Below are 55,940 nucleotides of genomic sequence, written 5' to 3'. Positions count from 1 at the left end.
GCAGCGTCGCTGGCCCACCGCCCGCTGGCGGCATTCATCGACCTGCTGATTGACCGCACCCGCCTCACGGACGACAAGAACGACGACGACGTCGCCGTTCTCGCCCTGCGCACCCCCTGATCGGTCGGCGAGCACATGAGACGAACAGGCCGCGCGCTGAACGCGACGGTGCCGAGCTTCGCGACGACGAGGTCGGCAAGGGCTATGACCAGGTCATCCCGGTCACGGATGAGGAGCTGGCTGAGTTGCCTCTGCCGACCGCGAAGACGGTCGACACCGTGGCGTTCGTCGACCGGAGCAGCGTCGACTCGATCCGCCTCGGACAGACGTAGTACCTCGAAGCGGCGTGCAGGTCGCCGCAAAGCCGTACGTCCTGCTCCGAAAGTTGACCGCCTTCAAAAGACACCCGGCAGCGAGAACGGCCCCTGGCGCAACTTCTACCTCACCGGGGCCCTCGAACTGCGCGACGGATCGATCGGCACCCCCACCAACACCACCTCCGCCGACCTGCTCGCCGCCCTGACGCTCGAGCAGCCCTACGACGCCCTCGCGATCCGGGTGGACGGCCCCCGGGCCTGGGACGCGGACATCACCGTGCGATTCGTCGTCCAGGGACAGGATCCCGTCACTCTGCGGCTGCACAACGGCGTCCTCATCCACGCCACCGGCACCGGGTCGGCCACCGCGGAGCCGCAGGTCGAGTTCACCCTTGCCGAGCCCGACCTGCGCGCGTTGCTCGTCGGTGCCCTGCCCCCGGCGGACCTCGCCGCACGGGACGGTGTGGAGATCGCCGGGGACGCGGGCAAGCTCACCGAACTCCTCGGACACCTCGGCGAGCCCGACCCGGACTTCGCCGTCGTGACGCCGTGAGGCGTCAGCGGCCGGCCGACGTCACACCGTACGGCCCGGCGCGGCGCCTTTCGCCGGGCCGGACCTGAGCCCGGGCGGACCCGTGTCACACTCCGGCACCCTGGTACTCGTCATGGCCGCCGCCGTGCTCGCGCCCCTGCTGGCCGACGCGGTGGTGCACCGGGTACGGATCCCGCTGGTCGTGTTCGAGATCGGCCTGGGCATCCTCGTCGGCCCGGACGTCCTCGGCTGGGCCCGTCCGGACCACGTGATCGACACGCTGTCGGACCTGGGGCTGTCGATGCTGATCTTCCTGGCCGGTTACGAGATCGACTTCGCGGCCGTACGCGGGCCCACCCTGCGCCGCGCAGCCGTCGCCTGGCTGGTCTCGCTGGCCGCCGCGATCGGGGTGGGGTTCGCCATCAGCGGGGGCGAACCCTTCAAGGCGTTCGTCATCGGTACGGCGCTGACCAGCACCGCGCTGGGGACGGTCCTGCCGATCTCAAGGACGGCGGAGAGCTGAAGGGCCGGTTCGGCGCGGTGGTTTCGGCGTTCGGAGCGGTCGGCGAGTTCGGCCCCGTGGTCGCCGTGGCGCTGCTGCTGAGCGGCCGTAAGCCCGGTGAGTCCGCCGCGATGCTGGCCGCCTTCGGCGTGGTCACCGCCGCCGTCTGGTGGGCGCTGCGCCTCCGACGGCCGTGGTTCTCCCGGCTGGTCGACCAGACCCTGCACAGCAGCGGGCAGTTCGCCGTACGTTTCGTGATGCTGCTGCTCGCCCGCATGCTCGCGCTCGCCTCGGCCTTCGGATTCGACTACTGCTGGGCGGCGTTCGCCGCCGGGGTCCTGACCCGCCTGGTGCTGAACGGGGCCGCGCCGAAGAGCAGAGCGGAGGTCCTGGGCAAGATGGAGGGACTGGGCTTCGGTTTCCTGGTCCCGCTGTTCTACGTGAGCACCGGCATCGGCTTCGACCTCCACGCCCTGCTGTAGGACGTCAGGTCACTGCTGCTGGTACCGGTCTTCTTGCTGCTCTTTCTTGTCCTGCGGGGGCCCGGTCTATCTGCTGGCCCCCGGGGACCTCGACCGCCGGGACCGCTCCGGGCTCGGCCTGCTCGCCGCGACGTGCCTGCCAGTCGTCGTCGCGATCACTACCATCGGAGTCGACCAGAAGATCATCGGTGGTGACGTGGCGGAGTCCCTGGTGTGCGCGGCGATGGTGTCGGTGCTCGTACTCCCCTTGCTTGCCGGGCGGGTGCGGCGGCGCGGTGGCGGCCCTGGGCCCGTCATGTCGGGGTCCGCCGAGGAGTCGGAGTCGTGGTGACCCGAGGAGGCCACGGCTCGCGCAGCAGGTCCCGGGCCCGCGCCGCCCGGCGCGTCCCGGCCGGGTACGGCAGCGCCTCGGCCAGCTTCTCCGCCCGTACCAGCTCCTTCGTGCCGTCCGGCTTCCGGGCGAGCCGGGACAGGGACGCTCCCAGGGCGATCCGCGCCTCCACCTCGGCCAGCCGCTCCCCGGTGTGTCGCGCCCTCGTCACCTCGGCGCGCGCGAGCGGCAGCGCGGCTTCGGGCCGCCCCGACAGGAGCTCGGCCCACGCCACCAGTACCGGGGCCTCGTCGGTGTGTCCGGCCAGGACGCCCAAGGCCTGGTGCGGACGGCGCGCCCGCAGCGCGAACTCGGCACGGGCCGTGCGCACCTCATGCCCGGCCTGACGGTCCCCGAGCGCGGTGGCGACGGCTTCGGCGCGGTCCAGGAGGGGGGTCGCCCGTGCAGGTTCGCCCTGGAACACCCGTACCCGAGCCAGCGTCGTGAGGGCGTACGGCAGACACCAGGCGTCGTACGCCTCGGCCCCCGCCGCCGCTTGTTCGGCGAGGGCGCGGGCCGAGTCGGGTTCTTCGAGCAGCAGCCGCAGTTCGGCGATGTTCGCCCGCTCGAACGCGGCGGCCGTCGGATCACCGGTCTGCTCGGCCAGGCCTAGGGCGCGGGTCCCGATCTCCACGGCCTCACGCAGCCGGCCGGCCCGCCGCGTGTTCTCGCGCAGCGTCGACAGGACCGAGCCGAGGAGTGTCGGATCCCCGTACGCCTCGGCCGCGCCAGCGCCTCGTCGCCCGCCTCACGTGCCTGGTCGAAACGGCCGGCCAGCCCGAAGTTGGCGGCGCGCAGCGCGAACGCACGCGCGATCAGGCCCTGCCCCCGCACCCCGGGTATCGCCCGGGCAGCGGCCAGCGCGTGCCCCGCCGCCTCCGCACCCGCCCCGTACCGTCCCTGGACACAGCGGATCAGGGACAGGGCGAGGAAGTGACTCGCGGCCGGTTCCGGCGCGGTGTCCTCGGTCACCGGGTGGTCCCGCAGCGTGCGGCGCCCGGACCCGGGGGCGCTGGTCTTGACGAGCGTCTCGGCGAGCAGCGCCGCCGCGAGGACCGTGTCGTCATGGTCACCGCGCCGCTCGAACTCGGCCAGGGCGAGGCGAAGGACATCGGCCGCCTGCTCGAAGTGGCCCATCCTCCGCAGCACATGGGCGTGCGCGAGCCGGGCGCGTGCGGCGTCGACGTCCAGCCGGGACACCAGGTCGCGGTAATAGCGGTCGGCGGTGTCGTTGGCGTACAGGGCAGCGGCCCGCTCGGCCGCCCGGCGCAGGTACTCCGCCGCACGCGGGTCGTCGGCACGGGCGAAGTGTGAGGCCAGTGTGTCGACGGCATCGGGGCGGCGGCGCCGCACCGTGCGCGCGAACGCTGCGTGGAGCTGTCTGCGACGGACGACGGCCAGCTGCTCGTAGCAGGTGAGGCGGACCAGCGGATGCCGGAAGGCCACCCCCGCCTCGGGCCGTCCGGCCACCACGACGTCGCGCTCTTCGACCAGCGAGGCGGTGATCGCCTGCTCCAACGCGTCGGCGGCGGCAGCGCCGGACACGGGTGGGTGCAGCCCGTGTTCGGCGACATCGAGCAGTTCGGACAGCGCGGTGTCGCCCCCGGCCACGGACAGTGCCTCGACGAGGCGCCGCGCGTCCGCGTCGAGGCGTACGAGCCGGTCGGCGACCAGTTCCCGCACGCCTTCGGGGGCGACGTCACCCGTGCTGCCTTCGGCGAGGCCGCGCGCGAGTTCGAGAGCGAACAGCGGGTTGCCGAGGGAGAGTTCCCACACCCGGTGGGCCCGGTCGTCGTGGGCCACCGCCACGGAAGCGTCGCGCACCACCGCCAGGCACGCCTCCCTGTCGAGCCGCCCCAACTTTTCCCGCACGGCGAGGCGTTGGCGCAGCAGCGACGTCATGACCGAGCGGCGCGCGTCACCGTCGGGGAGTTCCTCCTCGCGGTATGTCACGAGGAATCGCAGGGCCGTTCGGCGCTCGACTGCCCGGCGGGCCAGATGGCTGAGCAGTTGGTAGGAACCCGTGTCGGCGGCGTGCAGGTCGTCGAGGACCACCAGTACCGGACGCGCGACTGCCAGGTCGCCGAGCAGCGCCGTGCTCCCTCGGAAGAGCCGGTCCCGCTCCTCTTCGGGGCTGCGCTCGCCGGAGGTGGCGACCAGCCCCAGCGACGGCAGGAACGAAGCCAGTTCGGGATATTCGGCGCCGACCCGGGCGCGCTCGGCCGCGCTGTGCCCGGCGAGCCAGCCCTCAAGGGCCTCGGCGAACGCCCCGTACGGTGTGTGCCCCTCCGCCTCCTGGCTGCCGCCCCACAACACGGCGGTCCCGGCCGCGACGGCCTGCCGCGCCACCTCGCCCACCAGACGGGTCTTGCCCACGCCCGCCTCGCCGGTGAGCAGTGTGACCGGTGGCCCGGCCGGTGTGAGAAGGCGGGCGAGCGCCGCCACGCGGCCGTGCAAGGGCGGTGCGGCGCGCGCTGCCCGCAACGGGGCGGGGAGGAGCGGGCTCGCCGGGACGACCGCGGGGGCCGCCGCCAGCGCGGTCCTGTGCAGCAGCTCCGTCTCCGGGCCGGGCCGTACCCCCAGTTCCGCTTCGAGCACTTCGCGGCACACGTGGTACTGGCGCACGGCGCGCCGTCGCAGTCCCTGGCGCAGCCAGGCTTCGATGAGGACGCGGTGGGCCAGCTCCTCGGCAGGGCTGGCGGCGAGTACCTGCTCGGCGGCGGCCGCCGCTTCCGGGGCGGCGCCGCGCTCCAGATACTCCCCGGCGATCCGTAGGAGCAACTGCTCGCGCAGCAGCCCGATTTGCCCGCGCCGGCCGTCGGCCCAGCTCGCGTAACGGTCCTCCGGCAGCAGCTCGCCGCTGAACAGGCCCAGCGCGCTGGTCAGTTCGTCCACCCCACCATGGACGAGCGCCGACCTGGCCGATGTCTCGGCGTCGTCGGCGTCGATCCACACCGTCGTGGGGTCGAGGCGCACGAATGCCCCGTCGGAGACCAGGTACGAAGAATGGGCGCGCGGGGCCAGTTCCGGCTCCAGGGCGCGGCGGGCGGCGTGCAGGGCGACGCGCAGGCTGCCGGCGGCGGCGTGCACGTCGGCGTCCGGCCAGCAGATGTCCATGGCCTGTTCGCGGTGGAGCCGGTGTCCGGGGACGACGGCGAGGAGCTTCACCAGGGCACGCGCGCCGGGCCTCGGCCACCGTTCGGCGAGCGCGGGACCGCCGTCGCGCGTCGCGCGGAATCCGCCGAGGAGGTGCAGACGCAACAACGGGACGGCGGAGTTGTCGCTGTCCGGTCGTCGCGCGTTCATCAAAAGGCACTGTAATCGAACACGCCGAGGACCCCCTTGGGCGAGGCCCAGGGGGTCCTGATCAGCCGAGCGTCACGCGGGTCACGCGGGCCACGGGCGTCACGCGGGAAACGGGTGTCACGTGGTTACGCTTCCTTGCGCGCTCACGAGAGCTTGTATGTGCCGATCTGGTGGATGCCGTTGTCGGTGCTCAGATAGCGGCCGCCCAGGTTCTCGGCGATCCGGTCCATCCCGTAGTCGTCGGAGTTGAGCGACAGCACCTCGCTGACACCGTCACCGTCGAGGTCGGCGGCCAGGTAGTTGCGGCCGCCGGTCGCGATGGCGCTGCCGACGCTGGCAGCGTAGGAGTTGGTGGAGCTGAAGACGCTCGGGTCCCAGGCGTAGAGCCCTCCCTCGACCCCGCCGATCAGAAGTTTGCGCCCGCCAGGTCCTGTCGCGAAGGCGGCGCTGTGGGACTCGGGGATCGCGAAGATGGTGAAGTCGTCCGTGCCCTGGCCCTTGAAGGCGCGGAAGGAGGAGGTCCCCACCTGGTAGAGAATCCCGCCGTCGGTGAAGAAGTTGCCGTGCGTCCACAGACCGCCGACGATGGCCGAGTGCACGACCGCACCGGTTCGGCCGTCACGGATCTCCAGGTACTGGCTGAAGCTGGTGGCGTCGGTGGATCCCGCGCCGGCCTGCGACTGGATGACCCACAGATAGGCGACCGCGTGGCCCTCCGCGTACGGGATCTCCTTCGAGGCGAAGGTCCCGTGCGAGGTGACGGCGCCGTGGATCACACCGTCGGTGGACGCGGCCGGGGCCTTCGGCGCGACGTCCCACGTGGCCTTCCCGGTCTTGGCGTTCAGCGCGACCGCGTCCGCCGCTGGGTCGGCCAGGCCGAGCGAGTTCCCCTTGGAGTACGAGGCGTAGACCTTGCCGTCGAGGACCGACGGGTCGGAGAAGACGGCGTCCGCGCCCACGGCTTTCGGCGCGGTGTACGACCAGATCTTGTGGCCGTCGCCGTAGTAGGCGTTCAGGGTGTTCGTCGGGACGAGGATGTCCAGCTGGCCGTCGCCGTCAAGGTCGTTGAGTTTCGCCGTGTGGACGAACTGGCCGGCGCCGTCGATGGTGGCGAGGGTCTTGCCGGTCTTGCCGTTGAGGACGACCACGGCTGTGTCGGCCGCGACGACGATCTCGGGCTTGCCGTCGCCGTTCACGTCACCGGTCTCGATGTCGTGCACCGCCCCCGGAACCGTGGCCTGCCACAGCTTCACCGGCTTGCCGTCAGCGAGCGACGGGCCCGAGTAGGCCCAGACGCCGTTGGAGGAGCCGGCCATGACCACGTCGGACGTGCCGTCCTTGTCCAGGTCGGTGGCCTGCGCGTAGGAGACGTCCGCCTGGAGCGGCGTGAGCTTCTCCTGCTTGCCGTTGGACAGTTTGAACGTGCGGATGTTCTGGCTCTGGTCGACGACCCGCACGTGGCTGCCGTCGGCGTCGCTGACGACGTCCTGGTACATCGGCGCGGCGGCGACGCCCTTCTGCTGCCACTTCACGGCGCCCTTGCCGCTGAAGACGGTGAGTGAGGCGAGCCGGCCGCCGCCCGAGTTCTGTGACGTGCCGATCCTCTCGTCGTCCTGGGCGGTGGTGACGAGTGTGCCGCCGGCCACCTTCAGGCCCCAGATGCTGGCGCCGTCGTCGGCGTTGTCGGCGTCGCGCTTGACGGTGTTCGACCAGAGGACCGTGCTCGGGTTGTCGCCGTTCAGGGCGCGGACGGTGCTGGCGTTGACGTACAGGTCGCCGTCCAGGGAGGACTCGGCGACGGCGTACTCGGCGCCCTCCTTGGCCGTGAGGTCTCCGATGGTCAGCGCGGTGGGGATCACGTTGGTACGGCTGTCCAGTGTCGAGCGCCGGCCGGTCTTGAGGTCGTACGCGGCGACCTCGTAGCGGACACCGTCCGTCGGGTCGGCCTCCTCGACGGCGACGAGCCGCTTGCGGCCCGTGTCGAGACGTAGCTGACGGCTGTAGAGCATGCTGTCGGTCTGCCAGCTGACCGAGCCGTCAGCCGTGTTGAGGACGAGGGTGCGGCCCCGGCCGTCGGAGGTCGCGGTTGCGGCCAGGTCCCAGGAGACGGCGGCTTTGCCCTTGCCGAGATCCTGGATGTCACCCCAGTTGGCCTCGCCGGCGGCCTTGGTGTCGTACGTCCATGTGGCCGACGGGGTCAACGCGCCGCCCGCGTAAGTGAAGTGGATGCCGGACAGTCTGGCGGTGTCGGTGGCCGGGGAGTTGAGGCTCATCCTCGGGGCGTCGGCGACCAGCAGTGTGCCGTCGACGATTTTCACCATCGAGGCGTAGTCGTACAGCTTCGACCAGAGCGTCTTGCCGGTCGCACCGTCGAGCATGGTCACGAAGGTGCCGGTGGGCAGTGACGAGCCGGGCGAGGTGAACGGGCGGTAGGGGACCGCGCCGACGCTCGCCGTGAAGACGATGTCGTCGGTACCGTCGCCGGTCAGGTCTCCGGTGGAGTAGCCCGAGTCGGAGTTGGGCGAGAACGGGGAGACGGCGTTGTAGCCCATCAGGATCCGCGCCGGGTACGGCTCGGTCTGCCACACGCGTTGCGGCTTGACGGCCCAGTCCGTGTACAGGGAGTTGTTGGTGCGCTCCCACACCGCGCTGCCGTCGGCGGCGTGCCGCTGTACGTTGCCCAGGCTGTGGACGGTGAAGTAGTCGCCGTTCTTCCCGACAGGCACCGTGGCGCCCATGCCGCGGACGCCTTCCAGTGCGGACTTGGCGGTGAAGGTGACCGGGGTGGCGGCGTCGTCGGTGGAGGCGGCGCCGGTCAGGGCGCCGGCCGTCTTTGCGTCGTCCTGCGAGTCACCCGTGGCGCCGGCGGCGTCGCCGTACGGGTCGAGGCTGACATGGGCGGCCAGCGCCCGGGCCTCGGCGCTGCTCAGCTTCATCGCCGAGCCGCTGTCGTCAGCGGCCAGGGCGTGCGGAGCGGCGCTCAGGCAGAGCCCGGCGGCGGCCAGGGCGGAGGCGAGCTGGGGAGCCCGCCGGGAGTGGGGTCTCATCGCTAGGCTCCCTGAGTGAAACGGATGGCCGAACCGTCGGTGACGACCGGCTGGTTGTATGAGTACTGGAGGGCGTCGGAACCGGCCTGGTTCTGGATGCCGACGGTGGCGCCCGCACCCCGGTCGGCGACCGACTTGTACTGGAGGGTCACGGTGCCGGTGGCCTCGTCGAAGACGGCCTCGAAGGTCGCCCGGCCCGAAGTGCCGTTCGCATAGGCGGCGTTGTTCCAGACGACGGCGAACTCGCGACTGCCCTTGGTGCCGGTGGTGGCCGTCTGCACGGACGATTTCTTGTCGAGCGTCAGGTCGTCCCAGAGCGGGGCGACGAAGCCCTTCACGCTGTTCGCACCGACGGTGGGCAGCGCGGTGTTGCTGTAGTCCCCGACCCGTGAGGACAGGAAGTTCACCAGACCGTCGGTGGTGACCGAGGCGGTGGAGTACGAGACGCCGTAGTGCTTGACCGGGAAGGGCAGCGCGATCGTCGCGGAGTCTTCGTCACCGCTCAGGGCGACCTTCTTCGCACCGGCGATCCAGGAGTACGCGGCAGGGGCGCAGCTGTTGTCTGCGCTGTCGGAGCGGGCCGGGACCTGGACGTTCTTGGTGGCGTCGGCGGCGACGGCGAGCGGACCGGCGTACGCGCCGTTGCACAGGACCGGCGCGGTCGGTTGCACGGTCAGCGTGTACGCGCCTTCGGCGACCTCCGGGAAGGTGTACCGGCCCTTGGCGTTGGTGACGACCTGGGCGACGGGAGAGCCGGTCACCGCGACGGTCGCGCCGAGAAGCGCTTTGCCGGTGACGTCGAGGACGGTTCCGGTGACCTTGTGCGAGGGGACCGGGGAGAGCGCGACGTCCTGCGTCAGGCTCTGGTTCTCGGCGATCTCGACGTCGGTGACCTTGGCATCGGCGTAGCCGTACCCGCTGAGCGCGAAGTCGTACGTACCCGGATTCAGGGCCAGCGCGTACGTGCCGTCGGTGTCGGTGGTGACCGTGCGGGCGCCGGTGGTGGCGTCCGTGGCCTTCACGCTGATGCCGGACAGGACCTTGCCGGTCGCCTTGTCGGTGACCTTGCCGGACACGGTGCCCGCCGTGTGCGGGGCCTTGTCGACGGAGGCGAGGATGTCGAGTTTGCCCTCACCCCACACGTTGTTCACATCGGCGGTGCCGCCGCAGTGGGTGTCGTCAACGTTGATCGCGCCCTCGTCGAGCAGCGCACGTGTCGCGTCGATGTCACCGATCAGCGAAGGGGCCGCCGACCACAACAGGGCCACGGCGCCGGCGACATGGGGTGTGGCCATCGACGTTCCGGACTCGGTGTTGTACGAGGAGCCGGGCCAGGTCGACTCGACGGCGACCCCGGGCGCCGAGATGTTCGGCTTCATCGAGCCGTCGACCAGTGACGGTCCGAAGCCGGAGAACGAGGCGATCTTGCCGGCGGAGTCGTAGGCGCCGACGCCGTACGAGGTCTTCTGCGAGCCGGGGGCGTGCGAGGTGGAACAGGTCGTGCCGTCACCGTCGTTGCCGGCCGCGAACGCCTCGAAGATGCCCGCCGCGTTCCAGGCTTCGACAATGTCCTGGTAGAACGTCGTGTCGTCGCCGCCCCAGGAGTTGTTGACGATGTTCGGCGCCAGGTTGGGGCGCGGGTTCTGGCCGTTGTGGTCGGTCGGCGCGAGGATCCACTGACCGGCCGCGAGCAGGTTGTCGTCCGAGCACCGGTCGGCCTGGCAGCCCTTGGCAGCGATCCAGGTGGCGTCCGGCGCGACACCGATGCCGTTCTTGCCGACCATCGTGCCCATGGTGTGGGTGCCGTGGCCGTTGTTGTCGCACGGTGTTCCGTCGGAGGGGCAAGTGCCGGAGGGGTCGTAGAAGTTGTAGTCATGGGTGAACGTGCCGTCGCCGTTGTTGCCCCGGTACTGGGCCACCAGATCGGGGTGGTCGTACTGGACACCCGAGTCGACGCTGGCGATCACGATGCCCTCACCGCGGGCCCCGTACTTGTCCCAGACCTGGTCGGCCTTGATGTCGGCGACGCCCCACTCGGGGGAGTCGGCCGTGTCTGCGGAGGAGTCCGTGCGCGACGCGGTGATCTTCGCGTCGGCGGTCTGGATGTCGTCGAGCTTGTAGGTCTGCGCCCGGACGACGGACGCGACGTCCGGGCGCTCGGCCAGCTTGTCGATCAGGTCCTGGCCGCCGGTCACTTCGAGGGCGTTGGCGATCCAGTAGTCGGTGTGGCCGACCTTTTCGCCGTCGAGGAAGGAGCTGATCGACTTCTGGCTGGTCCTGGCGTGCGCGCGCAGCTCGCTGTAGACGGACTTGGCCTTCGCCGCGTGCGACGTGCGGGTCCGGGCACCGGACAGATCCGCCTGGTCCTTCAGGACGACGAAGAAGGAAGCGTCGCCGCCGTCGGCCACGGCGGCCGACAGCGCGGAATCGACCTTGGCCGACGGGGCGGTCTCGGCGGCGGCCGCGGGTAGTGGTGCGGTGAGCAGGGCGGCCGCGGTGAAAGCGGCAGCCGCCCAGAAGGCGCGTCTACGCCGGGGCGGTCGGGGCAGGTGCATCGGGGTGCTCCTCCAGAAACGGTACGGGGGAGCCCGGACGCTAGACAGCCGCCGTTACTCGGGCATTACAGCGCTCGGCGGCGAGAGCCGCGCAGACCCCTCCACTCCACGGTCGGGTAGCGGCTTTGCGCTGTGACGTTCCGGCCGTAGGGATGCCCGTCAGGCGGACGGGGACCGGGAGCTCAACCCGCCGCGCCCATGCCCGGCAAGCCCTGGAGAGGGTGGGGCCCGCCCACCGGGCGCGCTTCGCGCGGATGCGCATACGGATGCGGGTCGGCTACGCCTGCGGCTCGGCTGCGCCTACAGCCGTCTCGGCCGTACGCGCTGTGGGGCACGGGTGCCGCGGCGCTCGCGAGGGTCCGGGCAGGGTGGCGGCAACTGGTCCACCACCCGGAACGCGGCCCCCGCTGTCCGCCTGATGCGAAAGGGCGCCGCGGTGGGGGTGACGTACCGACAGGAGCTTCGCGGTGAGCGCTGCGGAGGCGACAAGCAGGATCACGCCGCACCACGCGGCAGCCTGCATGCCGTGGACGAACGCCTCTTGGGCCGAGGCCAGCAGCGCGTTGCCGGAGCCGCCCGGGAGCCGGGACGCGACGGCGTCGGCGCCGCCCAGTGTTCCTTGCGCTGCTTCCACCCCGTCGGGCGGGAGCCAGGCGGGCACGACGCCTGCCAGGTCGTGGCGGTACACGGCGGTGCCCACGCTGCCGAGCAGGGCCATGCCCAGCGCGCCTCCCAACTCCTGGCCGGCCTCCAGCAGGGAGGCGGCCGCGCCGGTCCTGCGCTGCGGTACCGCAGCCAGCGCGAGGTCGCAAACCTGCGAGACGACCGCCACCATGCCGCAGCCCATGACGGCCGCACCCGAGAGGAGTTGCCCCCGGGCCCCGGTACCGGTCAGGGCGATCAGCGCGAAGCCGCAGGCCATGACGAGGAACCCGGCTGCGACGACGCCGGGGTGGCCCAGCCGCCGCCCGGCCCATGCGCTCACGGGTGCGGCTACGCCGACGGCGAGCGCCGGCGCCAGACTCCACAGCGCGGCGCGCAGCGGCGAATAGCCCAGGACCGATTGCAGGTACTGCGTGATGAAGTACGCGGAGCCCATCATCGCGAAGGCGGCGACCGTGTTGAGCGCCACCCCGGCACCGAACCCCCTCGCGCGTAGCAGTGCCCGGCTGATCATGGCATCGTCGCGGCTGCGCTGACGACGTACAAAGGCCCAGCCGGCGCCCGCGCCCACCGTGAGGCAGGCCAGCGGCAGGGGGTCCGGGCCGCCTGCAGCGACTTCCTTGACGCCGTAGACCGCTGGTACGACGGCGACGACGGACAACGGCACGCTCCACACGTCGAAGCGGCCTGTGCCTCGCCCCTTGGACTCGGGGACCAGCACCGGCACCAGGACGAGCAGGAGAATCATCGCGGGCACGTTGATCAGGAAGACCGACCCCCACCAAAAGCGGCTGAGCATGACCCCGCTGACGACCGACCCCACCGCCACACCGCCCGCCATGACGCCGGACCAGATCCCGATGGCGCGGCTGCGCTGCCCGGCGTCCGGGAACAGGTCCCGCATCAGCGCGAGCGTGGACGGCATCAGCGTCGCGCCGCCGGCGCCGAGAGCGACCCGCGCCGCGATCAGGCTCGCCGTACTGTCCGCGTGCGCCGCCCACAACGACGCGAGCCCGAACGCCGCCGCCCCCACGAGCAACAGCCGGCGTCGGCCGATCCGGTCCCCCAGAACCCCCATCGTCAACAACAGGCCCGACAGGGAGAACCCATAGGCGTCGAAGATCCACAACTGCTGCACGGCGCTGGGCTCAAGCTCTTCGGAGATCGCCGGCAGGGCGAAATACAGCACAGAGATGTCCATCGACACCAGCAACAACGGCAGCAGAAGAACGACGAACGCGACCCACTCCCTGCGTCCCGCCCGCAGCGGCACCGCAGGAACGGCCTCGTTCTCCCGGTTTCCGATATTCCCGGTAAGTGACTTCATGTCATCTTTTTACAGTATCGCGCGCAACCGCCGTTGTCCCGGACGCACCTCCGCCTGGTCTCGAACCGGGCCTCTCAGTTGGTGGGTTCTCCGTACGCGGTCGCGATCTCCTGCGAGGACGCCCAGCGGCTGTAGGTGGGCGACTGGGGCCAGCCCTCCGGGGAGTCCTGCCACTCCTCTTGGCGTCCGTAGGGCAGGACGTCGACCAGGGGGAACAGATGGCTCAGCTGCTCGGTGCCGCGGCCGTCCGTGTGCCAGGTGCGGTAGACCGTGTCGCCGTCGCGCAGGAAGACGTTGACCGCGAACCCACCGTTCGGCGGGGCGCCGACATCACTGCCGAACGTACTGTTCGCCGTCGAGTACCAGGTCATCGTGTTGCCCACCTTGCGCCTGTACGCGAGTGCCTCGTCGATCGGGCCCTGGGTGACGATCACGAACCGGGCGTCGAACTTCTCCAGGCCCGCAAGCCGGGTGAACTGTGAAGTGAAGCCGGTGCAGCCCCCGCACTGCCACGCGGCACCCTCGTGCCACATGTGGCTGTAGACGATCAGCTGAGGGTGCTCACCGAAGATGTCCGCGAGCCGGACGGGTCCCTCCTCGCCCTCCAGCACGTAGTCCGGCATCTCGACCATCGGCAGTCGGCGCCGCTGCGCCGCGATCGCGTCCAGCTCACGCGTGGCCGCCTTTTCCCGCACCCGCAGCGCTGCCAACTCCTTCTCCCAACTGGCGGCGTCGACGACAGGGGGCAGAGCTGAGGCATTGCTGCTGGCGGACATGGTTCCTCCGGGTGGTCGGGTGCCTGTCAGTAGTACCGACTCGCCGTCCGGTCAAAACTCATCGGTCATCCGTCGAGTCTGCTGCGGGCCTCACCCGGCCTGTTGTGGGGTGACGCTCAGGGAGTGACGCCGGCCTGGCCCGTGCGCAGGCGCTCAGCGCAGATCTCAGATATTTTCTGGGCGCGGTCGGAGGAGGGGCGCCAGACGTCGACTTCCCGTTCCCCGATTTCGTAGTACACCGGACTCGGGGCTCCGTCCCAGAGAGCTCGCAGGAGTTCGATGGGCAGGCCGATCTTCACCAGGGACGGCAGGTCGAGGAGCGCACGGAGGTCCTCGTCCTTGAGGGAGTGGCAGCCTGAGAGGTCGAGGTCCATGAGGTCGTTCAGCCGGCGTAGCGCAGTGATGTCCCTCAGCTCAGGCGTGCCGAGACGGAGGACTCTGAATACGGCTTCTTACTCATACCGGCGATCATCGTGACACTTGAAGCTCCCCTTCAGCCGCGAATCCCAGCGGTCTGACTCGCGCGCGGCCTGCTGGCCACCACGCCGAGGAACCATGTCATTCCTTCGCATCCGCACCTGTGCGCCTTCGTACGCACGACAGCTCACGCTACCCAGCGCTACCTCGCGAGCGGAGCTCGCAGAGGGTTTTGCTCATGATCAAGCGACGAGTCCCCGGAGCCAAGTTTGCTCATCGAAGCCAACGCCCAGGTGAGTGAACTGCGGATACTCGCGAACTTGCGGAACCTTCACCGTTGTAGGTTTCGCCATTCCGAGGGCATTTCCGCGCGATCATGGGCAGCAGTGACGCTCAGTAGCTTCCGGCCAGTTGATACCGCATTCACTGCATTTGCGGTGATTCCTCGGCGCCCACTTGCCTTTGTGGCAAGGTGCACGGCACCGGCCCTCGCGGGGAGACCACACCGCCCACTAGTAACCCCCCCCGTTGACCGGGGGCGTCGGACGGGGTTGCAAGCACGTGTGGTCTCCCCATCGTGACGGGCCAACCGAGCCGGCGAGGACGAGACGAGCTAGTCGCTCTTGGTGCCGCTGGGGGTGATCACCGAGTCCGGGCCGGGATGGACGAGACCGCTATGTCCGTCCTCGAACTCCACGACGTAAGGAGGGTTGCCGCTGTCTCCCTTCACTTCCTTGATCGTTCCGGAGCGTCCTCCACCACCGGACCGGTCGAAAACGGTGAGCGTGTCGCCAACGTTTGCGCGCATAGTTCTCGTCCTTCGCTATCAACTGTCTTGACAACGGAGTGCATACCCAACGCGGCGGCGACCATTTGCAATGCCACTCGCAAGGAGTACGGCGAGGACGACCCGAGCCCCACATGACCCAATGACAGAGGTGCGCGGTACCGGCCATGAAAGGGAGACCCGCAAACAATCCGCAGAGTTCCCGGTTCGACTCCTGGGGTGGGCACGCGGGAGACCAACGAACATGCCGCCGAGGGGTCCTAGGCAGGGGCTAGCGCGAGTGGTTGAGAACGTTGCCGTTGGTGCAGTGGTTGAAGTGGTTGCCAACCCAGGGCCCACCGACGGGCACAACGGCGAGTTCCTGGAAGCAGGAATCCGGGGCACTGAAATTCGAGTTGTTGGGAGCGTTGACGCCCGACCCGAAGTTGTCTCCGTCGTCGGCGTGGGCTGGGGCGGCGAGGGCGAGGCCCGTGAGGGCAAGGGCGGCAGTTGCAACGATTTTCTTCATGATCAGCAGAACGATGGACTCGGGCGAGAGGCACGCTCTGTCACTCAGATGTCAGAACAAAGATGGGGGGTGCGGCACCGTGCGCTGTATCGACTGCACCGAGCCGGCGACACACCGCGGACGCTGCGAGAGCCACCACTAGGACCACGGCAAGCGGGCTTCGGTCCGTGCTCGCCGTGCGGTGCTGGTCCGGGTGGTTTCGGGGGCCGCTCGTCTCCGTGCCCTGGTCGGTGCCCGTGGTGGTGCCCGCTGTGTACGGTGCGGCTTGCTCGTCCTAGCCGGTGGGGTGGACGTGGACCATCTACAGCCGCTTGCGCTCGGGGGCGAGGACGTAGACAGCAACGTGCAGGTTTTGTGCCGTGACTGCCATGGGCTCCTGCACAGAGTCCAGGCTTTAGCCGTTGAAGCCGAAACCCGATCCGTTCTGGACGGCTTCATCCCCGGCCCCAGTCAATCCTTGTCCGACGACCAAGAGCAGGGACCCCGGCGCGTCGGCGCAGGGCCTGACGTCAGCCACCTCGCTGATGGCCCGCATACGATGCACGGCCTCAGCATGCAGTGACGGGCCGGCGGCAACAGCCCCGCGCTATCCGTATGGAGGCGCACCGCAGCGATCTCATGATCGTTATGCAGCCCATGAAGAAGATGCTCGCGGTTCTTCCCGCGCTCGCCCTGTCCCTCGCCGCCCCCATGGCTCACGCTGACAACGGCACCGAACAATTCACTGAGGGGGGCATCCAGGCCGCGAACAACCACAGCCACGATGGCTTCAGCGGCCCCGTTGCTGAAACCGGCGGTCATCAGAGCGCAGTCGTCCCCGTCGGTGGCCACTGGATCGGTGAGCACCAGAACAACGGGTCGAACGCCAACCTGCTCAACCACATCGGTCACTGACCGCGCCCACGACCCCTGCCGCAGTGTCGGCGGCAGGGGCCGTTGGGTTTCTTCGCCCGCCTGGACCTCGGCCCATCGGAGCGGGTGCGGGCCCCGCGCGAAGATGACGGCGCCGTCGTCGCCCCGCCCGCTTTCAGGTCGTCGTTCCCCGGGGAAGCGGGGGCCCGCGTCGAGCTGCGGCCTCGACGGCACCGACCGGCGGAACCCGCCGCTCTGGACCGCTCTGGCCGTGCAACCGGGATCGCCGTGGCGGCCGCCGTGCGCCGCCACCATCGTGCCCGCGCACGCGGGAAGCCTGCGCGGTAGCGTGCGGCGCCCCTTCCGTAGCCGGCAGATGGCCTCAGTCGGGGCGGGCGGGGCGCGGTTGCCGTCTCAGGCGGTGCTGGCGTTATTGAAGGCCAGCAGGTTGCTCGTGCCTTCCGGCACCCCGGTCAGGGCGTCCTTGGTGGCCAGGGCGGTGATGGCGTCCCGCACGTTGGCGGTCGTCACGTCCGCGGAGGTGGAGAGCAGGTACGCGGCCAGTCCGGCGGCGTGTGCCGCGGCCTGCGGGGTACCGCAGCCGGCCATGACGCCGGTCGCGTTGTTGTTGTTGCTGTCCGCGACGGTTGAGACGATGTTGTCGCCGGGGGCGAAGATGTCGACGGCGGGGCCGTAGTTGGAGGAGGGGCTGCGCTCGTCCGAGAGGGTGGAGCTTCCCACGGTGAACGCGCCGGATGCGCCGGCGGGTGAGTGGTCGGACACGTCCTGGTTGTCGTCTCCGGCCGGGACGACGACGAAGATCCCCTTGCTTACGCAGGTGTTGACCATGGCGTCGAGCTCGGCGTTCTTGCTGTTCGCCCCGTGGGCGTCGAGCAGGATGACAGAGGGCCGCCGCAGCTGCAGAGCTTTTTCCGCCGATACCTTCAGGGCCTCGATCAGCGTCTTGGTGTCCGCTGCTTCCTCGGCGTGCGACACCTTCATGGCGATGATGTTGGCCCGCTTTGCGACACCGTGCTTTTGTCCGGCGACGATGCCGGCCAGCTGGGTGCCCCGGCCGTGGATGTCCTCCTGGTCGTCGTACTCGATCACCTGGCCGAATTCCCAACTGGCCCGGCCCTCGAAGTCCTCGTGATTGACGTTCACGCCCGTGGACAGGATGTACACGTCGACGCCTTCGCCGGCCGTCTCGTGGTGCTCGTACTTGTTCATGGTGGAGACATTCAGCTTCGGGCGGTGGGAGATCCGGGCGAGGCCCCAGGGGGCGCGGGTCTGGGTGGTGACTGCCATCGTGGTTCGCTCCTTCGCGGGTCGTCGACGTCGGCAGGCAGGTAGTCCTCCGACTCTGGTGGCGGTGATCATCACACCCGGGCCAAGGGGGTTGCCCAGCCCAACGGCCGGCAAACCACCTCCCGGAGTGAACAGTTCGGACTCCGTCACCCGACCGGCCGGGGGCGGGCGCGTGACGGACACGCCTGGCCTGGGCAACAGCTACAGATCTCGGGAACGGCGTCGGCCACGCGCCATCGGGCGGGCGCCGCCAACGGTGAAGGGCAAGGCGAAGAATCATGTCCCCTCCTCACGGGAAGCCATCGCCGTGCGGGAGTCGTGGTGGGTGCGGCTCAGTGCCGCATCTCAGTTCTGTTCGGCACGCACTCCGGGCTTCCAGAAGTTGAAGGTCCACGTGTCGTTCCCGGCGGGGCGGGCGAAAGCCACCATTCCTTCGGCGTCCAGGTTCTCGCCCTGGTAGAAGGTGTAGCTGTCGAAGTCGGCGAGCATGGCCTTGGCCGTTTCCTGCGAGGTCTTCTTGAACTCCTCCACCGTGCCCGGCCCCAGGTGGCTCTGAATTCCCGTCAGGTACTTCTTCAGGTGGGTCATGTAGCTCCTCTTGTCAAGGCTGGCCACCTGCAACCGATGGGTGTCGACCAGGTCGATCACCTGGATCGTGCCGGCACCGGCTCCGCCGTCCTCTGCGCTCTCGCTGGCCCCGATGTCGACCTTGACCGAGAGGTCCTTGGTCACCGACTTAGCGGTCACCGCGTACAGGGCGGCCAACTCCTCGATGGGGAAAGCATCACTGAACAGTTCGTCCTGGTAGTAGCCGAGGACATCCTTGTAGACCTTCACGGGGACACTCACTCTCATCAACGGGGTTGACGGGACAGGTGATCATTCTCTGACTCCGCTGAGTTCTGACACGCCGCTTCGCGCTGCTGTCACCCGAAAGTGGCCCTACCTCACCCCGGCCGGGAAAGCCCGTCAGCTTTCCTTCCGGCCTCGAATCGTGTGCCGAACCTGATCGCTCAGGAGAGGGTTCGGGACGTGGGAACGGCCTCAACTCGATCCTGCGCGCCGCCCAGAGCGCGCGTTTCACAAGAACCCCCATGGGGACCAAGGCCGCCAGGGATGCGTCTGCTGCATCACGATGCCCGGCGGGCTGCGCCCCCTGCCCTTCCGATCCCCAAGCGGGAACGCCACAGCTTCCGCGACCCCGGCCTCTCTCTGACCAGCAGCCGCCGAAGGATCCACCCGCAGGCAGAGTCTGCCCCTGCAAAATCGCGCGCAATGTAGCCGACGACCCTCGGTTTGGCTAAGACCGTGTCCTACATGGTGAGGTTGCGGAAGCGTTTGTAGCAGCAGATGGCTGCTGCGAGCCCGAGAAAGGCCAGGTAGTTGCGGGGGTGGCGTTCGTAGCGGTGGTTGAGTCTGCGGTAACCGGTGAGCCAGGACATGGTGCGTTCGATGACCCACCTTCGGCGGCCTAATCGTTCGTTTGACTCGATGCCTTTGCGGGCGATGCGGACGCCGATGCGTTTGCCCCACAACCATTTTCGCAGGTGAGGTAGCCGCGTGAGGTTCAGGTCGTCCAGCGGGGCGCCGGCCAGGCCGCCGGGGTCCATCAGCACCGGGCAGTACGCGACGTAGAGCCGGCGCAGTGCCGGCAGGTCTCCGAAGCCGTCGAGACCGGTCAGTGAGGGGCAGTGCTGGAGCGCCGCCCTGCTCAGGGCGGGCAGGTCACCGAGTCCGCCGGGCAGGCGCAGATTCTGACAGTTGGAGACGTCGAGTTCGGCCAGATGGTCCTGGCTTTCGAGTCCCCTCCAGTGTTACCAGGCCGTCGCATTGGTTCACGTGCAGGGACACCAGTGCCGGTACGGCTGCGAACGGTGTGAGGTCGCGGAGCTGCCCGAGCCCTCGCAGGCTCAGCTCGTGCAGTGCCGGCAGTTGTGTGAGCGCGGAGAAGTCCCGCAGGCGGGGCAGCCGGTGAGTTCGACCGACTCCAGGGAGTGGAGTGTGCCGATACCCCGCAGGGAGGTGAGCTGTTCGCATCCTTCGACGGTCAGTCTCTTCAGCCGGGTCAGCGCGGACATCGCATTCAGGTCGGTCAGCCGGGGGCAGTTCTTGATGTCGAGCTGGTTCAGGCGGGGGTGCGGGCCGAGCCCTCGGAGCGTCTCCAGGCGGGGGCAGTCGTGCAGGATCAGCTCGGTCAGGCCGGGCATCGCGTCGATGCCCCCCAGGTCGTGCAGGTGGCCACAACTGCGCAGGTCCAGGCGGGTCACAGCGGGAACGGCACGCAGGCTTTTCAGGTCACGGATCCCGGTCCAGCCGAGGTCCAGCTCGACGAGCCGAGTCAGCCCGGACAGGTGAGAGGCATCCTTGAAGGAGCGGCACCCGCGCAGGGAGAGTTTCTCCAGCGCGGGTAACCCGTGGTGAATCCGTCGGCGGACCGCACCCCGGTCATGCTGAGGTCCAGCTCGCGCAACTTCTTCAGCGCCAGCAGGGGCGCGGCACTCTGAACCGCCCGGCAGCGGTGCAAACCAAGGCGGGTCAGCCCGGTGAGGCGGCTGATCGGGGTCAGGTCCGCAATACCCGCGCAGCTGTTGAGGTCGAGATCTGTGAGGCTGGTGAGCATGCCCGCCTCGGTGAGGTCCGTGATCTCCTTGCAGCGGTAGACGTGCAGGCTGCGGAGTGTGCTGAGGTGACGCAGACCGGTCAGCGATGTCATCCGGCGCAGGCGTATCGACGTCCGCCTCTCGCGTACGAGGGCCGGGGCGAGCAGGACCGCGCAAAAGCCGTCCGGATCGGCTGCTCGGGACCACAGCCGTACCAGCGACTCCGAGGAGAGCTCAGCCGCGCTCCCCGCCTGGGCGGCCAGCGCGAGCGCTGTTCCGTCGTCCGGGATAAGAACGAGTTCCTCGACGGCCTTACCCACCTTGGCCGGCTTACCCGTAGCCAGCAGCTCGCGCAGGACGGCCAGTCGGGGATCGTTGCCTGGGCTCATGACACGTCACCGTAGAGCAGGGGTCTGACAGTGCTCGTCCGCCATCGTCGTGGATGTGGGAACGGCCGGCGGCCAGTGGTCGGTGATCGAAGCCAATGCCGCCTGGGCAAGCGGCATGTACACGGCTGACCCGCAACGCGCCTTGGACGTCGTCCTCCTAGCTGCCCGGCCTGCCGCCTCGGTCACATCCCGCGACCGCCCGTTTCTGCGTTCCTCCAGCCCATTCGATCAGGATTGAGACCGTGCGCCGGAGGGTGTCGGGGGCGGCTTGTACCCTGCACCCATTCGACGCTCGGGTGATCACGGGTACGGGCATGCGGGCACGGGGCGGGCGTCCAGGGGCGGGAGTGCGGGGATTTCGATGAGTGACGCACATCCGATACGAAGCCGCAGACCGGGTCTCACGGTCGGTGCGTGGATCATCGCCGGGGTCGTCCTCGCCGCGATCGGGCTCGTCGGCACCTGGCTCCAGCACGACGCTACCGGCCGAAGTGCGGAGCCGCGTAGGGAGTTCACCGGGAAGGTACCTGCTACTCGGCAGTGTGGGGCAGTAATTTCGACGACTTCGGCTTGGAGATCTTCCGGGAGCCCATGTCCGACCATCTGACCATGATCGGTCAGCCCGGAGGATCACCGGAAGTAGTGGTGACCGGGCATCCTTGCTGGTCAGGGTTTATCGGCCTTCCCCTCGTGAGTGCCGACATCCTCTGGTCCGAAGGCGACTGCGGAGCCCGTCTGCCGGTGGCCGTCAGGCTTCGAGCACCCGCTGCCACGGTGTGGCTCGTCGTGGGGGCGCCGGCGCAGCACCCACCCAGCGGGCGGTTCCACCTCGGAACGGATGACGTGATGGCCGCCTTCACGCCCGACTTCGCCGAGAAACTCGGCCTCCCCGGGGGAAGTGAAGACGTCTGACTGCCGCCGGCTTACGGTCGGCCCCTCGGGCTCGGTGGGGACGGGTCGGAGCGGTATGTGAGGCCGTCCGTGTCCGTTAGGAGATCGAGCAGGCGGCGGGCGAGGCCGCGTTGGCCGGGCGTTACCGTGATGGGGGTGATGCCATCGAGGTCGCACAGCCGCGGCCGGGCTGCGGCCGCCGACCGGATCCGCCGGCGGTGATGGAATGGGCAAGGGTGGTGGCCCCGGTTCCGACGGGGCCACCACCCTCCTTTCGTTCAGGACGACGTGGTCAGGCCTTCTCCGTCAACTCAGCCGGCGCAGAGGGTCACTTTGACCGTTTCGCCTTTGTGGACGACTGCCGGGGCGTGGGGCGAGACCGCGATGACCGAGGTCGGCTTGCAGCCGGGCGAGGACGCCTTGCCGAACTGGGGTGTGATCTGAGCCTTGGAGAGCAGTGCCCTGGCCCCGACCGGGTCCAGTCCGCCCAGTTCGAGCGGGACGGTCCCGCCGTTCTTGAAGCCGTACAGCACGGTGGTGGCGTTCTTGTCGGCGGTAGTGGTGTGGGACGTGGCGGCCGGCGCTGCCGTGTGCGAGCCGCCGGCGGCTGCGGCGGCCAGCGCGGTGCCGCCGCCCGCCAGGATGAGGGCGGCGGAGATGCCCGCGATGGCTGTGGCCCGCTTGCGGCGTGCGACGCGCGCGATGACGGCCGCGTCGAACTGCGGCGCGTCGGAGCTGCTTGCGTACTCGTTCATGGCGTTCACCAGTTCCTGCTCGAAGGGGGAGTACCCCATGCCGCCGGAAGGCGGTGAAACGTGAAGCGTCATTGTGTTCCTTCCGGGGGCTGTTTTGATGAAGGGCCGGAGAGTGCGGGGAACTGGCCCCTGAGCTTGTCGATCCCGCGTGCGAGCTGGGACCGTACGGTGCTCGGCGAGATCCTGAGGTCGGCCGCGATCTCTTCATCCGAGAGGTCGTGGAAGTACCGCAGCACCACGACCGTCCGCATGCGCATCGGCAGACCCTGGAGGGCCCGGACCAACTGGTCCCGGCTGTCCACCCGTCCGTAGTCGTCGCCCGGAGCCGCCCTGTCGCCGCCGTCCTGGTGGGGGACCGAGCGGTGGAACCTTCTCCACCGGTCGTTCGCCAGATTCACCATGATGCGCCGCACGTAGGCATCTGGGGCATCCTTGGCGGCTATGGTGCGCCACTTGCGGCAGGCCCGCTCCAGGGTTTCCTGGACCAGGTCCTCCGCTGCCTCGCGGTTTCCCGTGAGGACGAGGGCGCCGCGGAACAGTACGGCTGACCGGGCGAGGACGAATCCGTGGAAGCCGTCTCCGTCCTCCGCCGGCGTGGGCACGCTCAGTTCGGTGCGCGGATACAGCTCGGTCGCCAGATTCAGATCCATACGCTCCTCCCTTCCTGTCACCCCTCCTCGACGTGGAAGCACGCGTACTTGCTGCACGCCTGCAGTGAGACGTGAGTCACATCATCGAAGTCGCCGGGCCGGAAGGCCGGCATCTGCCCGAGCGGGCATGGCGAAGGGCCTGTCTGTGGGCGCTTCGCTCAGGACGTGTCCAACCGGTGGAGGATCAGTGCTGCTCAGTGTCCGGCGCGGCCGGTCCACCCAGGTGGGGCACGTGACTACGGACGGCGACCGGCCGACCCGCGCTGCGCCAACGCTCGGCGTCCGCCTGATCCCGAGACCTGCTGCTGAGCCTGGTCCGCGCAGCTCCGGCAGCTCGCTACGGGGCCGGCGTTGCATCTGCTGCCCCCGCCCGGGCCGGTCGACGATGGGGGGAGAGGCGGAGGGGCGGCGGTCAGCTCGCGCCCGGCCCGGCCGGAAGGACGAGGCAGGCCCGCTCTGATCAGCCGGGCGAGGCGCGTCGATCACCTGCCCGGAGGCAGGCTCGACTTCGCGAAAGAAGCGGATCGGGGTCCACCAGCCCGTCGTGCCGCCGGTGGTGAGATCTCGTGGCGGCCCGTCACTCAGAAGCCGAGGACGTCTTGCTGCGATGATGATGGTGCACGGCCTACCGGCGTTCGGATTCCACAACGGCGCACGCTGGCCTGCTGGGTGAAGGTGGAGATGCAACCGTTCACGAGGCTCTGGGCAGCGCGAGCCAGTCCTGCCAGCTGATGTCTCGCCCCAGGTAACGGGGTTGCCGGAAGGGCCAGTCGGCGGCGATCCAACGCGGGACGAACGCGTCGAGCGCCCGCTCCAGCTCTCCGCCGGCGAGGTCGTTCACCACCCACCAGGCGACCTCTCCGTCGGAACCGGCGCGCTCGGGCGGGTCGATGTAGACACAACCGAGGAGCGCTGTCTCCTCCCCATTCAGCAGTGCGTAGTTGAACGACTGGTGGGCGGCACCCTCCTTCTCGTGTCGCAGCAGATCGATGCGATCCCCCTCGTAGGTCATCGTCTCGCTCGGCCAGCCCCAGGCGGGCCCGAAGATCTCCCACAGTCGTTCACGGGAACCCATCACGGCGGGATAGTCGATCGCGGTGTCCGCCTCCCGAATCGGCCGCAAGTGAAGCGCGGTGCCGGGTACGGGCACATGGATGGGGTGGACGAATTCGTCAGGTAGCCAGCTCATAAGGGCCGAGGCTACAGCTGGTCGGCGGAGCGGACGACGAAGTCGCCGGCTGCCAGGGGCAACGGCCTGCTCGGTTGCGAAACCAGTGCCGTCATTGCCGTCAATGCCGTTTCCTTCGGACGAGGCCCGTCTGATGTCCCTGGTCAAAAAGATGTCGGATCTGTCGGACGGACCGCCTACGCTGAGCCCTCGTTCGTACTATCTGGGGGAAGTGTGACAAGCAGGTTCACCGAGTTGACCGTTGACTGCCACGATCCGGAGAGGCTCGCGGTCTTCTGGTGCGAGGTGCTGGACTTCGAGGTGATTGACCGGAGCGAGGGCAAGGTCGAGATCGGCTCCTGGGTGCCGACCGTAGAGGATGTCCGGGCCCGCCAGATGGCGCCCACCCTGGTGTTCATCCGTGTGCCCGAGGGCAAGATCGTCAAGAACCGGCTGCATCTCGACGTCAGTCCGATCGACGGCAGCACCGAGGGCGAGGTGACCAGGTTGCTCGGCCTCGGCGCCACCAAGACGGACGTGGGCCAGGGCGCAGACCGGAACTGGGTGGTCATGGCCGATCCCGAGGGTAACGAGTTCGATGTTCTGCGCACCCTGGCACCGCAGGCCTAGGCCGTCTTTCCCTGCGCTGGGGGATTTCCTGGCCGAAGACCAAGGTCAAGGGCGTGGTCCGCGGCTCCCCGCGCAGGCCGAAATGGTCCCCGGTCGTCGCGTGGACGGGAGTCGGGGAGGCCCCTAGTCCAGACACTTGCCGGGATCGTCTCGCAGCAGGGAACATGTCGGCCAGCCGATTCGGATTAGCCGTTGGTCGCTCCGCCAGTCGGCTGGAATCCAGCGTTGGGGAAATCCAGTCGTGCTTGAAGTGCGGCTCTCGCCGGGCTACCCAGCGCCGACGAGAGCCGCACAGAAGCATGGGGGCAGGGACTCGGTGCTCGCCCGTCCCCCCCCCGGCCCCCTTGCTACTTGGCGACGAGACCGTAGACGCCGAGTTCGGCGACCGCCATCTGGCCGCCGGTCTGGCCGCCTTGGTTGGGGCGGTCGGCGACGAGACGCAGGTGGCGTGCCGTCACCGGTGAGTCGAGTTGTACGCCGGTGAGACCGTCCGCACTGCCGGAGTGGCGGGCCACTGTGTACCAGGTCGAGTTGTCGCTGGAGACGTCGATGTGGAAGTCGGTGGCGAACTTGCCGTCCGGCTGCAGGAGCGTGACCAGATCGATCGACTGCGGCTTACCCAGGTCGATTTGGGCCGTCCAGCGGTACCGGCCGGTGGCCTGCGTCCAGGTGGCGGGGTCGCCGTCGGTAGCGTATGACGGCAGGGAGTCCGGCTGCAGGGCCGCCTGAGTGTGGTCGGTGAACAGCGCCTGGGCGGGTGCGCCCTGCGCCAGGTTGGCGTTGCCGTGCACGGGGGCGTACGCGCCGACCTCGCTGACGGCCATCTGGTCGCCCCGTTGCCCCCCGTCGTCAGGCTTGTCGGCGACGACGCGGAGGTATCGCGCGGCGAGTGGGGAGGCGAACTGCACAGGAATCGTGCCCCAGTTGGCGCCGTGCACGGTACCGACTGTCTTCCAGTTGGTGCCGTCGGTGGAGGCGTCCACATGAAAGTCTGTGGCGAAGTGCGGCGCGGGCATCCCGACGGTCACCGAGCCGAGTGTGGTCGCACTCTTCAGGTCGACCACCAACTGCCAGCGGAACTGGCCACTCGCCTGCACAAAGGTGTCCGGGTCGCCGTCGGTCGCGCTGGACAGCCGCGTGCCGGGCTGGAGGTCGGCGGTGCTGCCGTCCACGAACTGCGCCTTCACCGGCTTGCCCAGTGCGAGGTTCTTCGGAGCGCTACCTGCGGGTGCCGTGGTCAGGTGCGTGTACCGGGGCTCAAGACCGGCGTTCGCGATGAGGGAGGCCGGCACACCGGTGCCGTCGGCGGTGACCTGGGTGTTGTCCAGCGTCAGGTTGTCCGGGTTGCCGCACGGCCAGTCCGGGGTGGTGTTCTCCACGTAGTTGCCGGTGAAGGAGAAGTTCCCGTACGGGAGCGCGTCCTCCTTGCAACCGCCCATGGAGAAGACGCCGTTGGCGAACATGGCGTTGCCGGTCATGGTGATGTTCTCGCTGCCGCCGTCGGTGTAGATGGCGTGGCCGCCGCCCGCACTGTCGTCGTTGCGGACGACGTTTCCGCTGATCAGCAGGCCGTCGGCCAGTGTGTCGCCCTCCTGGCCGAGGACGTAGATGCCGCCGCCGTCGGAGCGCTGCTGCATGGCGTCGAAGACCAGGTTGTTCAGGATCTTGTTGCCGGAGGTCTTGGTGGGGGTGTGGCCCCAGCCCCAGTTGGAGCTGATGCCGCTGTACGGGACGTCGTTGACCTGGTTGTGCTCGATCACGTCGTCGCGTGTGTAGCTCTGGAAGATCCCGACGCCGCCGGTGTACTCGACCGCGACGTTGTGCACCCAGTTGTCGGCGACGGTGTTGCGCGCCGGCAGCAGTGAGACATCTTCGGGTGCGGCGTCGGCGCCGTTGCCGATCTCTATGCCGTTGCCGGAGATGTCGGTGAACTCGTTGCCCTTGACCGTGGAGTCGTCGACGTTGCGGCCGAGTTGCAGACCGGCCCCGCCGAGGTGCTGGAAGGTGCTGCCGGTGACGGTCAGCCCCTGGGTGTGGTCGAAGACGACGTTGCCGGGCGTCATCGTCCAGTTGCCGTAGGGGCAGGTGCCGGGGTCGGTGGACGAGTACCGGTCGCAGGAGCCCTGCTTCTCCCAGGCGTCGTCACCCGTCAGCCGCATGTTGGCCTGCACCTCGGAGAAGCCGTCCGGGCCGTTCGGCTCGGTCCAGCCGCCGTACGCGAAGGAGATGCCGTTGAAAGAAAGGCCGCTCAAAGGGCGGGACGTGGTGCCGGTTCCGGACACCAGGGTCTGCAGCCGCGGTATTTCGACGTCGGCGGCCTTGAGGTTCTGGCCGGGACGGGGTCGGTAGTAGAGGGTGTGTGCGCGCTTGTCGAGGTACCACTCGCCCGGGTCGTCGAGCAATTCCCGTGCGTTCACGACGTAGTCGGGGAGGTTGGCGTTGACGCCGTACGGCTTCTTGGTGGAGTTGTCGAAGCAGGGCTGGTCCATGGTGACGGTGGTCCCGGACACCGAGGCCACCCCGCAGGACATCTCGGTCCAGCCGACGGTGAAGCCGAACTGGACGTCGCTGATGTTCTTCCAGCCGTCCAGGGTCGTGTCGGAGGTGGTGTAGCCGGTGGCGGTACGGGTGAAGCCGGTCGGGGCGGCGCCGCGAGCACGTATGCCGCGCACTCCGTCGACGTAGAGCTGGCGCGTGTCGGTGCCTGTCGGCACCTTCGCGGCCCAGACGCCGTCCGTGCCCTCCTTCCAGCTCTCGACCTGTTCAGCGCCGCTGAGGACGGGGTGCGCTCCGGGGGCCGCCTCGTAGTTGACGCGGTGTCCCGGCTGCGCGCCGTCGCCCTTCGCCGCGTCGAGGGCGAAGGTCCGGTCGAGGCGGTATGTGCCGCCGGCCAGCACGACATCGATGTCTCCGTGTGCGCCGCGGCTCGCGGCACGCACCTTCGTCTGCGCGGTGGTCAGTGCGCAGGGGTCGTGGGGTGAACAGGCCGAGCCGCGGCCGTCGGGGGCGACGGACAAGGTGAGGGCTTGCGCGGCCGGGTGGTGGGACGGTGCGGACGCGGACGCCCAGCCGCTGGACAGGAGACCGGCGAGCAGGGTGACGGCGGCGCCCGCGGTTACGGTGAGACTACGGCGGCGCAGTCCGGTTCTCTTCATGCGTGTCACTCCCGAGGCTTCGTTGATTCGAGGTGTTCCGGGGTGGTGAGGGGTGTTCCGGAGTGCGGGGCGCCAATTGGCGTCGGCTCGGCCCCGCTGGTCATTCCTTGGTGGAGCCGGCGAGCATGCCGGAGACGAGGGTGCGCTGTGAGAACAGGAACAGCACGAGCACCGGCAGGATGGCGACGATGATCGCCAGCGACAGCTCGGGGATGGTGATGTTCAGTCCTGCACCCGCCACCGGGTTGAACGACGGTGTGGAGGTGAGCAGTTGGTTGAGTCCGACCTGGATCGGGAACTGGTCGCTGTTGGGCAGCACGAGGTACGGCAGGAAGAAGTTGTTCCAGTTGCCGACGAAGCTGAAGAAGGCCACCAGGCCGACGACGGGCTTGGCCAGCGGGAGGGCGATCTTGGTGAAGAGCTGCCACTCCGAGCACCCGTCGATGCGCGCCGCCGACAGCAGGTCACGGGGCAGACTGGTGGCGAAGTAGATGTACACCAGGTACACCCCGAACGGGTAGAACGCGAAGGGCAGTATCACCGACCAGACGGTGCCGATCAGATGGAACCGGTTGAGTTCGAGAAAGATCGGCAGTACCAGTGTCGCCGATGGCATGATCATCGTCACCAGGGTGCAGATCAGCAGTGTCTTTCGCCCTCGGAAGCGGGTCAGGGCCAGCGCGTAACCGGCGGGCAGACTCGTCAGCAGTGTCAGGACCAGTGAACCCACCGAGTAGATCGCCGAGTTGCGCAGCCACACCAGCACCGCGCCGTCCTGGAAGGCGAACAGATGCCGCCAGGCCGCGCCGATCTGCTGGAAGGAGCCGAACGACAACGGGTTGTCGTGCACGATCTGGTTCGCGGTCTTCGACGGTGCCAGCAGCAGCCAGATCACCGGCAGGACGAAGAACACCAGCAGCACGCCGAGCAGCAGGACCACGATCGCGGCCGACACCGCTCGGGAGGGGGTGGTGCGCGGGCCGGACGTGCGCGGTGTGGAGGTGTCCGGCCGGCCGGAGGCCGCGGGCGGGCCGGGGGCTCGTACGGCGGACACATGGGGGGCGGAGGTGTTTTGCGTCATTTCTCATCCAACGTGAACATGTTCGAGCGCCAGACCAGCAGGCCCGCGCACAGCAGCCCGAGGGCGAGCAGGAAGACGGAGATGGCGGCGGCTCCGTTGAAGTCGCCCTGCTGGAAGGCGTACACGTACGCCAGTTGGTTGGGCGACCAGGCCGGACTGACCCGGCCGAGGCTGGCGGTCTGCAACAGCTGTGGCTCGACGAAGAGTTGGGTGCCGCCTGCGAAGGCAAGGATCGTCATGTAGGCGATCCACTGCCGGATCATCGGGATCTGGATGTGCCACGCGGTCCGCCAGGGTCCCGCGCCGTCCATCCGGGCGGCTTCCAGCACCTCGTCGGGGATGTTGTTCAGCGCTCCGTACATCACGACCATCCAGCCGCCGGCGCCGGTCCAGAACGCGATCAGCATGAAGATCACCGGCAGGTCGCCGGGGGCCAGCACCGCAGCGAAGGTGTCCAGGCCCATGGCCTTGAGGAGCCAGGACACCGGGCTGACGTCCGGGTCGAGCATGAACAGCCAGACCAGCACACTGGCCACCCCGGCGAGCGCGCCCGGCAGGTAGTACAGGAACCGGAACAGCGCCGAGACGCTCGCCCGCACCCGGCTGCGCAGCACCACCGCAACCAGCACGGTCAGCACGACCAGGGCCACCAGCCACAGCACCAGGTAGAGCAGGACGTGACTGAAGGCGGGTCCGAACCGGGGGTCGGCGGCCACCTTGGTGAACTGGTTGAGCCCGGTGAAGCTGCCTGCCTCGTTGGTGTACGCCAGGTAGAAGGCGTAGCAGGTGGGGAACACACCGAAGGCGAGCAGCAGGACCGTGTATCCGGCGACGAAGAGATAGCCCGCGGCGCCGCCGGCCCGCCGCCGCGGCGTGGCGGCCCGGCGGCGGGGGACGGCGATGCGCTGGGTGGCCAGCGTCATTGGTTCGTCACCTGGTATCCGTTGCTCTTCGCCTCGTCGCTGATCGCCTTCTGCCAGGCGGGCAGAGTGGCCGTCAGGGTCTTGCCGTCGGTCAGTGCGGGCAGCACCACGCTGGACCAGGCGGTCGCATCCGAGAACTTGGTGTTGGACCAGCCGGTCCATACGGAGTTGGCGGCCTGCTGGAACGGGGCGCTGACATCGGCGGCGAAGTAGTCGCGGTTGGCGGGGTTGGCCAGCCAGGCGGTGGCCGCCGGGGTGTAGGCGGGGTACGTCGGCGCCGCCGCCTGGTTGTCGTTCGATGTGGTCAGCCAGGTCGCCAGAGCGGCGGACGCCTTGAGGTTGGCGCTGTGCGAGGAGACCATCCACACGCCGCCGCCGACGTTGCCGGTGCTCGCGGTGGTCTCCCCGGGCCAGGTCAGCGGGGCTGCAGCGGCCATCTGCTTGGCCGGGGTGTGGAAGGCCGTCTTGAACAGGTACTGGCCGTACCAGGAGGGCCCGTAGGCCATCAGGACCTTGGATCCGCTGCTCTTGGCGAAGCCCTGGCTGAAGAAGCCCTCGGTGCTGACGGCCTTGGCCGAGATCAGCTTGTCCAGCAAGGTGGTCATGCGGGTGCACTTCGGGTCCTGCAGGTCCACCCGAAGGGTGTCCGGCTTGACCAGGTCGAATGCCGGGCACTGGCTCGACCAGAGGTAGGACTCCTGGGAGTTGGTGTCCCCGGCGGAGCCGACCAGATAGCCGGGGTGCTCCTTGGCGACTTTCAGGCCCAGCGCCTCGTACTGTGCCCAGGTGGTGGGGACCTGGTACCCCCACCGGTCCATCAGCGACTTGTTGTACCAGAGCACGACCTGCGCGATGTCGTTGCGCAGGCAGTAGGTGTGACCGTTGAACTGACAGGGCGTCAGGGATCCCTTGGCGAAGCCGTCCAGTGTCGACTGCGGCACCAGCTTCTGGTCCAGCGGCGCGGCGAACGGTTTTGCGCCCGGCTTGGTCGGCGCCGAGGCCCAGGTCACATCGGTCGGGGTGCCGAACACCACGTCCGGCCAGCCGTTGCCGGTGCGGTCGAAGAGCTGCACCTTCGTCTGCAGGTACGTCGAGCCGTCGGCGCCCCCGTCGTACGTGACGATCTTCATCTTCACGTCCGGGTGCGCCTTCTGGTACGCCTGCACGGAGGGCAGCCGGGTGGAGTCGGCCCAGACGGTGATCGGGGAACCGTCCTTCTGCGCGACCGGTTTGAAGTCCGCGTGGCCCGGCTGGGCGCCGGTGTCCTTGACGGGGTCCGCGCTGGCGCAGCCGGCCAGCACCGCGGCAGCTGCCAGGGCGGCCAGCGCGGCGCCGGCCCGTTCCGCCCGGCGGCGCAGGGCTGTTCTCGGAGATCCGGAAGACCTCATCGTCTTGCCTCTCTGTTCTTTCGGCTCATGTGCGGCTCGTGCGCGGTTCTTGTCCGCTCTGATCCGCGCTTGTTTCAGCGGGGCTGCTCGACGAAGGCGCGGAGTTCGGGTCCGTAGCCGTAGTCGAGCGGCAGGGCGATGCCCGGACCGGTGGGGGCGTGCACGAGTCCCTGGTCGTCCACATGCCGTTCGCGGACGACGGTGGTCGAGGTGACCAGGGACTCGTAGTAAGTGGTGTTCGAAATGGCCATGCACAGGTGGTGGTTGGGGATGTCGGAGCCGTGCACCTCGGCGCGCAGCCGGAAGGCGTCGGCGAGGTGGGCGGTGCGCATGGCGCCGGTGATCCCGCCGCGCAGTGTGGTGCCCGCGCGCACACCGAAGGTGGCGGCCCCGGACCTGATGAAGTCGGCGGAGTTCATATGGGCGCCGTCGGAGGTCTCCCCGACCAGCAGCGGTACGGTCACCGATTCGGCGAGGCGCTGGTAGGCGCTGATGCTGAACTCACGCATCGGCTCCTCGTACCAGAGGTAGTCGGCTTCGGCGAGCGCCTTGCCGAGGAAGATCGCGTCAGGGAGGTCGAAGCCCGCCGACCCGTCGTACATCAGCGGCACGTCCGGGCCTACGTGGTCGCGCAGCGCCTGACAGAGGGCAGCGTCGCGTCGCGCGTCGCCCCAGGCGTGGAGCTTGATGCCCCGGTAGCCGAGGGCCAGGCACTGGTCGGCCACGTCGAGGAACTCCTCGGTCGTGGCGAAGGTGGTGGTGGAGGCGTAGGCGGGTATCGCGTCGCGGAAGCCGCCGAGCAGCTGCCAGACCGGCTGGCCCTGAACCCGGGCTGCCAGGTCCCACAGGGCGATGTCGATCAAGCCGAGGGTGGGGAGGGGGAGTTCGTGGATGCGGTCCAGCTCCCACACCCGGTGCCACAGCCACTCCCGCTGGTACGGGTCGGCTCCGACGAGTTCGTCGCGGAATACCCGGTCCACGAGGTCCCGCAGTGTGACGGCGGCTCCCGGTCTGGCGAACACGGCTACACCTTCGGCTCCCTCGTCGGTGCCGATGCGCAGGACCGCGCCGTCACCCGTCGGTGCGCTGCCGCTCAGTCCCCGCCGCCAGGAGAACGGGGGGTCTGCCGGGGGGACGTCGATCGGGTGGACTTCGACATGAGTGATCTTCATCCGTGCTTTCTGTTTCTGTGAACGGGCCGGCCGGGGCCGCGGTGGGGAAGGGGCAGCGGGGCGGGAGCGAGGATGTGCGGGCGCATGAAAGCAGGAACGATTCGTCACAGGGCAGGCCGTCGGCGGGGAACGGCGAGGTGGCCGCGGTGGGCAGTACGAACGTGTTCCGGGCGGCGGGGCCGGGGCTCCCGCAGGACGGACCGGCGAGGGCGTCCGCACCGGCCACTTCCGGGAAGGCGTCGGCGGGCGCGGTAGTTACTTACGGGGCTGGCGTCTCCGGCGAGTCCTCCTGCCTGCCGCCCGACGCACGGCGCGGTTTGCGGGCCGGGCCGTCGACCGACTCGGTCACATTGAACAACCGGTCGCGGATCTTGCTTTCGACCTGATGGCGGGTCGTGTCGATGTGCGCCCGCATCAGCTCGGCGGCCTTCTCCGCGCTGCCGGAGGCGATGGCCTCCGCGATCGCGAGATGCTGCCGACCTGCCACCTCCATGGAACCGGGTACGTCCCCGTGGAGGAGCAGGATGTCGGTCTGGGACATCAGTCGCCGTATCGTCGTGATGCTCGATCTGAGGAACACGTTGTGCGCGGCGACGCCGACCGCGTCGTGGAACTGCTCGTCGGCGGCGGCGAACGCCGAGACGTCGTCGGCGAGCGCTGCGTCGAGGGAGGCTTGCGCGCTCTTGCCGATGGCCCGTACCTCAAGGGGTGCGGCGAGGCCGGCGGCCTTGTTCGCGGTGTCGGACTCGATGAGTTGCCGGTAGTCGATCAGCATCATCACGTGTTCCATGCGCGTCGGCTGGAAGTGTGCGAGCCGGTCGTCGTTCAGCGCGCCGGGAGTGGCCGCCACGAAGATGCCGGCCCCCCTGCGTACGCTCAGTCGGCCGATCGCGGCGAGCACCTTGATCGCCTCTCGCGTGACGTTGCGGGTGGCGCCCAGGATGTGCGCGAGCCCCTGCTCGGTGGGCAGGCGGTCGCCCGGCATCAGGTTCTGTTCCGCGATGTAGGTGAGCAGTTGCTCGGCGACCAGCTCGTACCCCGGACGGTAGGGGGCGGCTGCCTGCTCTGCTCCCTCGGACGGGGCAGCGTCTTCGCCAGTCACAACGACAACTCCCTCTCGACTCGATGAGTTGGATTCATTTGCGCCGTCACTATGGCATCCACATGTCACGGAGGGAAGAGTCAGGTCAATTTTTCTTCCGGTTCACATGGGATCGCTGATCGAGACAGGCTGGACGGCACATGGGGCGGCGTCAGACCTGCCCATTGCGCCGCTTAACCACCCTGCCTACTCTCCTCATCGAGAAATGAAGCAGACTCATCCGCGGCTGCCCCGCGGCGCTGAGGACGATGAAGGAGACCTATGAGAGTCCCACCCGGTGCCGCGCAGTGAAAAACAACCGGCTCGGCCGCACCGGAGTCACCGTTACCACGCTGGGATTCGGGGCCGCACCCCTCGGCAACCTCTACCGCCCCCTCGCGGAACACGACGCACTCGCCGCCGTCAATGCTGCTTGGGACAGCGGCGTCCGCTACTTCGACACCGCCCCGCACTACGGACTCGGCCTGTCGGAGCGCCGGTTGGGCGCCGCCCTCGCCGGCCGCCCCCGGCACGAGTACGCCGTCTCCACGAAGGTGGGCCGTTTGCTGACGCCCCATCCGACGCCCACCGGCTCCGACCTGGCTGCGGGCGGGTTCGCCGTCCCCGACACACTGACCAGGCGGCCCGACTACTCGCGCGACGGAGTACTGCGCAGCTTGGAGGAGAGCCTGCGACGGCTGGGCTTGGACCGCGTGGACATCGTGTACGTACACGACCCGGACGACCATCTGGACGAAGCCCTCGACCAGGCGCTGCCCGCCCTCGCCGACCTGCGGGACCAGGGCGTCGTCGGCGCGATCGGCGCCGGCATGAACACGGTGGCACCGCTGTCCCGCATCGCGGCGGAGGCCGACGTCAACGTGCTCATGGTGGCTGGGCGTTGGACCCTTGCCGACCGGTCGGCCAGGCCGCTGCTCGACCTGTGCCTACGGCATGACATCTCGGTGGTGGCCGCCGCGCCCTTCAACTCCGGTCTGCTGAGCAGGTCATGGCCGCCCGACGACGCGTGGTACGACTACGGCCCCGCTCCCGACGCGGTGTTGCGACGCGCCCGGACGCTCGCCGAGGCGTGCCGACGGCACGATACGGTGCTGCCGCACGCCGCGATCCGTTTCCCCCTGCGGCACCCGGCGGTCGCCTCCGTCGTAGCGGGCACCCGCACGGCGGCGGAAACGAGGTCGGCGGCCGAATGGGCCTCGACCGACCTCCCGCCCGACGCCTGGGCGGACTTGGACTCTTGTGTCGGATTCGGCGGGGGCCAGCTACTGGCTTGACCGGCGACCCGGCAGAAAGTCGCCAAGCACGCACGGCGAGGGACCATCCCCGCGGGCGCGGCGAGCCGTCAGTCCGGCTCACCGACTCCGTGACCGAAGCCCTCGCCGCTCACCCTCCGCCGGAGGCGCTGCGCAGCTGGTTCACGACCTTGACCGGCTACGTGCGCATCAAGCACGGCCTCGGTGAGGCGCTGCACTCCGCGGCAGCCCAGGACGTCATCAGCGCCTCCTGGCCTCCCGTCACCGTCGCCGTCCAACGCCTCCTCGACGCCTGCGTCGAGGCCGGTGAGGCACGCCCCGGCATCGACCCCGTCGACGTCATCATGCTGCTCAGCTGCCTGTGGCGTACCCCGGACAGTCCCGAGGGTGCCGCGCAGGTCGACCGCCTCCTGGACCTCGCGATCGACGGCTTCCGCCCATAACAAGCTCGTGGGCGGTTAATGGTGAGCTGTCGAAGGTGCGCGGTGCTCGGTGCTCACGTCTAACGAGCAAGGATCCGGTCTGCGGTCTGCGGTCTGTTGCTGGGCCGGCAGGCCGGCGATGGGTTGGACGGTGACGTCCATGTGCTCGCGGCGGCCGAGGTGGCGGGCCAGTGCCCGCCGGTGCTTCAGGTGGGCGATGCCGTGCTCGACCCGGACGCGCCGAGGAAGGGCACTGCCCAGCAGGGCAGGTGAGAGCCGAACCGATGCGACAGATGGCGGTGCGGGCAGGGACCGTCGTGTTCCCAGGCCTGGCCCCGTTCCTCGTCGAGGTGGTATCGCTTTGTCAGGCTGGCAGGGCGATCACAGGGCGAGCATGAGTTTGCCGCCGGGGCGGCGGGATTGGCTGAGCTTGGCCGCTTCCTGGATCTGGGCGAGGGTGTAAGTGCGGGCGACCGGTACGACCAGGATGCCTCCGCCGGCGAGCCTGGCGAACTCATTCATCTGGTCGTAGCGGATCTCGGTGGTGATCCGGACGCCCAGTTCGGCTGCGGCGGCGAAGTCCGAGACGGTGAGGACACGGTCGGGATCCCCGGTCAGCTCGATCAAGGTCGGTAGCGAGCCCCCGGCCGGGCTGGGCTGGTCGGCGCGGTCGATCCGGCCCCCGGTCGGCGCGGTATCCAGGGCGCGGTCCACGGGGCCTGGGGTCAGTGCGCTGACGCGTTCGGCCATGCCCTCGCCGTAGGTGGTCACCTGGGCGCCGATCTCTTCCAGGGTGGCGGCCCGAGTCGGCCCGGCTGTGGCGATCACCCGAATACCCCGGTGCAGCGCGAAGCGCACCGCTGCCTCACCCACGGTGGTGCCCGCGCCGTGAACGAGCAGCAGCTCACCCGGTTGGACGCCGAGGTCGTCGAGCGCGCGCCACGCCGTCTCGGCCGCCATCGGCAGTGCGGCGGCCTGCTCGGCGGTTACGCCCTCGGGAATGTGTGCCCAGGCCGGCATCAGCGCGTACTCGGCGGCGCCGGCCGTGGGGCCGTCGAAGGTGGCCGGGCCGAACACGTGGTCGCCGATCTGGACGCCGGTGACTCCCTCGCCGAGCGCGTCGACGGTGCCCGCGACCTCGAGGCCGAGCCCGCGCGGCAGCGGCGGCAGACGGTCGGCGAGGAGACCGTCGACGACGTGCCAGTCGGCCGGTGTCAGACCGCACGCCCGCACGGCGATCCGTATCTGGCCGGGTCCCGGCTCCGGCTGTGGGACGTCGCGGAGCACGATCACGTCCGGGGAACCGAACCGATCGAATTGCAGAGCCTTCATGACGATCTCCTGACTGATAACAGCATCTGTTGTCATCGACCGTACCAGCTGATAACAGCTCCTGTTGTCGTACAGTGGTGGCTATGCCGCGATGGGAATCAGACGCACAGGGTCGGCTCGAACGCGCGGCGCTCGAGCTGTTCGAGGCGCAGGGGTTCGAGCGCACCTCGGTCGCTCAGATCGCAGGCGCCGCCGGTCTGAAGGAGCGCTCCTTCTATCGGTACTTCCCCGACAAGCGGGAAGTCCTCTTCGCCGGCAACGAACTCGAGGCCCACCTCGTCGCCCAGGTCGAGGCCGCCGACACGGCCCTCACCCCGATCGAGGCGCTGCTGACCGCGCTGGGAAACGCCGAGGAGATCCTCCGCCCACGCGAGTTCCTACTGCGCCGGGGAAGAGTGATCGCCGCCAACCCGGCACTGGCCGAGCGCGATCTGATCAAGCTCGCCGACATCGCCGACGCGCTGGCACCGGCGCTCGAGCGCCGCGGCGTCGAGCCCGGCAAAGCACGCTTCATCATCGACGTGGTGCTGGCGATCCACCGGCGTGCCATACCCCGCTGGCTAGCCGAGCCGGACACCACCCTCGCTCAGCTCATGGCCCAAGCCGCTGCCGAACTGCACGAGGCGGTCACACCGCCAGCTCCGACAGTCCGCTGAGTCGACTGTCGCCTGCCTGCAGGGTTAGTCCACGACACCGCGGATAGTGCCACATCACTGCAGTTCAGGCATATTCGCCCGTTTTTCGGCGAGTACCACGGGGACCCCTACCGATGTCTCATGAGACATCGAAACGGTGGGGAACGTTGCCAATCCGATCCGGGAACAGGAAACAGGTCTCAGCCCGCTTCATCGGACATGGACTTGGCCCGCAGGGGCCGCAGCCCGCCGGGCAGGTCGGGGAGCTGGCAGGAGTCCCGGCCGGAGCAGGTGATGTGGTGCCGCACCAACGGGGAGAGGCCGGCGATGTCCTTGTCGCGGCCCTCGCGGCCGTCCGCACGCACCGGTCGATGTTCATTGCCCCGCCAGACAGCCGACGGGGCGCTGGCAGGGGCCGCGAGTATCGGAGCGGGAAAGCGCGCCAGGCGTGATCCCATCCAGAGGACCTCAGCGCTGTTGCACGTGCCCGCGCCAGATGATCCCGAAGTCGCCCAGCTGCACCAACGAGTTGCAGCCTCTCGTCGTCAGCGTCACCACTGTGTCGCGCAAGGACCTGGCGTCGTCATGGACATCGCCGATCAGGGCAGCCGATTGTCCCGTTGTAGCGACGCGGCACCCCTGCCGACATGGCTGGGCGATCTCGAAAAAGCGGACTGGCACCACTCGTCGGGCCTTGCCGGGGCCAAGCACGAAGACCGCCATGCAGTCGCTCAGGGCATCACGACCTCATACAACTCCGGAGTCAACGAGGGCCGCATCACGGACGTCAGACTGCAGAAACGCATCATCGTCGGACGAGCCGGCGTCCGTCTCCTCCGCCACCGCGTCGTTCTGATCGCTCACCTCCGCCGACGCCGTGCGGACCGGCCGACCGTGCCACCGAGATGATCTCCGCCTACGAAAATCTTGACAGAGCCACATTCACCTGTACGCCGACACCACGGGCCTACCTTGTTCACGGTCACGCTGCTTGTGGGGGAAGAGATCCCCAGATCACGGTACTGCCAGCATTGACAGATCTGGTGAAGATTATCGTGCAGCCAGCTTGTGTGGCATCGGTGAAGTTGATCGTCCCTCCGCTGAAGAAGAGGCCCTCGAAGCTCACGGTTCCTCCGCCGAACACGGCGCTGTGGAAGTGGGTGGGGCCGCCAACGAATCTCGCTGTGCGGAATTGACGGTGCCGCCGGTGAACTCCGCTCGACGGACACTCCCAGGATGGCAGTCGGCTGGCCGCTTTCCCGACCGAACACGAGGGTGTGCCGCGAGTTGAAGCAGGCGATGTGGGCTGAGGGTGCGCGACGGGTGATCGGCTAGGAGGCCGCCCGACTGCGCGGGGAGGGCGTGAAAAGAGCGGCGCTGCGGTCCCAGTTCGCCAGGAACCGGGCCGAAATAGCCCGTCGGATAGCTTCCTTCAGCGTTTGACGCGGTTGCGGATGGCGAGGGCGGCGAAGGCGAGGAGGAGAGGTTCGAAGAAGCGGGACGCCATCTCGATGTCCTCCCCGGTGGCGGTCAGGTCCTGGCCGGAGGATCGGAAGACTACGGAGTTGACGGCGACACGTGTCGCTTTTGAGACCCGGTGGCGGGTGAAGCGACTGTCGGCGGACCCGGTGACGGCCGGGTGGGGAGTGTCGGTGGCGAGGGTCAGCGTGTGTCCTGCGGCGGGCAGGGTGCCGGTGGTGCGGGGGTGCAGGTCGTTGGTGGGCAGGCCCCACATCACCAGTGCCAGGACGGTGGCGGTCATTGCCAGGCCGAGCCAGCACAGCGCCGGCAGCGCCCGCAGGCCGTACCCGGACAGGGCCCAGTAGCCCGTGAGCAGCGCGCGTTCTGCGCGGTTACGCGGGCGCCGGCGGTCCAGGCGCCGCATCTCCATCTCCGCGTAGTAGAAGTCGGCAGCACCGGGTTCGTCTTTGCCGTCCTCGAACGCCTTGCGTAACTGCCGGTACAGCGCGGCGAGCGCACGAGGCCCCGGTGTACCGGCCGCCGGCGCCAGCAAGGGAGCTGATGTCCAGCCGGAGCGCAGTGGTGCCCGGTGCTGGGGAAGGGCGCGCCAGTGGTGCTCTTCCGCCAGCGCCTGCCGGTCGGTCCAGCGCAGCGGGACACCTCGGCGGATGTCGAAGCCCGGTGGGGTGCGGGCGAAGAGGGTCTCTCCGTCCAGGCGGATCTGGTCGAGGTGAAACGCGCCGAAGAACCGGCAGTCGGTGAGGTCCGTGTTGGTCAGGACCAGGTGGGCGGCGTCCACCCCTCGTACCGACATGATCCGTACGCTGCCGTCGCCGGTGAGATCCGGCTCGGCGAGAGCGTAGCGGCTGCCGTTGAAGGGGGCGGGATGGGCAGCAACGGCGATGGGCTGGGTGACGACGGCGTCGGTGAGATCCACGGCCGCATGCCGCAGACGTAGCGTCGCCGTCGAATCCCATCGTGTCCGCACGCAGGCCACCGAGGTTGCTGCGGCCTGGATGGTAACCGGAGCCACGAAGAGGGCGCCTGACAGATCAAGAGTCTCTTGGCACACGATCGGTCCGAGCTCGCCTGCCGTGGTGAAGGTTGAGTTTGCGAACCTTGCGGTGCCGGAGAACCGTGCATCCATAAATCGGGTGTCGGCCGAGAATGTCACGTGCTGGAAATTAGCGGTTTGGGAGAACACTGTGTCGTTGAAATCCGCGTTGTCAGAGAAGATCGTGTCCGAGAAATCTGCTACGCCGTTGAACTCCGTGCCGTTGAACACGGCCGGAGCGGAGAAGCTTACCTCTGCGAAGCATGCGCTGTTGTTGAATTTCGCGTCAGCGAACCATGCCTGGTTGGAGAATGTGGAGCTTTGGAAGCTGACGTCTCTGTGGAAGGTCACGCGATTGAATATTGCGGCGGCGGAGAATTTCACAGCATCGAATCTGGCGCGTTCGAGGAAGGTTGCACGGTCGAAGTCGGATCCGGCGGAGAACGTTACGTCTTCGAAATCTGCGCTGCCGCAGAACGTGGCTTCGGCGAACGTGGCGTGGGTCGAGAACGCTGCGCGGTCGAAGCCGACGAGGGCGGAGAACGTGACATGGTCGAATCTGACACCGGCGGCGAAGGATGTGTCTTCGAAGTATGCGGTGCCGGAAAACGCCACAGATTCGAACTCGGCATGCGCGGAGAAGTCCGTGTTGGCGAACCAAGAAATCTGAGAGAAGGTCGCCTCCCGGAATCGGGCATCACCGGAGAACGTTACGTGGTTGAAGTGGGCACTACCGAGGAATTTGGCGTGACGGAATAGGGCGTCGCAGGAGAACGTCGCCTCATCGAACTTGACGGAATCGGAAAACGTCACGTGTTCGAAGTCGGCGTCCTCGGCAAAAGCCGCTTGCGCGAAGGAGGTCCTGCCGAGATGTGGCAGAGAGGTGGTTGGCTCGCGGACAGCGTCAAGGAGCTGGGACAGAACCAGGTGAGTGAACTGGGTACCGCGGCAGTCCATGGGATCGCCTGGCGACAGTGTCGCGAGGTAGGTTGCCCGGTCCGCGGGCGCGAGGTGTGCAAGGCACAGCGAGCCCCCGGGAATCACGACGCCTCGGCAGCCGACAGGATCGGCGGCGGTCGCCCCCTCGCCGCAGCATGTCCATGTCGGGGCGGGGGGCGAGGAGGTGGGCGAAGTCGTCATGCCCGTCATGACGAGCAATGACACCGCACGGTTGCCACCACAGAAGCCAGCTGAGCGGGTTGACGACCGCGACTGCGAGCGGATGCTCGGCAAAAACGATCAGTCAGGTGCTGTCCGTCCCCGCGGGCGAGCGGGGGCGCGGACCGGTCAGGGCGGATATGTGAACGATTGCGTACGCATCCCGGCGGTGCACGCTGAGAGCCCGGGGCTGCTCAACGAGTACCGACGCGGCGGGTGAGCCGGACAACGGGGATGACCCGGTCGGTGACGGTGTCCTCGTCAATGTGGGCTCGTGGGCTGGCGAGGCGGTCGACGATGGCCGCGCAGAGGCGGGAGTCTCGGTAAGTGGTTGTAGGGGGGGGCGAGTATGAGCGCATCAGGAACCGGTCTTCCGGGGCATTTCCAAATGCTACGAGAAGGGCTCGATCATCCTGACCTACAAGACCTTCCGTGAGTGGGGCCAGGTCTTCGGCGACGAGGTCCTCGCCACCGCGATCCTCGACCGCCTTCTGCACCATTGGGAAGTCGTCGCCATCAACGGTCCCAGCTACTGGGTGAAGAACCGCCTCAAGGCCATCGAGCGCGAGGCGGAAGTCGCCTGATCCGGGGGCTCAAGCCGGGCCCGGTTCCTCGCCCGGCGGGATGAAGGCGTCGGCGCTGTCGGCATCGTCAACATGCCCGTGAGCGTCCATCGTGATGGCCGTTGCCCGGCCCTGCGAGGTGATCAACCACGCAAGCACCTGTTCCGTGAGCGGAGTTTTCCCCGGGCCCTCGTCTTTCCAGTGGGCCCGCCACCCGCCACCAGGAACTGCGGCTACGACATGGTCGGCCTTCTCAAGGTGGGAGAAGTCCTCGTAGTCCGTGACGGGACGCGTGGCGCCCCTCTTTGGGTCGACGACAAGCGCTGTTCTCGTTGCCGGGTCCCATGCCTCCACCCGCACCATGCGGCCGGTCTCGGATTCCGTCCCGCTGAAGATGGCGGTCCAGCCGGTCTGATTGAAGTAACGAAGATCCACCATCCCATCATCTCGCACGGCAATGAGCACCAATCGGCGGCTACTTGCTCTGCACGTTCATCCGTATACCTCCGGACATACGCGAGTGCGCCGACAGCGGGGGGATGGACCGCTTTCTAGACGTACTGTGCGTTCCTCGGGCGGCGCGAGCTGCTGCTCGGCGGTACAGGCCGCGACCGTTGCGATGTGTTGCGGGCACAGTTGGCCGGGCTGCACTGCCGTGGCGGGGGTGAAGGCATGCCTCTCGAGGTTCGCGGGAATCTGGTGGACGGACTTCGCCGGGCAGCTGTCGGGGGCGGGCAGGAGAGGTGGCGAGCCGATACAGGGTGGCCTGGGGCGGTGCGGGCACCGTACCGGGGCCGTGCCGGTTTTCAAGGATCTGATTGATCAGCGGGAACAGGCCGTTGACGGTGCCCTTGGAGCGGCCGCGCCGGCGGCGCAGCGCCTCGCGGACGGTAGCGACGCCCGTTTCGTCGGCGTGCTCGGTCGGGGCTGGCCCGGAGGGGGAGTGCCGCGAGGGCCGGGACGGTCCAGAGGGGGCCGGGAGGAGGGGCTCGATTTTCGACGCATGTACCGTGCCGAGTGCGAGGCGGGATCTGATGATCGGGGGTGCGGGCTTACCCCTGCAGGGTTCGGGTAGCAGGGCGGTATGACTGTCGTGAAGCGTGTTGCCCTTCCTCCTCGCGTGGTGCGTCAGCTGAGGCGTGTCCGTTCGGTATACGCGGTGGGGATACTCCTGTCTGCGCTGGCCCTGGTCTTCCAGCAGGACCGGTCGGCAGGCCGCCAGGCCGGGATCGCAGGTGCCTTCCTGGCCGTATTTGCCGTCCTGCTGGCCTGGACTGTGGTGCAGCTGTGGCGCCACCACAAGGTCGGCCAATGCAGTACATCTAAAAGGATGACCCGCACCATCTGACGTTCCACCGCCGACACCTGCTCGCCGAAGCCCGCCGCTATCTCGCTCTCGTCCTGCGTGGCCGCAGCGACCCTGGCCTGGACGAGGACATCGTGCGCGCCGCGCTCGCGACGTACTGCTTGGACCCCACAGCGGCATCCGCCGTGTGTCGGCCGGCACGCCCCGTCGTGCAACTCTTCCACGCCCGCTACCTCGCCGGCCGTCCCGTCGAGGACATCTGCTGCGTGGCCCAGACACGCCATCGCCGCCGCTGCACCCGCCCCGTCCTCAACCCCGACACGCCCGGCAACTGGACCCTGATGCCCACGGGACCGCTCACCGGCCAACGCCCCCTGCCCGACCTCCTCATGGCCGTCTACGACCTCAGAGACCTGCCCGAAGGGGAGCAGGAGCGCTTGTACACCCAGCGCTGCCCGCAGCACACTGCCGCTCCGGCGGCCGCGGACCTGCTCCGCGCGGAATGGGAGATATTCGACGCACTGCTGCACCACCAGCACATCGCCACCCGCCTGCCCAGCAACGCTCGCCACCCCTGTGCCCGGCAGGGACAGGCATGACCACGACCACCCGTAGTCGTAGCTTCGGCGAAAGCGAGCGTGGCATCGCGGCGCGCTCGCACGCTGCTCCACAGCTCAGACCCAGCGGCGCCGCACACATGACATCCCTCGCGGCCGGGCGCGACCGCAGGCGTCCGATGGCCGCGCCGCTCGGGGGCGAGACCTCCTCCGCAGTGTCCAGGGTGCAGTGCAGACCAGTCGAAGGCGGTCATGAGAGCACAAAAAATGATGCGCGACCACTTCAACATGCCGGACCCTAGGGCGCCTGGCTACAATTCGAGACTAATGTCGATTCTGGACAGCCATACCAGCGGGTAGTTCAAAAGAGTCGTCGGGGGCACCTCAGTGAGGCGGCCCCGCTCCGTGCACTCAAGGGAGAGGGAAATGCGCATCGCAGCTATTCACATGCTGGTCAACAACCCGCATGTGATTTTTGGCTCGACAGATGTGGTGGAATATTTTATCGAAGTCCCGTCGCCTGAAGCGAGTCTCGTTAAAGGTGGCCACCTCGCCACTCGGACGCGTGCCCAGGTAGCACCCGTGCTTATTCAGGTTTGGCGTGGTCCCCATCCGGATCTCGGAACAGTCGTCTTCGACGGATCCGCCTACCTTCCTGGGGGTTCACTTTTCGTTCTCGATGTTGAACGCCTGACGACGTTTTCTCGCAAGTGCGGTGCTCCCGGTAGTCATCGCCTCACTGTCCGCGTCGATGAAATGGGTGAGGCATCTAGAGTTGATCTGGTGCTAGATGGCGGAGAGAAACGGATGGAACTTTCCAGGATTGACTCCTACCCCCTGCCAGCCGTTGCGGGGGTTTCCGCTCCTCTCGCGCCTCCCGATATCTTGAATCTAATCCTTGCGGATTTTGATGCCCCGAAAGCCCGACTAGTCAATGCAATGGACCTGGTGATCCACGAGTGGGTGGCGGATGCTTCTCCGCGCGCCGCCGTACGTCGTTCTGCTAGAGTCCGGCAGATCATTGAATGGATGCGGTGGGCGTTTCCCCTCGTTGGTTTGAGCGAGCTCAAACGGGTTGGTGGTGTGATCGACCGCGAGGTGGCAGGAGTTACCGATTGCGTCAATGGCGAGGTCGCTGTGAGAATTGTTGAGAGTTCGCTGAAGGGGCTGCTGTCAGTGTGTCCTGACGGCGGTAGTTGACGGCTGCGTCAGCGGACGGGGGCGCGGTACGGCGGGCCGTCACCCCACTGCAGCCGATCTGTTCCGTGGGGACGTCCCGTCAGCTCACGCTTTTGCACGGCCACATATACGATGCCCCGCTGCGCAGCCAGGTCATCCGCGGGCAGCCGGCGCCGCCCGGACGGCCGTGGAGGCAACGGCGGCACCACGCGTTCCCACAAGTCATCAGGCACAAGATCGGCAGAAACCCAACGAATCCTGCAGACACAACATCCAACTGCCAAGCCCTACAGTGAACTTCATTCTGAAACATTCATTTAGAGGGTGTTTAGTGCCTTCTGGTGGTTGTTTCGGCTGATATCTGGCGTGTCTGAACGTCGGCGTTATCCCAGCGATCTGTCCGATGCCCGGTGGGAGTTGGTCGAGCCGGTCCTGACGGCCTGGCGGGCCGAACGACGCGGCCGCGGGCTGGACATCGGCAGACCACCGGACCACGACCTGCGCGCCCTGCTGGACGCGGTCCTCTACGTGAACCGCACCGGGATCCCGTGGCGGTACCTGCCGCACGACTACCCGCACTGGAACACCGTCTACGCCTACTTCGCCCGCTGGCAGGAAGAAGGTGTCTTCGACCAGCTCAACAGCCTCCTCCGCCGCCAAGTCCGCAGGCAGGAAGGCCGCGAGGAAGAACCAACCGCCTGCGTCATCGACTCCCAGAGCATCAAGACCTCCACCAACGTCCCCGCTACCGGTCAGGCCATCGACGGCGGCAGAAGTCCGCGGGCATCGCCCGCCCAGGAGATACCGCCCGCGATCAGGTAGCGGACTGCGTCGACCATCTGCCGGTGGCAGTAGCCCTCTGGCTGCCCGCCCCGCAGCGAGCCTCGGCCTGCTGTACCTGCGGATCGACCAGCACCAACGAGATGACCCGCTCCGCCTCCGCGAAGGCACTGGTGCGGGCGTGGCCACGCACGGCTTCCTGCCCCCGCTGATCTTCGTCGCGCGAGGACCATTACGCCGCTCCTTCCTCTGCCGCCCACTCCAGCCCGATGCCGGCCAGCGCGGCGCGCTGGTCCTCGGTGAACTTGCCCTGCCTGGACGGGCATTTGATACCTATACGCACAGTCGTGCGGACACCGGTCCACTGAGGCTGAGGAGTGGGATTTCGGCGCGTGGCACCAGCCCACGATGGGAGTCGAACTGCTCATCGAGGACGGCACCCGCTACTCGGCGCGGTACGCGGCCACGGTCTGGTGCAGCTCGCGCTGTGCGTCCAGTAGGTCTTGGGGGAAGTCGTTCGCCGCCCCGGACAGTACGTCCGTTCGATTGCCGATCGGGAGGCGCCACACCAGGAATGCATGGCGTCGCAGGGTTTCCGGGTTGGATGGAGCTGGTCGGCGTGCTGCGATGTGTCGAGGAGCGGGGCAGGCGGTGGGGTGCGCTACTTTCGTGCCGCATGGAAGACAACTCCCAGCTCCGTCAAGCCGCACTTGCCTGGCTTGAGCAGGCACGTCATCTCCCCTCCATTCCCCAGGCTGTCACCGACGCAGCGCTTGCAGCGCGGCCGGAGTGGGATGACCTGAGCAACGCGGTGGTCATGGTGGCGCCGATATCGGAGCACCGTGACCTGTACGGGAAGCTCACTGGTGACTGGCTGCCCCGATGGCCCGTAGTTCTGGGTGCATCCGGGCTGGGCGACGCGACCCGTCTGATCGCGCAAGGGGCGGCGGTACCGGTGGAAGAGGTCGCGGATAGTTTCGTTGCCTTCTGTACGGCGTCGGCACCGAGCGCCGAGGACTGGCTGCTGCTGACCGGTGATCTCCCTGAAGGCGCACGAGTTCCGGTGGGCCACTACACCCTGCAGACCTTCACCACCGACGAACTGAAGCAGCTGGGCCCCATGCCCGCGCTTCACGGCTTGCAGCCGGGCGGGCTCGACCTCGGTCTTCTGAGCGGTGCGCCTTTCCTCCATGCCCCGAACCCTGACCGTATGCCGGACCGCAGAGGGACCCACTGGTTCGAGACCGCCGGTCCTCGGCCGGAAACCCGCCACTGGAGAGCTCTGCTCCCCCTCATCTTGTGGAGCGAGGACCTGTTGCACGTCGATGCTGTGTTCAGAGTCGAGCGCGGCCGGCACTTCGACCTGGACCGAAACGACGTACCGACCACCATCGACACCGTTGCAAGCCGCCACGGGACTCCGGTCGAATTCGAAGCCCGCACGACGGGGAGCTTCTACCTCGCCCCGGCCGATCTGCCGCGGATGCAGGCTTTCTGCTCCGCCGTAACCGCCAGGATCGATGCCGTCATGGCCGGCGCGACCAGCAGCCGCAATCTGCCCAGGAAACGTGCCCGAAGGCTTGAACGGGCCGCCCGACACCTGCTGCAGGCCTACCAGCGCACCACCAGCGACAACGAAGTACGGGAGCAGGAGATGGACGAGCTGCACCTGGACTACGTCATCGCTCTGGAAGCCCTGATAGCCAGCCCCAACGACAACCACGACGGCATCAGCAAGAAGATGCAGACTCGCACGGCCACTCTGTTCCCCTCCGTCCTGCGCGAGCCCGTCACGAGAGCAGTACGGGACGCGTACAACGCACGATCCCGGTACGTACACGGAGACCTGCTCAAAGAGCAGAATGAGGGTGAAAGGCAGACTGAGCTACGTGAGCTGAGACTGATCGTGCGGCAGGTCGTTCTGCGCTGGCTCGTCCTCACTCCCCATGACACCGAGGACCTCGCCCCACGTCTCGACGCCGCAGCCGACTGCGGCAGCTGTGCACAGGCCATTCAGGAGCCTCTGCGCGCCTTCTTCCAGGAAACGACGACACGGGACGGCATCCGGTCCTGATGCGGCAAAGAGCCCCCTGGTGGCAGGCAAGGTCGGTGCGGTCAGCTGCGCATCGCGGCCCGCGCCCGGGAACTCGTCGACCAGGGCACCCCGATCGAGGCCGCGTGCCGCATCGTCATCCTTGAGGACCAGCTCGAAGAGGCCCAGCGCATCAACGCCGAATACCGTCGCGCCACCGGATCTGCCAACCCGACAACCGCAGGATGAGCACGGCGCCTGTCGGGCGCGGGAGTTCGGTCACCAGGGTGACTGAGGAACAGATGCGGTGGCGGTCCGTGCCCCCGTCATCCAGGGCTCGCCGTAGGGCTGTCACTGGCGGACGCCGAAGGCCAGTACGCTCATGCGGAGCCGGGTGGTAGGACGGAGGCGAGTGGGTGCTGCGGTGGATCGAGAACACCGCCAGTCAGCTGACCGAAGGAAGCTCGTAGGAGCGGTGACGACCCAGTCTCCAGGCTATCCACAGGCCGGCGCTTCTAGGGTGCGTCGTACAGATGTGGCTCCCACTGCACCGCGACGTCGCCGTCATCAACTGGCCCACACCGGACGGCATCCGCCCCGTCATCAACGGCGTGCTCCCCCTCCCGAGGTAGAAGAACCCGCCGAACCCCGCCCGGCGCCCTTGCCAAAGTTATCCTCCGCGAAGCCGACGGCTGCCTGTCCGCCCCATTCAAGGGCACCGCGTGCGGCGTCCAGAACCGCGCCCACCTCGTACGGGCCCTCTACACCCGGCTGGAGCGCCTCACAGAAGCCGTGACCGCCGCCAGGTAGCCGACAGACGGCACCAGACCGATAACAGGGGGAACACCGTCAGCAATCTCCGGTAGATCTGGTGGAATGAACCTCAACGACCTTGGCCCGCTGATGGTCCGCCGCCAGGACGGCGGTCTCAGCCTCGACCGCTTCCGCGCCGACCCGGCCCTGGCCGCCCTGCAGTGGCCGGACGACGTGCTGCAGGACTTCCTCTTCGAACACGGCGACTACGGCCCCTTCGTGGTCGACTACGGCTACCTCGACCTGAGCGCGATCACCTGGGCGCTGGAGACGATCCCAGCCACAGACTTCCACACCATGCCGACCGGCGAGAGTGAAGCCGGACTGATCGAGCATTTTGCACAGAACCCTGTGCACTGGGCCTCAGTGAAAGTCCCCGAAGTCGGCAGGCACTGGGAAGACCACGGGACGTGGCTGCGCCCGCCGCTCCTGATCGACCGACGCTTTTTGGGTCTGTCGGACAGTGGGCTGCAGGTGATGGAGGGAAGAACGCGCGTCGGCGTCCTGTGCGGCCGACAGCGCGAGGGGCTGTACGTCGCGGCTCACCATCGGGCCTGGGTGGGACGCCCTTGAGGACGCTTCGTCCGCAGTGCGTAGGCTGCGAGTGTTTGGCCACCTGCTCAAGGGAGACCGGAGGCGGTGCTGCGCCCACTGGTTGACCGCCGGACCGTGGACTTGGCCGCGCTCGCCGATGCGGCCGGCCTCGCCCTGGAGGACGTCGCCGGGCTGGTTCAGGAGCTCGTTGCCGGGCAGGCCGCGATGGTGGGAGTTTGCTGTGACGGCACTGCCCGACAGGCGCCTGGCCAGAGCTGGCAGCAGCGGGCGATGTGTCGCGTCGGCGTCAGTGGGTGAGCCGACCGCGTCGTCGACCAGCTAGGCGTGGAGCTGTACGGGATACCCCATGTCGTCGATGTCGCGGAGCACGCTGACGGCAAGCATGATTCCGGTTACGGCGTTGACCGGGGTGTATTGCGTGGCCGCGGCTGCGTGAGCGGTGGCGTGCCGGTTGAACGTCTCAGGGACCGGGTCCGACGCCCAGAATGGCTCCAGTGCCTTCGAGAACGGCAGGAAGGCCGCAGCTTCGCGGAGCTGGCGGATTGTGGCGTCGTTGTCCTCTACGGCCGGAATATTCTTCAGGACCTTGGCGTAGCCCGGCCACTGACCATTGGGCTTGAGCCAGCCGGGACTGGCGTAGGTCAGGCCACGGATCAGGGTGTCTAACACGTTGGCGGCCAGTGCCTGGGCACCACTGAACATGCTGCGGTCAGCCATGTGCACGCACTCCTCGAGGAGGGTTGTCTGCGCGCTGAACTGGGTGTCAATCACTGCTGCGAGGGTTGCCATGCAGGAGGACAGAATGGCCGGACGGCAGTCGTCAATGACCTGTGCACGGGCCGTTGTGTCGTCGGCAGCGAGGAGCTGGCGGATGACGTCGGCCGGGGGAACCCAGACCAGAGGAATGCCTTCCTTCATCAGCACGATCATGTCCGAGTAGTCGAGACGGGCGCCCCGCCAGTTGGCGGGCATCATCGCGTCCAGGCGTTCCAGCGCCGGCTGAAGCGGAGCGATTACCTCGGCCAGGTGATCCAGAGCGGGTATACGAATCTCCAGCGGCGGCACGACCGTCGCCGCGACGGCTTCCTGGATACCTTTGGTGGCCGCAGCCAATGCCCTCGACAGGTCCGGCCCGAAGCTGTTGTTCATCCTGATGTCCTTCCTTGCACGTGGTGACCATCATCAGGCACGCCCATACCAAGGAGCCTCTGTTTTCTGCCATTGGTCGTCCCGTCCCCGCATCCCTCAACGGCTTCGTGTCTCCCTGTCCGGTCGCCGCCTCCGCCGGATTGGAGCAGGGGGAACGTCTCCACGAATCTGCGTGCGATTCGGAGTAGACGAACGCTGCGCTGTCGGTCCCCCTCCGTACCCTTGACGCTCAGCCGCTGGGCCGCACGGCCCCGCCGAACCTCGGATCACAGGAAGCGGGACCGCACAGTGACATCGATCTACCTCTCCTCCAACAATCCCCGGTGGACACCGAAGACCGAGGCCGACCTTGAGGCCGCCGTCACCGGCGGCCTGCTCGAGGAAAACCATCACCTGGACCTGAAAAGGGCCCCGAACAGCAAGGGCGACAACAAGGAACTGGCGCGAGATCTGTCCTCGTTCGCCGTCGATGGCGGAACGCTGATCATCGGCGTGCAGGAGAACAAGGAGAGCCGCACCTTCGAACTCGCCCCCCAGCCTCTGAACGGGTTGCCGGAGAAGATCGAGCAGGTGGCACGGACGATTCCCGACCCACCGCTGACCATCGTCACCGAGGAGATCAGCGTTGCGGCCAACGACGAGACCGGCTACCTCATCGTGCACATCCCGGCCAGCCCCGTCGCGCCGCACATGGTGGACAACCGGTATTTCGGCCGCGGTGACAAGACGAAATATCAGATGGGCGACGCCCAGGTCGTCGCACTGCACGCAAAGCGGCGGAGCGCCGAAGCGGACACCCTCTTCCTTCTGCAGAAGCAGATGGAAGAAGACCCGCTGCGCGACGTCGGCGACCAGTCCCACTTGTTCCTCGTCGTGCAGCCCACGGCCGGCCGCCGGGATATGTGCCTGCCGATCACCGGTGCCCAGGACTGGAACCTGCGCATGAGCACGCTGATCAAGCGTGTCCAAGAATCTCAGGACCTGCGATCGGCACTCGCCGGGCGGGGATTCAGTCCCGACCTGGGCGACGCCCACCAGGGGCACCGGCGCGCTAGGGGAGTGGCTCGCAGCTCCTCAGGTCTCGGACCCGACCGCACGTACACCCCTGAAGGACGCTGGGGTGATGAAGACGTCATCGAACTCCAACTCTTCGAGGACGGCGGTCTGAAACTGCTCATGACCCGTCTCTCCGACAAGCTGTCCAACCCGCACACCCCATCAGATGACACGGAGCAGGTTATCTTCGACTCTGCGGCCGTTGTCCTCACCCGGCAGGTACTGGAACTTCTGCGCCTGATCTCCGAAGACGTCGGATACCACGGCAACTGGGCGATGGCGGTCGGAGCCAACCGGCTCCGCGGCCGGCGCAGGTACTCCGGGCAGACGGTCTTCCCCAGCAGCCAGAGATACAGCGAGGACACGTACGAGGAGACCACTGGCGTCACACTGGCTGAACTCCGTGAAGCACAAGGGGCGGTCACCAGGCGCCTGCTCGGTCCGCTGCTGCGCTCCCTGGACTCCCAAGAAGTGTTCACCGAGGCGTTGATCGACAAGGAGTGACGCGACCTGCGGAGTTCCTTTCGTGGCGACCAGCCGCCCAAGGACAGCAGGACCGAAGTACTCGCCGGTGTCGTAGAACCGCGCCTGACTCGTGCGGACCCTCTACACGCGGCTAGACCGCCTCACCGAACCCGCCTCGGCCGCCACGTAGTTCGCCGAGGAAGGGCCCGAAGATCCCAGGCCTACGCGCACACCAGTGCGATGCCGCAGCTCAGAACCCCCGGGCATCGCACCCCAGTGCGTGTAGGGCCTGGAAGCGGTGCCGTTGGTCCCGGACAGCGAAGGACCCCGGGGCCGCTCGTGCGCCCCGAGGTCCTTCCGCCGTCTGACCGCCGCCGGTCACCAGTCGTCAGGTGCGCTGCCCACCCACGCGATCGGCCGGCCCTCGCTGTTGCGGCCCCAGTGCGGTTCCTCCATCGAGGTCTCGTGCCCGTCGGGTAGGACGCAGATCCGCCCCCAGCGGCCGTGCTTGCCCCCACAGAGCCGGCGAGCCCGTCCGCGTCGCCTTCCGCTACGGCCTGGTCGTAGGGGTCCTGGAACGGCTGGAGGCGGGCGCACAGCTCCATGCCCAGCTTCGTTTCCGCAGCCTCCACCCGCTCCCGCGCCTCCTGCACCCCCGGGTCGGACAGCCCAGCCGAGATGTGTCGGCGTACTTCTCTCAGTGCTCCACGCAGTGCAGAGATAAGTGCACCAGTCCTCGCCTCATGGGCCCTTGATGCTGGATGTATGAGCAGGCGTCACGATGCCCCATATGGGGCAATCCGCTGGGGGAGGAGCGATCCGTGGGTGACTGGGTGAGCTTGGTCTGGGGAGGCGTCGTGGGTACTGGCGCGACAGCTATTGCGCTCGACTATCGGAACGTTGGGCTGCGCGTGTATGACCTGATAGCCCAGCGGTCACCTGGTGGCGGGGTTGATCCATGGTTCTCGCCCGACATCATGCGAGGCGTCTTTGGGGTACTCGGTGTCGTCTTCCTTGCAGCCACTGGGATGAGAGCGTTCGGGATGCTCTGAAGTCCCGGCGGTAGTTACCTTTGTCAGTGACCGGCGAAGGTCAAAAGGGCCGGCTCAGGCTGCGTTGGCCCGATCGTCTCATCCAGGCTGCCGGAGTCGACGACCCACAGCCGCACGGTGTGGGCGGCGGTCGGGATGGTGATGAACACCTCGTGTTCGTGCCGGGTCAGGTTCTCAGCGGGCGGCCAGCAAGAAGCTGACGGCCATGGATCAGGCCCATGCCCGCAGCGCAGCCCGCATCACTGAGCTGGGGCTCCCTCAGATCAGACAGTCCTGAAAACCACGCGAGGTGCGGCCCACCTACCAAGCACGCCGCACTTCGCCTCCACCTGAAAGCTCACTATGGCGCCCTGAACACGGGCTAGTCCGCAGTCTCGTCTTTCGGATCAGGTATCGGAGCCAGGTCCTGTGCCCGTGGACGCCTTCGATGTGCTGTGCGTTGGGACATGAGCCAGTAGACGAGCGCCGCGGGGGGTGCGATGCATAACAGGATGATCAGCAGGCGGGAGTCGATCACCTGGGTGTGTGACACAGGTGATTCTGCTTCGCCTGGCAGATCTTTCATGAGGGCATCGAGTTGCTCGCGGGTGCGTGCTTCGTAGGCCGCGGCCACGCGTTCTTCGAGCTCGGACAGTGTCAGTCGGCCAACTGTGTAGTGTTGTTTCAACTGCACCTCGATCCGATCACGCTCGGCGTCCGAGGCTCGGATTACTGCGTTGGCCGTGTGCTCCTCGTTGTCATTCATGACGACCTCTCAGGCGTGGGCGGAGCGGCATTAGGGGGTGGACGGTCTTGCAGGTCGACAAGTGCGATAACCACCCGCGTCCAGGCCCCCGGGGCATCGCGGTCCCCGAAGCGGGTGGCGAGTCGTTCGATGTGGCCGCGCAGCTCGGCGAGCGCGTCATCGGTCAGCCGCAGTGCACCGCGGTGCACATCGACTTCCCGGAGGCCGCCTGCCTGCTTGGACCGCCAAGCGGCACTGATATCGGCCCGAGCGGCATCGAGCATCGAGCCGAGAAACCCAACCATCTCTTCCGGGCTCGCGGTATCCCCGGGAGGTTCGGTGACCGCAGGGGCGTAGACTCGCTCGACCTTGCCACGGGCCAGCGGCCGGTATTCGGCGATCTCGATCAGCCCGGCCCGCTCCAGCTGACCCAGATGGTAGTAGAGGCGATCAACCGGGATGTCGGCTTGATCGGCGAGTTCCCGTGCGGACCGCGGTGTCTCCCACAACGCCTCCAGCAGCCGGATCCGCAGGGGATCAGCGAGCGCCTTGTGCACACCATAGCCTGTCGGTCTGCGGTCCGGCGGCGCCAGCGCGTGCCGCGATCACGACGGCGGGCTCTCAGCAGGTCGGACAGGTAGCGCAGGGTCGAGTTGGACAGATCGATCCCCGAGCCTCACGGTCGACTTCTGCCAGGTTGACCTTTCCGGTTTCCACCCCACGATTGCTCTGCACGTGGCTCTACACGACCCGGCCCGCGTCCTACGCGAGATCGAGGCCAAGCGGCGCATTCTGGCCCGTCACGCCCGCGACCCCTGGCCGTGTCACGACCTGCGTGACCTTGCCTCGCCCTACACCGACCATCCTGACTACCCCGCACGGGCCTGAAGCGGCGCAGCCCACGAACAGAAGCCCCAGCAAGGCCGCGTGCTGGACCGAGCTGCACCCGCTGAAGATCATTTAAGGGACAAGTCTTAGTTGCGGTCAGAGTTACTTGTCCGGGTCGAAGCCCAGCTGTGATGTCCGGTAGAGGTCAGAGCTCGGCCAGTTCGGGTGTGAGGGCGAGTGTGGCTAGACCGGCGGCTCCGCCGATGTGGAGCAGCGGGCCGGTCCCGGTCCGACTGTGTGCCACATTGCTTACCGGTGCGGCGGTGAGCAGGGAGTGGACCATGCGTCCGGCTCCTGTGCGCGTGGTGGTGGCCGGCGCTGCCCGCCGCCGCCGTCATTGCCACCACTGCGTGGATCCGGGGCCGTGAGGCGGCTGCGGTGCTCGCCGACCTCGTCGAGGCCACCGTCGACCTTCACGGCACTCTTCTCGCCCAGGCACTGGGCCTGACCGGCGACTGGCCCATACTGACCCGGGACACCGGCTTAGAAATCACCGGCATCCTGCGTAAGGATCCACCCGCCCAGCATCCCAGACCGTTCCCCACGCCAACACAGGCGCCGGACTGAGGCCGTCCGCCCGCGCTGACGGTCCTTGGATCAGTGTGCAGCTCGTGGCACCACGGCGGTTCGCTCTCCGTGGGCGCGAGCGGCTGGGACTGCTGAGCATCCGCTCCGACGCGCTCGTGCTGTACTCGATGCATTGGCCGGACGAGGTCCGCAGTCCGGAATCGCTTCGCCACTGAACTGATCGCCTGGACCGGAACGGCTTGATGGTGTCGTCGGCGTGGTCAGTCACGGAAGCGGCTCGCGAGGAAGCGGATGACGAGGGCGGCGACTTCCTCCGGGCGTTCGGCGTGGAGCCCACGCATCGGCGGCGGGAAGCGTCAGCCAGGCAGCCCTGTTCCTAGCGCGCGAGACGTCTGCGGTCCATCTGCTGGTCCGCGGCGCCCTCGCCGCCGAGGCCACCTGCTTGACCGAGCCGCGGCAGACGTCGCCAACAGCGAAGATCCGCATGGGACAGCGCTCATCGTTAGTGATCAGACAGCGGAGCGTCTGACGCCGCCTGGCTCGGCTCGGCTGCCCGGCAGGCGCAGCAGACGACCTGCGCCTTGTGCCCGTATCGGCAGGTCAGCCCTGGGCAGCGAGGTCGGAGGCCGATCTGGGACGGAGCGGATCCAAGGAGCGCGGCCACGCTGCTGACATCGGTGGCGGGTCGATGCGCCCCCGGAGAGCTGGGCACCCCGCCGAATGTACGTCCCGAAACCAGGGCCACCCCACCCGGCGACCAGCCGCTCCGCGTGTGCAAGGCGTGATTCCCGTGACTGCATGTGCGTCCGGTGGAGCGTGCGCTAGCGTCCCAATTCCGGTAGAGGAAAGTGGGGGACGTAGTGCTGAGAGTGTTTTCCCGGGTGGGGGACTGGTGGGATACCAAGCCCCAGCAGACCCGAACCTTCGCCAAGGTGCTGGTCCCCGTCGGGATAGCGTTGGCCGCCTGGGGCTTCTGGATCGATGGACACGGCGGCTGGGACGGCCACGACTTCGGTCTCAACATCATTTCGAGCATGACCAGCCTCTGCTTCGGAGCCCCGGCCGCGCTCCTCTTCTTCAACTCTCTCGGCAACGCCGAGGTCGAGGCCCGGCAACTGTCCCGCGTCCGAGGCCGAGCGAAGACAGAAACAGCCCGCCTCCAAGAGCTGCTGCTCCGCCCGTACGCGGTGAACGACCTCACACAGCTGCGCACCTCACTCGATGTCATGAGTCAGATCCTCGAGGAAATGAAGCGCACCACCGGCGACAGCGCAGAAAGGGAAGCGGCCACCGCAGCCTTCTTCGACGTCTGGAACGATCTCTGC

The 55,940-nt window shown here is 68.0% G+C and carries 53 protein-coding genes and 9 pseudogenes (2 of these 62 running past the window's edge); 27 read left to right on the top strand and 35 right to left on the bottom strand.

Annotated features, from left to right (window positions below):
- The 4 genes and pseudogenes from OHS57_RS00745 to OHS57_RS00730 form a co-directional block, all read left to right on the top strand.
- On the top strand, positions 1–120 hold the 3' portion of the coding sequence (locus tag OHS57_RS00745) for a SpoIIE family protein phosphatase (RefSeq protein WP_443042818.1). It extends 1,611 nt beyond the left edge of the window; the window shows 120 of its 1,731 coding nt (coding positions 1,612–1,731); its start codon lies off the left edge, out of view; it ends in the stop codon at positions 118–120.
- Positions 117–332 (top strand): Ku protein, encoded by a 216-nt coding sequence (locus tag OHS57_RS00740; protein ID WP_328584980.1) that lies wholly within the window; start codon positions 117–119, stop codon positions 330–332. Before OHS57_RS00745 ends, OHS57_RS00740 begins: the two co-directional genes overlap by 4 nt.
- On the top strand, positions 229–870 hold the full coding sequence (locus OHS57_RS00735) for an alkyl sulfatase C-terminal domain-containing protein (RefSeq protein WP_328580547.1): 642 nt from the start codon (positions 229–231) through the stop codon (positions 868–870). Before OHS57_RS00740 ends, OHS57_RS00735 begins: the two co-directional genes overlap by 104 nt.
- 82 nt (positions 871–952) lie before the next feature.
- Positions 953–2,164 (top strand): annotated as a pseudogene (locus OHS57_RS00730) (cation:proton antiporter).
- Here the strand turns inward: OHS57_RS00730 and OHS57_RS00725 are convergent.
- From OHS57_RS00725 to OHS57_RS00685, 9 genes are all read right to left on the bottom strand, one after another.
- Positions 2,127–2,837, bottom strand: coding sequence for a hypothetical protein (locus OHS57_RS00725; RefSeq protein ID WP_328580546.1), 711 nt, complete (start codon positions 2,835–2,837; stop codon positions 2,127–2,129). The pseudogene OHS57_RS00730 and the gene OHS57_RS00725 sit on opposite strands and share 38 nt — an antisense overlap.
- Positions 2,813–5,509 (bottom strand): ATP-binding protein, encoded by a 2,697-nt coding sequence (locus tag OHS57_RS00720; protein ID WP_328580545.1) that lies wholly within the window; start codon positions 5,507–5,509, stop codon positions 2,813–2,815. The genes OHS57_RS00725 and OHS57_RS00720 overlap by 25 nt, the downstream gene beginning before the upstream one ends.
- A gap of 143 nt (positions 5,510–5,652) precedes the next feature.
- Positions 5,653–8,556 carry an FG-GAP repeat domain-containing protein gene (locus OHS57_RS00715; RefSeq protein ID WP_328580544.1) on the bottom strand — a complete coding sequence of 968 codons (2,904 nt, stop codon included), beginning with the start codon at positions 8,554–8,556 and terminating at the stop codon, positions 5,653–5,655.
- A 2-nt stretch (positions 8,557–8,558) separates the two neighbouring features.
- The gene (locus tag OHS57_RS00710; RefSeq protein WP_328580543.1) at positions 8,559–11,111 is read right to left on the bottom strand and encodes a S8 family serine peptidase; all 2,553 of its coding nucleotides are present in this window, start codon (positions 11,109–11,111) and stop codon (positions 8,559–8,561) included.
- 277 nt (positions 11,112–11,388) lie between these two features.
- Positions 11,389–13,101: an MFS transporter gene (locus OHS57_RS00705; protein WP_328580542.1), complete on the bottom strand. Its 1,713-nt coding sequence runs from the start codon at positions 13,099–13,101 to the stop codon at positions 11,389–11,391.
- 74 nt (positions 13,102–13,175) lie between these two features.
- On the bottom strand, positions 13,176–13,877 hold the full coding sequence (locus OHS57_RS00700) for a DUF899 family protein (RefSeq protein WP_328580541.1): 702 nt from the start codon (positions 13,875–13,877) through the stop codon (positions 13,176–13,178).
- Positions 13,878–13,993: 116 nt separating this feature from the next.
- Positions 13,994–14,251 (bottom strand): hypothetical protein, encoded by a 258-nt coding sequence (locus OHS57_RS00695; RefSeq protein WP_328580540.1) that lies wholly within the window; start codon positions 14,249–14,251, stop codon positions 13,994–13,996.
- 656 nt (positions 14,252–14,907) lie between these two features.
- Entirely contained in the window at positions 14,908–15,102 is a 195-nt protein-coding gene (locus OHS57_RS00690; RefSeq protein ID WP_328580539.1) for a DUF1918 domain-containing protein, read from the bottom strand.
- 250 nt (positions 15,103–15,352) lie between these two features.
- Positions 15,353–15,589: a hypothetical protein gene (locus OHS57_RS00685; RefSeq protein ID WP_328580538.1), complete on the bottom strand. Its 237-nt coding sequence runs from the start codon at positions 15,587–15,589 to the stop codon at positions 15,353–15,355.
- A 181-nt stretch (positions 15,590–15,770) separates the two neighbouring features.
- On the opposite strand from OHS57_RS00685, the gene OHS57_RS00680 reads away from it, so the two are divergent.
- Together OHS57_RS00680 and OHS57_RS00675 are read left to right on the top strand one after the other, a co-directional pair.
- Positions 15,771–16,151 (top strand): HNH endonuclease, encoded by a 381-nt coding sequence (locus OHS57_RS00680; protein WP_328580537.1) that lies wholly within the window; start codon positions 15,771–15,773, stop codon positions 16,149–16,151.
- Between the two features lie 74 nt (positions 16,152–16,225).
- Complete coding sequence (locus tag OHS57_RS00675; protein WP_328580536.1) at positions 16,226–16,483, top strand: hypothetical protein; 258 nt, start codon at positions 16,226–16,228, stop codon at positions 16,481–16,483.
- 372 nt (positions 16,484–16,855) lie between these two features.
- Here OHS57_RS00675 and OHS57_RS00670 read toward each other — a convergent pair whose 3' ends face one another.
- The 5 genes and pseudogenes from OHS57_RS00670 to OHS57_RS00650 all read right to left on the bottom strand — a co-directional run bounded on the left by OHS57_RS00670 (position 16,856) and on the right by OHS57_RS00650 (position 20,738).
- Positions 16,856–17,749, bottom strand: coding sequence for a S8 family serine peptidase (locus OHS57_RS00670; protein WP_328580535.1), 894 nt, complete (start codon positions 17,747–17,749; stop codon positions 16,856–16,858).
- A 345-nt stretch (positions 17,750–18,094) separates the two neighbouring features.
- Positions 18,095–18,586 carry a translationally-controlled tumor protein gene (locus OHS57_RS00665; protein ID WP_328580534.1) on the bottom strand — a complete coding sequence of 164 codons (492 nt, stop codon included), beginning with the start codon at positions 18,584–18,586 and terminating at the stop codon, positions 18,095–18,097.
- 476 nt (positions 18,587–19,062) lie between these two features.
- Positions 19,063–19,275: pseudogene (locus OHS57_RS00660) on the bottom strand (transposase); the annotation flags it as partial.
- Positions 19,276–19,659: 384 nt separating this feature from the next.
- Positions 19,660–20,016 (bottom strand): hypothetical protein, encoded by a 357-nt coding sequence (locus OHS57_RS00655; RefSeq protein ID WP_328580533.1) that lies wholly within the window; start codon positions 20,014–20,016, stop codon positions 19,660–19,662.
- A gap of 71 nt (positions 20,017–20,087) precedes the next feature.
- Positions 20,088–20,738: a hypothetical protein gene (locus tag OHS57_RS00650; protein WP_328580532.1), complete on the bottom strand. Its 651-nt coding sequence runs from the start codon at positions 20,736–20,738 to the stop codon at positions 20,088–20,090.
- A gap of 37 nt (positions 20,739–20,775) precedes the next feature.
- Between OHS57_RS00650 and OHS57_RS00645 the strand changes: the two are divergent.
- Together OHS57_RS00645 and OHS57_RS00640 are read left to right on the top strand one after the other, a co-directional pair.
- A pseudogene (locus OHS57_RS00645) lies at positions 20,776–20,976 on the top strand (ATP-grasp domain-containing protein); the annotation flags it as partial.
- Between the two features lie 353 nt (positions 20,977–21,329).
- On the top strand, positions 21,330–21,650 hold the full coding sequence (locus OHS57_RS00640; protein WP_328580531.1) for a hypothetical protein: 321 nt from the start codon (positions 21,330–21,332) through the stop codon (positions 21,648–21,650).
- A 290-nt stretch (positions 21,651–21,940) separates the two neighbouring features.
- Here the strand turns inward: OHS57_RS00640 and OHS57_RS00635 are convergent, their stop codons facing one another.
- The 3 genes from OHS57_RS00635 to OHS57_RS00625 form a co-directional block, all read right to left on the bottom strand.
- Complete coding sequence (locus tag OHS57_RS00635; protein WP_328580530.1) at positions 21,941–22,456, bottom strand: hypothetical protein; 516 nt, start codon at positions 22,454–22,456, stop codon at positions 21,941–21,943.
- A complete protein-coding gene (locus OHS57_RS00630; protein ID WP_443043038.1) occupies positions 22,453–23,028 on the bottom strand; it encodes a SigE family RNA polymerase sigma factor in 576 nt (191 codons plus the stop codon). The genes OHS57_RS00635 and OHS57_RS00630 overlap by 4 nt, the downstream gene beginning before the upstream one ends.
- A gap of 697 nt (positions 23,029–23,725) precedes the next feature.
- Positions 23,726–24,223, bottom strand: coding sequence for an N-acetyltransferase (locus OHS57_RS00625; protein WP_328580528.1), 498 nt, complete (start codon positions 24,221–24,223; stop codon positions 23,726–23,728).
- A gap of 213 nt (positions 24,224–24,436) precedes the next feature.
- Between OHS57_RS00625 and OHS57_RS00620 the strand changes: the two genes are divergently transcribed.
- Positions 24,437–24,832 (top strand): VOC family protein, encoded by a 396-nt coding sequence (locus tag OHS57_RS00620; protein WP_328580527.1) that lies wholly within the window; start codon positions 24,437–24,439, stop codon positions 24,830–24,832.
- A 347-nt stretch (positions 24,833–25,179) separates the two neighbouring features.
- Here the strand turns inward: OHS57_RS00620 and OHS57_RS00615 are convergent, their stop codons facing one another.
- From OHS57_RS00615 to OHS57_RS00590, 6 genes are all read right to left on the bottom strand, one after another.
- Positions 25,180–27,987, bottom strand: a complete 2,808-nt coding sequence (locus tag OHS57_RS00615; RefSeq protein WP_328580526.1) for a discoidin domain-containing protein — start codon at positions 27,985–27,987, stop codon at positions 25,180–25,182.
- A gap of 100 nt (positions 27,988–28,087) precedes the next feature.
- Positions 28,088–29,068, bottom strand: a complete 981-nt coding sequence (locus OHS57_RS00610) for a carbohydrate ABC transporter permease (protein ID WP_443042817.1) — start codon at positions 29,066–29,068, stop codon at positions 28,088–28,090.
- A complete protein-coding gene (locus OHS57_RS00605; RefSeq protein WP_328580525.1) occupies positions 29,065–29,991 on the bottom strand; it encodes a carbohydrate ABC transporter permease in 927 nt (308 codons plus the stop codon). The genes OHS57_RS00610 and OHS57_RS00605 overlap by 4 nt, the downstream gene beginning before the upstream one ends.
- Positions 29,988–31,379 (bottom strand): ABC transporter substrate-binding protein, encoded by a 1,392-nt coding sequence (locus tag OHS57_RS00600; protein ID WP_328580524.1) that lies wholly within the window; start codon positions 31,377–31,379, stop codon positions 29,988–29,990. Before OHS57_RS00600 ends, OHS57_RS00605 begins: the two co-directional genes overlap by 4 nt.
- Positions 31,380–31,453: 74 nt before the next feature.
- Positions 31,454–32,551, bottom strand: a complete 1,098-nt coding sequence (locus tag OHS57_RS00595) for an enolase C-terminal domain-like protein (RefSeq protein WP_328580523.1) — start codon at positions 32,549–32,551, stop codon at positions 31,454–31,456.
- A 259-nt stretch (positions 32,552–32,810) separates the two neighbouring features.
- Complete coding sequence (locus OHS57_RS00590; RefSeq protein WP_328580522.1) at positions 32,811–33,653, bottom strand: FadR/GntR family transcriptional regulator; 843 nt, start codon at positions 33,651–33,653, stop codon at positions 32,811–32,813.
- A 287-nt stretch (positions 33,654–33,940) separates the two neighbouring features.
- Between OHS57_RS00590 and OHS57_RS00585 the strand changes: the two genes are divergently transcribed.
- From OHS57_RS00585 to OHS57_RS00575, 3 genes are all read left to right on the top strand, one after another.
- Positions 33,941–34,927 carry an aldo/keto reductase gene (locus OHS57_RS00585; RefSeq protein ID WP_328580521.1) on the top strand — a complete coding sequence of 329 codons (987 nt, stop codon included), beginning with the start codon at positions 33,941–33,943 and terminating at the stop codon, positions 34,925–34,927.
- A gap of 89 nt (positions 34,928–35,016) precedes the next feature.
- On the top strand, positions 35,017–35,349 hold the full coding sequence (locus tag OHS57_RS00580) for an SbtR family transcriptional regulator (RefSeq protein WP_328580520.1): 333 nt from the start codon (positions 35,017–35,019) through the stop codon (positions 35,347–35,349).
- Between the two features lie 123 nt (positions 35,350–35,472).
- Entirely contained in the window at positions 35,473–35,601 is a 129-nt protein-coding gene (locus tag OHS57_RS00575) for a hypothetical protein (RefSeq protein ID WP_328580519.1), read from the top strand.
- A gap of 108 nt (positions 35,602–35,709) precedes the next feature.
- Here OHS57_RS00575 and OHS57_RS00570 read toward each other — a convergent pair whose 3' ends face one another.
- Complete coding sequence (locus tag OHS57_RS00570; protein WP_328580518.1) at positions 35,710–36,660, bottom strand: NADP-dependent oxidoreductase; 951 nt, start codon at positions 36,658–36,660, stop codon at positions 35,710–35,712.
- Between the two features lie 83 nt (positions 36,661–36,743).
- Between OHS57_RS00570 and OHS57_RS00565 the strand changes: the two genes are divergently transcribed.
- A complete protein-coding gene (locus OHS57_RS00565; RefSeq protein ID WP_328580517.1) occupies positions 36,744–37,316 on the top strand; it encodes a TetR/AcrR family transcriptional regulator in 573 nt (190 codons plus the stop codon).
- A 179-nt stretch (positions 37,317–37,495) separates the two neighbouring features.
- Here OHS57_RS00565 and OHS57_RS00560 read toward each other — a convergent pair whose 3' ends face one another.
- Entirely contained in the window at positions 37,496–37,660 is a 165-nt protein-coding gene (locus tag OHS57_RS00560; RefSeq protein ID WP_328580516.1) for a hypothetical protein, read from the bottom strand.
- 220 nt (positions 37,661–37,880) lie between these two features.
- Between OHS57_RS00560 and OHS57_RS00555 the strand changes: the two genes are divergently transcribed.
- Positions 37,881–38,204, top strand: coding sequence for a hypothetical protein (locus OHS57_RS00555; protein ID WP_328580515.1), 324 nt, complete (start codon positions 37,881–37,883; stop codon positions 38,202–38,204).
- A gap of 523 nt (positions 38,205–38,727) precedes the next feature.
- On the opposite strand, the gene OHS57_RS00550 is transcribed toward OHS57_RS00555, so the two are convergent.
- A complete protein-coding gene (locus tag OHS57_RS00550; protein ID WP_328580514.1) occupies positions 38,728–40,959 on the bottom strand; it encodes a pentapeptide repeat-containing protein in 2,232 nt (743 codons plus the stop codon).
- 377 nt (positions 40,960–41,336) lie between these two features.
- Here OHS57_RS00550 and OHS57_RS00545 point away from each other — a divergent pair.
- Positions 41,337–41,552 (top strand): annotated as a pseudogene (locus tag OHS57_RS00545) (ATP-binding protein); the annotation flags it as partial.
- A 9-nt stretch (positions 41,553–41,561) separates the two neighbouring features.
- Here the strand turns inward: OHS57_RS00545 and OHS57_RS00540 are convergent.
- Entirely contained in the window at positions 41,562–41,969 is a 408-nt protein-coding gene (locus OHS57_RS00540) for a hypothetical protein (protein WP_328580513.1), read from the bottom strand.
- 646 nt (positions 41,970–42,615) lie between these two features.
- Here OHS57_RS00540 and OHS57_RS00535 point away from each other — a divergent pair.
- From OHS57_RS00535 to OHS57_RS00520, 4 genes and pseudogenes are all read left to right on the top strand, one after another.
- Entirely contained in the window at positions 42,616–42,879 is a 264-nt protein-coding gene (locus OHS57_RS00535; RefSeq protein ID WP_328580512.1) for a hypothetical protein, read from the top strand.
- A gap of 167 nt (positions 42,880–43,046) precedes the next feature.
- On the top strand, positions 43,047–43,436 hold the full coding sequence (locus tag OHS57_RS00530; RefSeq protein ID WP_328580511.1) for a hypothetical protein: 390 nt from the start codon (positions 43,047–43,049) through the stop codon (positions 43,434–43,436).
- Between the two features lie 384 nt (positions 43,437–43,820).
- Positions 43,821–44,594: a hypothetical protein gene (locus OHS57_RS00525; protein WP_328580510.1), complete on the top strand. Its 774-nt coding sequence runs from the start codon at positions 43,821–43,823 to the stop codon at positions 44,592–44,594.
- Between the two features lie 345 nt (positions 44,595–44,939).
- Positions 44,940–45,347, top strand: a pseudogene (locus OHS57_RS00520) (transposase); the annotation flags it as partial.
- 449 nt (positions 45,348–45,796) lie between these two features.
- Here the strand turns inward: OHS57_RS00520 and OHS57_RS00515 are convergent.
- Positions 45,797–45,922 (bottom strand): hypothetical protein, encoded by a 126-nt coding sequence (locus OHS57_RS00515; protein WP_328580509.1) that lies wholly within the window; start codon positions 45,920–45,922, stop codon positions 45,797–45,799.
- A 107-nt stretch (positions 45,923–46,029) separates the two neighbouring features.
- Between OHS57_RS00515 and OHS57_RS00510 the strand changes: the two genes are divergently transcribed.
- From OHS57_RS00510 to OHS57_RS00490, 4 genes and pseudogenes are all read left to right on the top strand, one after another.
- Complete coding sequence (locus OHS57_RS00510; protein WP_328580508.1) at positions 46,030–47,427, top strand: hypothetical protein; 1,398 nt, start codon at positions 46,030–46,032, stop codon at positions 47,425–47,427.
- 42 nt (positions 47,428–47,469) lie between these two features.
- Positions 47,470–47,634, top strand: a pseudogene (locus OHS57_RS00505) (MerR family transcriptional regulator); the annotation flags it as partial.
- A 627-nt stretch (positions 47,635–48,261) separates the two neighbouring features.
- The gene (locus OHS57_RS00495) at positions 48,262–48,771 is read left to right on the top strand and encodes a hypothetical protein (protein ID WP_328580507.1); all 510 of its coding nucleotides are present in this window, start codon (positions 48,262–48,264) and stop codon (positions 48,769–48,771) included.
- 66 nt (positions 48,772–48,837) lie between these two features.
- Positions 48,838–49,050, top strand: a complete 213-nt coding sequence (locus OHS57_RS00490) for a hypothetical protein (protein ID WP_328580506.1) — start codon at positions 48,838–48,840, stop codon at positions 49,048–49,050.
- A gap of 21 nt (positions 49,051–49,071) precedes the next feature.
- Here the strand turns inward: OHS57_RS00490 and OHS57_RS00485 are convergent, their stop codons facing one another.
- Positions 49,072–49,902 carry a hypothetical protein gene (locus OHS57_RS00485; RefSeq protein ID WP_328580505.1) on the bottom strand — a complete coding sequence of 277 codons (831 nt, stop codon included), beginning with the start codon at positions 49,900–49,902 and terminating at the stop codon, positions 49,072–49,074.
- 288 nt (positions 49,903–50,190) lie between these two features.
- On the opposite strand from OHS57_RS00485, the gene OHS57_RS00480 reads away from it, so the two are divergent.
- The gene (locus OHS57_RS00480; protein WP_328580504.1) at positions 50,191–51,462 is read left to right on the top strand and encodes an AlbA family DNA-binding domain-containing protein; all 1,272 of its coding nucleotides are present in this window, start codon (positions 50,191–50,193) and stop codon (positions 51,460–51,462) included.
- 1,036 nt (positions 51,463–52,498) lie between these two features.
- Here the strand turns inward: OHS57_RS00480 and OHS57_RS00475 are convergent.
- The 4 genes and pseudogenes from OHS57_RS00475 to OHS57_RS00460 form a co-directional block, all read right to left on the bottom strand.
- Positions 52,499–52,624: a hypothetical protein gene (locus OHS57_RS00475; protein ID WP_328580503.1), complete on the bottom strand. Its 126-nt coding sequence runs from the start codon at positions 52,622–52,624 to the stop codon at positions 52,499–52,501.
- Positions 52,625–52,836: 212 nt separating this feature from the next.
- On the bottom strand, positions 52,837–53,220 hold the full coding sequence (locus OHS57_RS00470; protein ID WP_328580502.1) for a DUF1707 SHOCT-like domain-containing protein: 384 nt from the start codon (positions 53,218–53,220) through the stop codon (positions 52,837–52,839).
- A complete protein-coding gene (locus tag OHS57_RS00465; protein WP_328580501.1) occupies positions 53,217–53,756 on the bottom strand; it encodes an ArsR/SmtB family transcription factor in 540 nt (179 codons plus the stop codon). The genes OHS57_RS00470 and OHS57_RS00465 overlap by 4 nt, the downstream gene beginning before the upstream one ends.
- Positions 53,756–53,866, bottom strand: a pseudogene (locus tag OHS57_RS00460) (IS5/IS1182 family transposase); the annotation flags it as partial. The pseudogene OHS57_RS00460 and the gene OHS57_RS00465, both read right to left, overlap by 1 nt.
- A gap of 32 nt (positions 53,867–53,898) precedes the next feature.
- Here OHS57_RS00460 and OHS57_RS00455 point away from each other — a divergent pair.
- Positions 53,899–54,087, top strand: a pseudogene (locus OHS57_RS00455) (DUF6221 family protein); the annotation flags it as partial.
- Positions 54,088–54,232: 145 nt separating this feature from the next.
- Here the strand turns inward: OHS57_RS00455 and OHS57_RS00450 are convergent.
- A complete protein-coding gene (locus OHS57_RS00450; RefSeq protein WP_328580500.1) occupies positions 54,233–54,370 on the bottom strand; it encodes a hypothetical protein in 138 nt (45 codons plus the stop codon).
- A gap of 95 nt (positions 54,371–54,465) precedes the next feature.
- On the opposite strand from OHS57_RS00450, the gene OHS57_RS00445 reads away from it, so the two are divergent.
- Positions 54,466–54,654 (top strand): hypothetical protein, encoded by a 189-nt coding sequence (locus tag OHS57_RS00445; RefSeq protein WP_328580499.1) that lies wholly within the window; start codon positions 54,466–54,468, stop codon positions 54,652–54,654.
- 44 nt (positions 54,655–54,698) lie between these two features.
- Positions 54,699–54,821: pseudogene (locus OHS57_RS00440) on the top strand (Ku protein); the annotation flags it as partial.
- 1,025 nt (positions 54,822–55,846) lie between these two features.
- Here the strand turns inward: OHS57_RS00440 and OHS57_RS00435 are convergent.
- Positions 55,847–55,940, bottom strand: the 3' portion of a protein-coding gene (locus tag OHS57_RS00435) for a leucine-rich repeat domain-containing protein (RefSeq protein WP_328580498.1). Its footprint extends 1,352 nt past the window's final position; only the last 94 of its 1,446 coding nucleotides appear in the window; its start codon lies beyond the right edge, outside the window; the stop codon is at positions 55,847–55,849.

This window comes from Streptomyces sp. NBC_00370 (assembly GCF_036084755.1).
Taxonomy (GTDB): domain Bacteria; phylum Actinomycetota; class Actinomycetes; order Streptomycetales; family Streptomycetaceae; genus Streptomyces.
This window is presented reverse-complemented; position numbering and strand designations above follow the sequence as displayed.

Excerpts from the sequence above, each read along its gene's own strand:
- OHS57_RS00470 (WP_328580502.1), bottom strand. The coding sequence starts at position 53,220 with ATGAATGACAACGAGGAGCACACGGCCAACGCAGTAATCCGAGCCTCG.
- OHS57_RS00670 (WP_328580535.1), bottom strand. The coding sequence starts at position 17,749 with ATGGCAGTCACCACCCAGACCCGCGCCCCCTGGGGCCTCGCCCGGATC.
- OHS57_RS00605 (WP_328580525.1), bottom strand. The coding sequence starts at position 29,991 with ATGACGCTGGCCACCCAGCGCATCGCCGTCCCCCGCCGCCGGGCCGCC.
- OHS57_RS00690 (WP_328580539.1), bottom strand. The coding sequence starts at position 15,102 with ATGCGCGCAAACGTTGGCGACACGCTCACCGTTTTCGACCGGTCCGGT.
- OHS57_RS00700 (WP_328580541.1), bottom strand. The coding sequence starts at position 13,877 with ATGTCCGCCAGCAGCAATGCCTCAGCTCTGCCCCCTGTCGTCGACGCC.
- OHS57_RS00610 (WP_443042817.1), bottom strand. The coding sequence starts at position 29,068 with ATGACGCAAAACACCTCCGCCCCCCATGTGTCCGCCGTACGAGCCCCC.
- OHS57_RS00715 (WP_328580544.1), bottom strand. The coding sequence starts at position 8,556 with ATGAGACCCCACTCCCGGCGGGCTCCCCAGCTCGCCTCCGCCCTGGCC.
- OHS57_RS00735 (WP_328580547.1), top strand. The coding sequence starts at position 229 with ATGAGGAGCTGGCTGAGTTGCCTCTGCCGACCGCGAAGACGGTCGACA.
- OHS57_RS00720 (WP_328580545.1), bottom strand. The coding sequence starts at position 5,509 with ATGAACGCGCGACGACCGGACAGCGACAACTCCGCCGTCCCGTTGTTG.
- OHS57_RS00600 (WP_328580524.1), bottom strand. The coding sequence starts at position 31,379 with ATGAGGTCTTCCGGATCTCCGAGAACAGCCCTGCGCCGCCGGGCGGAA.
- OHS57_RS00595 (WP_328580523.1), bottom strand. The coding sequence starts at position 32,551 with ATGAAGATCACTCATGTCGAAGTCCACCCGATCGACGTCCCCCCGGCA.
- OHS57_RS00615 (WP_328580526.1), bottom strand. The coding sequence starts at position 27,987 with ATGAAGAGAACCGGACTGCGCCGCCGTAGTCTCACCGTAACCGCGGGC.
- OHS57_RS00450 (WP_328580500.1), bottom strand. The coding sequence starts at position 54,370 with ATGGTCCACTCCCTGCTCACCGCCGCACCGGTAAGCAATGTGGCACAC.
- OHS57_RS00495 (WP_328580507.1), top strand. The coding sequence starts at position 48,262 with ATGAACCTCAACGACCTTGGCCCGCTGATGGTCCGCCGCCAGGACGGC.
- OHS57_RS00685 (WP_328580538.1), bottom strand. The coding sequence starts at position 15,589 with ATGAAGAAAATCGTTGCAACTGCCGCCCTTGCCCTCACGGGCCTCGCC.
- OHS57_RS00570 (WP_328580518.1), bottom strand. The coding sequence starts at position 36,660 with ATGAAGGCTCTGCAATTCGATCGGTTCGGTTCCCCGGACGTGATCGTG.
- OHS57_RS00555 (WP_328580515.1), top strand. The coding sequence starts at position 37,881 with ATGGACATCGCCGATCAGGGCAGCCGATTGTCCCGTTGTAGCGACGCG.
- OHS57_RS00650 (WP_328580532.1), bottom strand. The coding sequence starts at position 20,738 with ATGAGCCCAGGCAACGATCCCCGACTGGCCGTCCTGCGCGAGCTGCTG.
- OHS57_RS00540 (WP_328580513.1), bottom strand. The coding sequence starts at position 41,969 with ATGGTGGATCTTCGTTACTTCAATCAGACCGGCTGGACCGCCATCTTC.
- OHS57_RS00695 (WP_328580540.1), bottom strand. The coding sequence starts at position 14,251 with ATGGACCTCGACCTCTCAGGCTGCCACTCCCTCAAGGACGAGGACCTC.
- OHS57_RS00510 (WP_328580508.1), top strand. The coding sequence starts at position 46,030 with ATGGAAGACAACTCCCAGCTCCGTCAAGCCGCACTTGCCTGGCTTGAG.
- OHS57_RS00640 (WP_328580531.1), top strand. The coding sequence starts at position 21,330 with ATGTCCGACCATCTGACCATGATCGGTCAGCCCGGAGGATCACCGGAA.
- OHS57_RS00565 (WP_328580517.1), top strand. The coding sequence starts at position 36,744 with ATGCCGCGATGGGAATCAGACGCACAGGGTCGGCTCGAACGCGCGGCG.
- OHS57_RS00525 (WP_328580510.1), top strand. The coding sequence starts at position 43,821 with ATGCGCATCGCAGCTATTCACATGCTGGTCAACAACCCGCATGTGATT.
- OHS57_RS00635 (WP_328580530.1), bottom strand. The coding sequence starts at position 22,456 with ATGACGCTTCACGTTTCACCGCCTTCCGGCGGCATGGGGTACTCCCCC.
- OHS57_RS00485 (WP_328580505.1), bottom strand. The coding sequence starts at position 49,902 with ATGAACAACAGCTTCGGGCCGGACCTGTCGAGGGCATTGGCTGCGGCC.
- OHS57_RS00710 (WP_328580543.1), bottom strand. The coding sequence starts at position 11,111 with ATGCACCTGCCCCGACCGCCCCGGCGTAGACGCGCCTTCTGGGCGGCT.
- OHS57_RS00550 (WP_328580514.1), bottom strand. The coding sequence starts at position 40,959 with ATGACGGGCATGACGACTTCGCCCACCTCCTCGCCCCCCGCCCCGACA.
- OHS57_RS00705 (WP_328580542.1), bottom strand. The coding sequence starts at position 13,101 with ATGAAGTCACTTACCGGGAATATCGGAAACCGGGAGAACGAGGCCGTT.
- OHS57_RS00625 (WP_328580528.1), bottom strand. The coding sequence starts at position 24,223 with ATGAGCTGGCTACCTGACGAATTCGTCCACCCCATCCATGTGCCCGTA.
- OHS57_RS00535 (WP_328580512.1), top strand. The coding sequence starts at position 42,616 with ATGACTGTCGTGAAGCGTGTTGCCCTTCCTCCTCGCGTGGTGCGTCAG.
- OHS57_RS00675 (WP_328580536.1), top strand. The coding sequence starts at position 16,226 with ATGAAGAAGATGCTCGCGGTTCTTCCCGCGCTCGCCCTGTCCCTCGCC.